The organism is Syntrophorhabdales bacterium (assembly GCA_035541455.1).
Lineage (GTDB): Bacteria > Desulfobacterota > Syntrophorhabdia > Syntrophorhabdales > WCHB1-27 > JADGQN01.
The window spans coordinates 1-57,671 of record DATKNH010000160.1 but is presented as its reverse complement, the minus strand read 5'-3'; the positions used below and the strand labels follow the sequence as shown (position 1 = coordinate 57,671).

The window sequence follows — 57,671 nt, the reverse complement described above, 5'->3', positions numbered from 1 at the left end:
ATAGCGGCTGAACTGGAAGCTATGATCTTGGGAAAACCGAAGGGGAGCTGTCTCATCACGCGGGAGAAGAACGTTGTGTTGCTGGCGCCCCCAAGGCCCGCAATGCAGTCGATAGAGCCTTCTTTGCGGAGCCTCTGAGCAATGCTCGTTGCGCCCCGGACCATATGATCCATCGGCTCTGACGTACCCTTGCTCGCTTGAATCACATCAAAGTCGATTCCGGCTTCCTTAGCCACGTCCACGCAACTGTAATCGGCCTCTCCTTCTCGATGTGTACCCATGGATACGTCCATCAGGATCACAACACAGCCGTGCTCTTCGATGAGGCTTTTTGCGTACAATGTTTCGTCATATCTTGTGTCAAGGCTGCTGAGGAGCAATACAGTTGACATGTGACCTCCAGAGAGACTGCCGGTAAGAACGAATAGCAGGTAGAGGTAAGAAGAGCGAAAGGCAGATAGAGACAGAGTCTGCGCATGCGGCGTTTCTCTTAACCTTTGCTTTAGTCTTTACCTCTACCTTCTTCATCTTTTTCCTGTTCTTACAGTCCTGCTGTGAGCCCTCTAATGAAGTACGGGAGTTCCACTCTTCTGGTCGGCGCAAGGATCCTGCTCTGGTAATCCATTACGTATCTTGACTTGAGAGTCCTCGTGAGCATGCGGTACTCATCCGAGTCGATCGCTTTCGCAATCTCCTCCAGTTTGCCGCTTGTACCTTCCACGAGAATGAATGGTCCGGACCCTATGACCGCTTTCCATATGTTCGTAATTCTCACACCAAGCTCTTCCATGCCGCTGATGAATTCCGTCTCCAGGAATTGCCTGTAAGCCTTTTCCATGCCGGGAAGAATGTTGAAATATTGGTTAAGTTTCCACACGCCTACCTGAATATCGTAGCGTTCAACTTTTATCGGACCGTAGGATACATAGAGCTTGCTCGAATAATTTCTGATAAGAGGGAACAATTCCTCGAGAAGTTGCGCGTATTCGTCAGACCCGAGGGCCTGCTGAAAGGCGAGGAGGTCGTCTGTCGTAGACACACCCACGATACGCGGGCCTGCGCCGACCACCACATAGTACGCTCCGGCGAGACGCAAGCCTGTCTTCTCGTAGGTAGGAATATACTTGCTCAGTATGAATTCCTGGTACTCTGCTTCCTTATTCTCAACCACATCCCAGTATTGCGCAAACAGTATAGCCATAGCCCCTCCTGAAGTGTCGGCAGAATCGACTCTTATTTCCTGAACAATTGCAGCATAAGATCGATGACGTACTCCTCGTCTTTATGCACCTCTTTCTTGGTGTATTTTGCACCTCTTGCCTGAACCCAGAAGATACTTTCCGGGAAGGAAAATCGCTTGTCGACCACCCACTCCATATCTTGCGGAGCGCCGAAGTGATCTTCCACGTCCTTGGCGATTTTCACAATTTCGAGGATTTCACATACCTCGAGACAGGGCTCATTCTTGAGATCGTCGGAGATATCGCAAAGACGCGTACCGCACTCGCCATAGACGACCATCTTTGTCTTTTCCGAAATTGTTTTGGATTCAATGTTCATTTCCCGCTTATGAACCACGAAGCTATCGGGTGTGATCTCGCCGCTGACGACACTCTCTCCAAGGCCGAAGTTGCCCTCGACAATTGCACGTTCCGTGTCGCCGATATTCGGGAGAACCGTCAGGATAACGCCCGCCGACTTCGCCTCGATCATCATGATGACAGCCACCCCGATAGGCGCCCACGAAACGGGCATATTCTGCTGTATCCGAAAAGCAATGGCCCTGGTGGTAAAGGCGCTGCCCCATACTTTCTTGATGTGCTCAATGATGGCTTCTTCTCCTGCAATATTCAGATATGTCTCCATCTGGCCGGGCATACTGACAGCCCCGCTGGAGCGCACCGCGCAAGCAACATTGTCGATCCCCACCTTCTTCTGGAGCCCGGAATAGTAACGCTTTATCTCCCCAGCAAGATCCAAAGGCATCGGGCTTGCCTCAATTGCCTCTCTTATGCGGGCGCTCGTCTCCATCATTTTCCCGACATCTTGTTCAACATCGAGACCAGAAACCATTGCCTCTTCAACAATCCTGCGCACCGTATCTTTGAGCCCGGTGCTTTCCATGAAGTGCTCGTAAGCCTTAACGGAGAGAGCGAAGCCATAAGGCACGCGCAGCCCCAGGCTTATGAGTTCTCCGAGATTGGCGCACTTCTTTCCAACGACATCGTTGTATTCCTTTGACAGCTCATCGAGCCAGTAGATTTCCTTATGTTCCATCGCACTCCCCCGAGCCTCACACCAGCCGGCATTTTGTCGTTGCGCCACTCTGCTCCCCTTTTCCCTCCACGCCCTATGCTGACCGGTGTGAGGCCTTTCAGCCCTCTATTTGTTGAGTATGAAGACCGTGCCCATGTTCGCATCAAGCCTGACGTTCATGCCGTCTTTCAGCACTTTCGTTCCTTCGAACACGTTCATCACGACCGGGATGCCAAACTCTCTGCCCACGATGGCAGCGTGTGACAAACTCGCACCTCTATCCACAATCACCCCTCCAAGAAGTGAGAAGACAGGTGTCCAGCTCGGCGACGTGGTGGGCGCTACGAGGATATCTCCCTTTTCAATCTTGGATAACTCGTTTTCCGTCCAAACCACCTTGACTTTACCCTCGATAACGCCGGGTGAACCGCAGACCCCGTACAGGTCTGCCTTCAACTCCGGTTTTGCGACAGGCATAGTACCCACGACCACCTTAAGCGCGATCGGATCGAGAGACTCAACCAGCGCTTTCATTGCTTCTTCAATGGCGAAGCCCTCCTTCATGATCATGGGGGGATTGCCTTTTTCGTTCCAGCTCTTCCAGTCAGCCTTTCTCCGTTCGACGATAGGCCTCATATCGAACATGCCGGGATTGATACCGGCTCTCCTGACTTCATCCGGAATAAGGAAGAATATGTCTTCGGCCTTATCTATCGTACCTGCCTGCGCCCAGCGTCTTCCCAGCCCGAGTGCGCTTCTTCTGATCATTGCGTGGGTGTAGAGATCAAGGTAATGATTGTGCTCTTCACTGAACCGTGAACTGCTCTGAGCAAGTTTCAAGATCATCTGGAACCAGCTCCTTTGTTCGGGCGCAATCTTTGCCAGCACTTCCTTCTCTGTTGCAATGCGCTCTGCCTCGCGTTTCTTGCGCTCATCATCGAGGCTGTAGCTCACACCTCGTTCCAGGCTCATCTTGATGACATTGAAAGCAGGAGTTGGATCTTCAAGCCAGGTTGGGACATTGATCTCTGCCATGCGTTCCATTCTCCAACCCGCTTCCTTTTCCATAAAGTCATCAAACTTCTTCACGAACTCCTGCCCCTTGGGCGCAGAGCTGAGAACACTTTTCAGCTTTTCACCCGGTGTTGAGAGAAAGGTCTCCTTGAGCCCCATGTCCTGCGCCATTCTCGCCAGCTCGAAGAGCCCTTTATCAACCTGGAAACTCTTGTTATCGAAACCGCTCGTCAGTCTGTGGAATTCAGGGCTGGTATCATCAATATTGAGGAGTTGCTTGGTCAACTGCTCGAACAGCACAAATGCCGTGTAGACGCCGTACATCATGTACATGTGTATTTCCCACATGCGGCGGCAGGTGTCGATTGTCTCCTCAAAGTTGGCAAGGAGCTGTATGTTTGATGCGGTGTCGAGATTGAGTGATTTCAGTTTGTCGTAACGACCCACGATCTCGTCCACAAAGCCCTGCCAGATGCCATCGAAATTTTCAATTAGCGGCCGTATGGCCGTCCTGAAGCGCTCTTCGCGTGCTTTTCTTTCATTGGGGTCAGTGACGAGAAGAAGCGCCAGATATCCCGCTCCGTCCTTGAACCTCCAGTCCCATCCCTTTACTGTGGGCAGGGACAGAGACTCTGCTCCATACTGCATACCGTGACGGCAGAAGTTGATCCAGAACCAGCCGAACATCGGCGTCCAGGGCGGCACTGAGTGTGTTGCGTCCTGGAACCAGCACGGAGATATTGCAAAATCTGTTTTCTCATCGAACTCCAGACCCGGTACACAATCGTACATTTTCATAATTACTCCCCCTTTTTTGTTTGGCAGTGCCTGGTCGCGGAAATCTGAAACTTTTTATTCCCCCTCCTTCATGGTTTCTTCGCTTCATCGCTTTCACGTTGGGACTAGTGCATGACCCTTCCGCCATCAACGAGTACCGTCTGGCCGGTGATGAAGTCCGCCTCGTCTGATGCGAAGAGCAATGCGGCACCCAGGATATCTTCAGCCATGCCGAGCCTTCTCAGAGGGGTTTTTGAGGTGTCGTATTTAGTCACATCGGCGATAGTCCTGCTCCCCTCCGTATCGGTGAAGCCCGGTGCAATGGCATTGATGCATATGTTGTGAGGCCCGAGTTCTACAGCGAGTGCGCGAGTGAGACCGACAATGGCCCCCTTGCTGGCAACATAGTGGGCAAATCCGTGAGATCCGGTGAAGAAGACCTCTGACGCGACGTTCACGATCTTTCCTTTGCCCTGTTCTTTCATATAAGGAAAGACAGCTCTGACAGACAACCACGTACCCTTGACATTCACGGCCATCAGGGTGTCCCACTCCTTCTCGTCAATCTCGTAAAAATTCATTCTCTTGAGCCCGCCATAGAGCGCAGCATTGTTGATCAGAATATCTATCCTGCCGAATCTCTCCTTCGCGAACTTTGCCATTCTGTCTGACTGTTCCCGTGAGGTGACGTCCATCTGAAGGAGATCGCCGTCCGACCCGGCTTCCCTGATCTTGAGGACTGTCTCCCCGAGCCCCTCCATGTCCTTGTCTGCTGCGAGAACCCTGGCGCCCTCCCGGGCGAGCCCTACGGAAAAGATTCTGCCGAGACCCCTCGCAGCACCAGTCACGATGGCGACTTTCCCTTCTAATCTCATTCAATCATCCCCTTTCGCATGGTTCCTTCACCCGCCGTCTTCGAGCTTCACGACGGTTGTTCCCACTTCCAGTCCTGTCTCGCGGGCAATGGCCGGACACTTTACTTTCAGCATGAATACTGCAGACGTATGTCCGAGCTCATCTTTCATGGCCTCGTAGCTTCCTGTCCCCTTAGCCATCACGAGGTCGCTCTTGCTAAAGGCCTCTTTTGCCGCGGGTTCCAAAACTCCGGGCACCAAAAAGCCCGGCGTGGTGACTATCTCATCGGTCAGATCCTGGAGCGCAAAAAAACGGGCGTCGCTTGTTGTGGCATCCTCGAAAAAGGTCTTTTCCTTGACTACGAGAGTGACATGTTTACCCATTGATTTGAGCTGCGTGATGACGAGTGCATCAAAGCCAATTTCGCCGGCGTTGTCTGTTACGTAAAGCACGCGGCGGCAGGACCTAACCGCCTCGTACACGTGGCCCACGATGACCGGAGTCCCTTCTTCAGTCATGAAGGGTCGCATTTCCGAAAACGTGTAGGCGCCTGAAGGTGCGCTGAGAGGCGAAACGTTTGCGGCTGCCGCAAGGAAACAGGCCCGCTCAAGACTCGAGCGCGCGGTGTCTGCGTTCAGTATGTAGGTTGCTGCCTTCCCGAGGACCTGTTCTGCGTTCCTGTTCGACGTGGCTTTCAGATGTTCGTAATGCTTAGCCAGTGCAGGTGTCATCTCGAGAGCTCCATGTACCGTGCTGTTACAGAGAGACCCTAAGTTGACCGTAGGCGAGGTTTCTTCGAGGAGTATTCCCACGATCCGTCTGATCAGCGCTGAGGTGTCCTCAGAAGGTGTATGGGCTGCGGCTCGCTCGTACACCCAGTGGACCAGACAGGCACCACATTCCGGATGAGGCTTCACAACTCCCCCTTTATATAAAGGGTTCAAGCCAGGAACCGAGGACGCGAACATGCATGACGGAACGAGAAAAAAGATGTTATAGCCGCTTCAGACTTATTCGCGTGATCGCTTCCTCGCTGTATTTACGTCAGAACGCTCTTCCCTCCCAGGGTTTGTAAGTTAACCTGTGATCCTCAGCTATCACTTTGTAGCAGTTATAGCCGCTGCCACGCCCGATGCCGTGCGCAGAGTGGGCTGCGGATGAACACAGGTAATAATTTTTGACCGGCATGCGATAATTGGAGATTTCAGCAAAAGGGCGCATCCTGCCGAGGTGGCTCAGGTCAGAGTCGAGTCCTCCCCAACCACCTTGTGGCATGCAGGGGTTTCGGTTGACCACGTCATCGGGTGTCGTAATAAAGGCCTCAATAAAGTTTTCCTCGGTGACGTTGGGTGCGTACTTTTGCCATTCCTTCAGCATTCTTTTGACTATTTCCCGCTTCATCCTCAGCCACTCTCTTTCTGAGAAATTTCGCCACGGGCAGGTGAACTCCTCCAGAAGCGCAGTGAATCTCCCGGCAGGAGCGCGTGTCCTGTCCCACTGCGAATCGGGTGCAACGAGAAGATAAAGCTTGTTGGCTATGCCCAGTTGCCAGCGCTCCTCCTGGTACTTGCCGCTCAAGAGGTAGTCAGGATCGGCCTCGCCAAAATACAATCGCGGTACCATACCAAGTTCGTTATTCATAGGGTACTTGGGCGCTTCCATGAGAGCGATGTTGCCCCAGAAGAGCTGCGTGCGCTCATATCCCGTATCTTCCATTCTTGGCGGCTTCTCTTTGAGCTTCTGGGCTTTTGCCCAGACTTCCGGAGGCACAAACTCTCTGCCCAAAGCCTCCAATGTCAATTCAACGCTGAGGTCGCTGATCACGAGATCGGCAGCGATCTCAGTTCCATTCTTGAGTCGTATGCCTTTGGCAGCGCCGTTCTCGACCAGCACTTTCTCGACTTCACTCAGCACATAAAACTCGCCACCATGCGCTTCAAACGCGCGAAGCAGGGCGTGCGTTATGGAGTGGGTTCCGCCTATAACGATTGCAGCCGCATCCATCGAGAAGACCAGGCCCAGGGCGTGAATGTGATAGTAGAGACCCGGCTGATCGCATGGCATGAGCCCGTTTGATGTTTGCATTGCTCTCATGTAGAACGTCTGAACCTCGGGACTCTCGAAAAGGTCTGTGGCGATCTCTCCTACTGTCATGGTTGCATACTTCGGATCGATGCCGTTCTTCGGGTCGTCGAAGAGCTGCTCCAGCGGGTCTTTCTCGCCCCATTGGCCAGGCGCTGTGTAGCGATACTCGCCGAATGCTGCTCTCCACCTGTTCTTGTACTTGTAAATAAGATCTTCAACGACACCCGCATCGTGCTTGCTGAATTTTCCAACCTCGTCCACCATGAATTGGGCGTTGGCATCAGAAAATTCGGCCCTTCCGGTCATCGGGTCCACCACGTGAAAGATGGTTTTGCCCAGGATGTACTTCCCGTTGGGATAGATCCATGCTTCGTTGTACTCCGGAAAAGTGTAGACAAGACCATATTCTCTGAGGTCGAAATCTGCATAGGCGGGATGCGCATAGAAGCGCGTGAAATGCGCACACGGATTCTGGATAAAGCCTGGAAGCGGTAATTCTTCGCCACAGGCGCCGCCCCCCATTTCGTGCCATCTCTCGAACATGGCAGTTTTGAGACCAGCCTTCGCCAAATAACAGGCTATGATTGTGGCGTGATGACCGCCTCCAACTATTACCGCGTCATATTTCTTGTCCGGCATGCTGACCTCCTTGATATTTGTGCTTCATCGCCGCGGTGGAATGGGTCCCGGCCCATGCCTGGGAGGGGCTGGTGGAATTGGTCCCGGGCCGGCTTTGGGCGGTGATGCCTGAGGCACTGGACCAGGTCCGGCCAACGATGCCTGTGCGGGTGTTGATCCGGCCTGGGCCATGGCGGGTGCTCCTATTGGTATCTCTGCTTTTCCAGGTTCTTCGTACACCGGACTCTTGGAGAAGAAAAATTTTATTCCCCGCAGGATCAGCGCCGGATTTGTCAGCACCAGCTTAGCCATCCTGCGCAAATCTGCGGGATCGACGAACGCGCGGACTGTCCAGTGTACAGGGTGAACCACTTCCATGACCATGAGCATGCGCATGGGTTCTGTGGCCCCCGTCTTCGATGGTTCCAGTGTCGCAGGAACCATATCAGTCGTCTGAATGTTGGCTACCCGTGCTGTGAGCAACGTTCTGCCAAGGCCTGTTGATCGTATAAACATCGGTTCCTCCTCTTTAGAACAATCCTATTTCTCTGGCTTCTTTGACGCCCCTGGGTTCAGGCCACCACTTCTTGATCCCTAGATCCTCCACTATCTTTTCCGCCGCGCAGAAGCCGGGACCGTACGTGATCATCCCGCCGGAATGCGTGCAGGCCCCGGCGAGGTACAGCTTCTTGATGGGTGCGTCGTGCTGACTGCAATATTCATTCGGCCTGAAATAGCCCATCTGCAAAGGAAGGTACGCCCCCTGTTTAAAGCAGCCCTGCTTCATATCAGGGAATTTGTTTTCTGTGTCGAGAGGAGTACCGATGTAGTCCCACGCTATAGTATCCGCATTCATGTTTGGAGCGTATTTGCCCAACGTAGCCTTGCATTGCTCAGCATACTGCCTTCTTACACGCATCCAGCCTTGCGGACCGCCATTCTTCAGGTTGTACGGAGCACATTCCATCGAGATGAGACCGATGTGCTTCACGGCACTGTCGGGGCGGCGATGGACCCTGATGGGATCGTGAACCGAGGGGAAGCAGCAGTTGAAACCGCCGCCATTCAGCTCCCCCCTTTTTGAATGTTCGAAGTGGGTGACGAGATCTTCTTCACTCTCATACCCGACGACATAGATGAGCGATTTGGAGAGTTCCGGGTCACCTTTGAGAGCTGTGAATTGGGGAAGTTCAGTGAGAGCCAGGTGCACGGTGAAGAAGCTCATATCTGAGTAATGCCATTGATCGAGGCGTGTGACCAGCTCAGATTCCAGGTGTTCTTTTCCTACGTAATCGTAGAAGGTCTGGTGAGGATTGATGGTACTGCACACAAACCTGTTTGCCTTGATGATGGTGCCATCCTCGAGCTCCACACCCTTTGCTTCGCCCTTTTCAATTACTATGCGCTTGATCATGCAGCCGCTGATTACCCTGCTGCCGTGCTCTGAAATGTACTTTCCCATCAGGTGGGCAACGTGGTGGGATCCTCCGCGGGAGAGGCGGAAATGCCATCCTCTGTTGATCATAAGCGGTACGAGGTAGCCCAGACCCTCGAGGTCGTAGTCCATCCCCCACATGGTGGCAAGGTAGAGGAAGAGCGCCCGGACTTTGTCGTTTTCAAACCATGAGTCCACAATTTGCCGGGGCGTGTATCCTGTGAGTTCGTCGTCCCACTTGGTTGCAGGATGCAAGTCCAGCTTCGCAGCCTGCTCGAGACTAGGTAGCGGATTTACGTAGCTTGCTGGCGCGAGAAAGATATCCATTGCCTCTTCCGACCATCCAACGAAGTTCCGGAAAGATTCAGCGTCCTTTTCCGAAAATTTGGCTATGGACCGGGCAGACTTTTCCGTATCTTTGTAAAGGGCAAGATACGAGCCGTCTTGAAAAGGCATTACGACCTGGACATCGGGATAAATCCAGCCGAGATCATAGCGTGTCTCGAGTTCCAGGTCTCGCATGGGCGGAGCATAATCGACCATCATGTGGTAAATGGCATGACTGTCGACGAGCATGCCCGGAAGCAGGAGATTCTCTGTGGCCAGACCGCCGCCGATTTCATAGCGTCTCTCCAAAACGGCTACTTTCAGACCGGCTTTCGCCAGGTAACACGCAGTCGTCAGCCCATTGGGGCCACCGCCGATGATGATTCCATCGAATTCAAGCATGTTCCCTCCTTTAAAAGACTTTCCCTTCATCTATCTTGTAGCATGTTCTTTTTTACGAGCAAGGCAAATTAATTTATGGCCGCATAAAAAAAAGTAATAAGCCCGGAAGGGGTACAGGTTAAGTCGTGCTCATTCCTGTTTGACAATCGCTATCGATGCTGTTAAATAGAGGCTAAAGGAGGACAATTCGTCAAACACTTGCACACGAGGACAACAAAGTGAAAAGAGAAGCGTATTTTGATCTTGCGGTATTTGTCTACGCGTTCTTCATCTGTCTTGCAGGATTATCGGGGACGGTCTATGCGGCCGATTGGCGCACTGTTACGCCTTTACCCGATGAAATAAAGATCGAACCGCCTGGACCGGGTATCTCCCCAGCAGTAGCCAAATTGTCGGGTGCATGGCAAGGCGCGCTCGCATGCTGAGGGGCGGGGCAGACAACTACGGTCGTAGTTGAGAAGCTGACTGCCGAAGGCGTCACTGCGATATATTCCTGGGGCAAATACATGCGCGCCGAACCCGGCTGGCAGAGAGTCACCGGCGTGATTGAGAAAGACAGGATTGTCATCAAGATAGGGATGCCGCCCCATGATGCGACGGTCTACCTCAGTTCACGCGACGGAAAAACAGCGATGGTTGAATCTGCGGAAGAGGGTACACACCGACGCGGTTGGTTCGATAAAATGCAGTAAACCCGCTGCATCCACGTCATCAGCCGAAGCGGTATTCGGGATTAACGGCGGATGCGCTGACCCAAAGGTGTGTTGTTTTGCTCGCCCTTGATTTCAAACCAGTGGAGCCTTCGGTCCTTCCTGAAACCTACCTTATGTGCCAACTCGAGTGATGTCAGGTTTGTTTCTTCTACATGCACATAAGGAATCTTCCCGAGTGCGCGTACCTGCTCAATGAGATAGACAGTCAGGTCGAAGGCGTACCTTTTTCTCCTGTACGGCTCAAGCACATTCATGACGCCGATGGATAAGTCGTCATGGGTCATTGCCCATGCCACCAATTCTCCCGATTCGTAAACGCCCGCGCTGGGACCCCTAGTAATGCGTTCCCTGATATATTCGGGCGAAGTGAGCGCCTTGTAAAAAGAGCTCGCATAAATATGCGGGACATCTTTGAGTGACAGGGGGGTGATCCAGGTAAGAGGCGCTGATGAAAAAGTTGTCTCTTCCGGTAGAATTAATTTGACGGCTGATAATCGCCAGGCAAGCTCCCTGCCGCGAACGATTGCTGAAAACATCCAGTCCTCTATAGCGGCAAAACATCTGTCTTCTTCGGAGAGCGCGTCAATGACACGGGCAAGACCGCTGTCTTGCGAGCCGCTTATATAGACCCAGTTGCGATCGCTTTCTCCCCTCAAGAGAACGTGGCTGTTGATTTGCTGAAGAGTGCAAATAGGATACCCCTCCATGAAGTAGACCATATTCATGTTCTTGAGGATGTCTTTTTTGAGAAATGAAACGATGTGCTCTTTATCCCCGATATGCACAGGCTTCCTCTTCTTCTCCTAGGGTATCCCTCTTATGTGCGTCTTGTCAATCGAACGTACAAATCGAGATCAAAAAAGCTCCGTTTGGAAAAGCAAAACAAAAAAAAGCTTGACATGCGCAGGCAAGTGCGCTGAAGTAGAATCAAAGCGATTCAGAAAGGCTTTCAGGTGCGGAGAAAAGAATCCGGGGGTCCGAGGGAAATGATCCTACGGCTCCCGAGTCGGTGAAGAGAGGAGGTGAGCAGGAAATTGTGTCAAGGAAACAACAGCATTGAAATCCATTGGATGCAGCTTAAAGGGGGGAACGAACATGAAAAACAGATTCATTTCGATCGCTGCAGTGGTTTTATGCTCTTGCCTTGGCTTAATCGGTTTTACAGCCTCTCAGGTTTGCGCTTTTGAAAAGGGATTGGACCACTATCCCGGCGGCAACGAGGATTTCATGGCAGGAGCGTTGCCTCCACCCGGCACCTACTTACTCAATTATATGGATTTTGTCAACTCCAGCTCGCTCAGGAACAACCACGGCGATAGCCAGAGGCTCTTGTTTCCAGGTGGTCCCCGAGTCGGGTTCGACCTGGCGATTATCGCTGAGGTACCCCGGTTTGTGCACGTGTCAAACATCACACTGCTCGGCGGCAACCTCATCGGCCATGTGATCATCCCGTTCGCCAACGCCCACGCGAGTCTCGCTGGCCAGAGCCAGACGAAGAACGGACTGGGCGACATCGAGGCCGGGTTGGGCATTGCATGGCATCCGAGCAAGAATTTTCACCACTTTGTTGCGCTTGACGTTGTTGCACCCACGGGCCAGTACAACAGAAACGACGTTCTGAATATCGGGCTCAACTTCTGGAGCATCAATCCGATCTGGGGATTCACCTACAGGGCCGACAACGGTTTCGAGGCCTCTGCCAAACTGATGTACTGGATCAATACCGTGAATTCCGAGACGTCGTATGTGTCGGGCCAGCAATTCTCCATGGATTACCTGATAGGGTGGCATTACAAGAATTGGGGGTTTGGCGCGAACGGTTACTACCGCGTTCAGACGACGGACGACTACTCACACGGTCATACTGCCCGAGACCCGTTCACCGGCGCTGAGACTGGCAATAAGGCCTACTACCTCTCAACCGGGCCTGCAGTCACCTACGACCTGCCGAAAGGTTGTCTTACCTTTAAGGCTCAGTTTGGAGTCGAGGCGAAGAACCAACCCATGACAAATTCCATCTGGCTCAGGTTCATCTATCCTATTTCGTGGTAGCATCTTGGCGCTGTTCCCCTCCCCCGCGCGAGACCGGGGGAGGGGTTTTATCGACCCACACATGCACGGGTCACGCATTCATTTCACGTCCGCACTGTGCAGAGACATTTTCGTGAGCGCGCTGCAGTTCCGGGATCGTTTGTCTGAGCAGTTCTTCGCCAAACGAATAGGGCGAGTGTTCAAAAGTCGACGTGCTACCTCACACTGGCGCCTTTTTCGATGAGCAGAGCCTTTAATATTGACCGATGGCAGTGCGACTCATCTGCGCAGTAGCAGCCAACCGAGAAGTCTGTTTGGTGAGAGAGCGCGGCAAGCAACTCGAGCGCGTGAGTGCTCTCCGGCGTTGCCATCTCAGCGCGGTATTTCCTGGTGAAGACAGCCCAGAGACCCGGAGTTGTCGCCGCTTGCCCCAGCTTCATTGTCTCAACGCTTGGCGCCAGGTTAGGGAACCAGACATCGTACCAATTTAGTGAAGCAAATTTTTCCTTAGGCACACCCCGCGGCGGACGGCGTACGGTCCCGATACGGATGCCTTCATTTTCGCTTCTCTCACTCCCCAACCTCACCACACGTATGGCCATGGATTCCTCCTTTATCATATAAACCATTCATCGGAATTGAAGCTCGGCAAAACCTCAATCTCCTTCACGCATAACGGTACCAGTTGCAAGAAAATCATTCAGTAGATTTACACGAGAATGTCTTCTTTGTAAACAATCACAATGCTGCCCTGCTTGCTTGCCCTTCTATTTGCCTTTGTAGTAGTCTTTTGGCCTGCGTATAGTGATTTGTGAGAGGAGCCATGCAGCACAACGCAATTGTCAGAGTTGTCTACACGTTGGTTGTCTTTTGCTTGCTGGCATTCTTTTTCTTTTTAAATCCTACGTATGCTGCGGAGAAAGAGGCAATGGGCGCAGAACTTGTTCTCCCAATTGAAATTCAGGGCTGGAAATGGGATGGGAAAGAGGAGCGATACGATAACAAGACAATCTACAAGTATATCGACGGTGCCGGTGAACTTTATCTGGCGTACGGCTTTCGCGGACTGCTGACACGACGATATGAGAAAGCAGGTATGCCCCTTCTCACCGCAGACGTGTACGAGATGGGTTCTTCCGCAGACGCTTACGGCGTATTCGCATTCGAGCGGCAGGACGAAGAGGTTGGCATAGGCCAGGGGTCGGAATTCGGGGGCGGACTGCTCAGGTTCTGGAAAGGCAATTTCTTTGTGAGTGTAAATGCAGAAGGGGAGGGCGAGAATGTTGATAAAGCGATCCTGGGCCTCGGCCGGGCTATCGCTCAATCAATCTCAAGAGAGGGCGCAAAACCGCTGCTCATCAGCTACCTGCCCGATAAGGATTTCGGGTTAAGTAAGAACAACGTCTATTTCTTTCGAAGCCATGTGCTTCTCAATCAGCGCTACTTCATAGCGCATCAGAATATTCTTCAGTTGAGCCCGGATGTTGAGGCAGCCCTTGCTGAGTACCGGAAGGGTAAGGGCCTTATGCATCTGCTGCTTATCCGTTATCCGTCGGAGAAGAACGCGGCTGATGGCCTTTCAAGTTTTAAGAAAGCGTATCTCCCCGAGGCGCATGACAAGAGCATAGTCAGGACTGAAGATGGAAAATGGACAGGTGCCGTGCAGGACAAGATGTTTGTCGCAATCGTGTTTGGCGCGGTTTCCGAGGCAGAGGCAGGCCGCTTGCTGAAGGCTATAAGCATAGAAGGGAGAGGAAAAGCCCAATGAAGGAAAAAAGAGTGATTACCCGAAGGGATTTTCTAAGAGGAACGGCAGGGATTATTGCCGGCGTCGCCCTTGGCGCGGGAAGTCTCAGGGAGGCAAGCGCACAACAGCAACAGCGCCCTAAAGTGGTTCTCATCCGCCACGCCGACGCGGTAGCGTCAGACAGTTCTTTTAATGGCGAGGTTGTGCAGTCAATGCTTGACCAGGCAGTGAAGGCGCTGCTCGGGGAAAGCGAGCCGACGCAAGCCTGGCAGAAGCTCTTCAAAAAATCAGATGTAGTGGGTATCAAGAGTAACTCGTGGAACAGACTGCCTACGCCGAAAGAACTTGAGAAGGCCATTCATAGAAGTCTCGTGAGTATCGGCATACCCCAGGAGAAAATCGCCATCGATGATCGAGGTGTCCTCAACAACCCGATATTCCAGAACGCGACAGCGCTGGTGAACGCCAGGCCCGTGAGGACGCACCACTGGTCTGGTGTCGGGACCTGCCTCAAGAACTACATCCAGTTCGTTCCGGAACCCTCGGCATATCATCCCGAAGCTTGCTCAGACCTGGGCAGGATCTGGACATTGCCGATAGTAAAAGGCAAGACCCGTTTGAATGTGCTTTGTGCGTTGACTCCTCAATTCTACGGGAGAGGTGCAAGCTTCTTCGACAGGAGATATGTCTGGCCCTACAAGGGGCTGCTTGTTGGTACCGATCCCGTGGCTGTGGATGCGCTCGGCGCAGAACTGCTCAAGAGGAAGCGCATTGCGTTTTTTGGCGAGGATAAAGCTCTCGACGTGCCGCCCATTCATATTACCATTGCAGACACAAAGTATCACCTGGGCGTGAGTGATCTGTCACGTATTGAATTGGTGAAACTGGGCTGGCAGGACGACGCTCTGTTATAAATGCAGGCTAAAGGATCAAGGCACAAGGCTAAAGGCACAAGGCTAAAGGCACAAGGCTAAAGGCAACCTTATCCCTGCTCCCTTTTCCTTTAGCCCTTGGCCGGGCTGTTCCTGAGCAGGTCAAATGCAGCGTTTATGACCGCGGCTGAGAATGCAGGATCTTCCATGTTGGCATCGACCTCGATCACTTTGATTTCTTTGTTCAGCATCTTTTTCAGACCTTGAGTAAAGAGCGCATCCTCTTCAGGATCGTAGGTCGGGCTGCCCGGTGATTCAATCGAGGACCATCCGCGCAGGGGAATGAGGAACCTCACTGGTGCCGACGAACGATTCAGCTTATCGGCAAACACGTGGGACACTTCCTGCAACTCCCCTGGCGTCATTCGAAACCACGTCCGGAACCTGTCAAGCTGGTATGTTCGGCGCTCGCTGTATTTTGGCCCCGTCATCGATCTTGATGGTGTGATATGGTTGATGCCACACGTGGATACAATCTGCGGGATGCCGGCCTTTCCCGCGGCTTCCAATCGATGGGGTCCGGCGTCGCGCATGAAGCCGTACAGATGTTCGCCCACGCCACCCGGTGCAAGATCAATGACCATTCGAAACAGCCCTTCTAAAATCATCTCCTCCATGGCCCTGTCGCTGATCCCCGCAGCGTGGAACCCGATGACCTGGTAGCCTTCTTTCTCCATTGCAAGCCGGACTGACCTGGCGCAGTTCTCGCATATGTTGAGCATGGTCATGGCGATTGCTTTATTCTTGTCGAAAAGCGGAGCGCCGATGTGGCCGCCCAGCATGCCTCGCATTGCATGGACAGCCCTCTCAAGAATATTCCGTACCGGATTTGTGAGACCTGAGATTTCAATCACAGAGTGAAACAGCATGATGTCACTCGTTTTAAGGAACTGGTTGGAGAGGCCGGGCAGCGCGGCCGCGGACGAAACCATGATCTTAGGCAATCCGAAGGGGAGGGTCTGCATCACCGCAGTGATCATAAACGTCCCGGTGTAGCCCCCTATGCCTATAACACCACCGATTTTGCCATTCTGTACGAGCGTGCGCGCCAGGTTGGTAGCCCCGCTGGTCATAACGTCCATACTGTTGCTCATATCCCTTGACGCGCTCACGAATTCCAGGCTGCTTCCGCCAGCCAGGGCGACTTGATCAGCTGAAACGGTTGCTCCGAGTTGGTCCCCGTGCTTCATTGAAAGATCCATAAGAAAAGGCTCTACACCGAGGCCTCTCAACATCTCGCACAGGTAAAGGGCCTCAGCGCCTTTCGTATTAAGTGTGGCAAGGATCAAAATCACATTCTTGTCAGACAAGATGCAGTTTCCTCAGGAAGATTGAAATGCGGGTCTCAGGCTATCTGCAAAAAACGGCCGAAAGTTCAAAGCAACCCCTAGGTTTTTATGTATTTCCACGAGACAGAGTGCTTTCGTATTTCGTCCAGAGGGAGGTCTTCGAAAAACCCCCGGTCTTTGATATAGTCGACATTCAGCCTTCCGTCGACAGCACGAAGCGGAAGCAGCGCGTCGTTTGTTCCATCGAACTCAATAGGCTCGACGCCCGCTTTCTTGCAGTACTGGCTGTCATAGGTGGGCGTTGCCTTTATCCAGCGTCCATGAATATTGAGATCGGCGAGCCCATGGTAGGGGAAGATATTGCTTCCTCTCTTTTCAAGCAGCGATGGAGAAATAAGGTGTTGGCGAATTTCTGCAAACCTGAGGCGGGCAGGAATACGCGATGCACGCGCGAGAGCAACAAGCAGCACTGCCTTCTGGACGCAGTAGCCCTCTCCTCGTGCGAGGACATGGCTTGCCTTGAAATCTTCAGCCTCAGGCCGTGGTGTGTAGACGTTATACCTGATCTGATCCCGCACGAACATGAAGAGATGAATTGCTTTATCGTGCTCATCAACTGTGTCCGCAGTGAGTTCCATAGATTTCTTCGCGACATTTGGTGCATCGCAGTCGATGAAGAAGGTCGGCTTCAAATACTGTTGCATTTTTCTACGTATCTTCGACGAGTGTCAAGGCATTCGGGGCGCACCACTGAACGCATTGGGGGTTCGGAGGTTCGCCACAAAAATCGCACTTCAGGGGAATGCCGGTATCAGGCTCCTTGTAGACCGATTTCACTGGGCATGATGCCCTGCAGACGACACACGCGTCTACCTCCACGCCATCCACCATAGTGATGCCTTTCGAGTTGCAGGCAGCCTCGGTGTAGGGACCAGCAATGACCGGCAGACAGAATTCTTCTCCGACGTACACGCGTATCCTGGAGCGCCAAGGGTTGATCGTATTCGTGTGTGCCAGGGAGCAGATTATCTCGCACTGCTTACAGCCGGTACATGCTTTGTAATCTATCTTTATCCTCATAGCACGTAAGCCCCTTCCTCTTCCAGCCCCAGCTCCTGCAATTTTTCTCTGGTAGGCACACCTGATGAGTCCCAGCCCCTTGATGCGTAGTACTCGTCCAATAACCTGTCCAGTTGAACCACACGATTCTTAACGCGGGGTTCTCTCGTTATCCTTGGCGGCAGACAGTCGTCCTTACCTGTCAAGCCTGCCCTGAGGTTGAATAACCGTTCGAGATTCCAGATTCTTTCCCCCACGATATCCATTCCCTGCACCGTATGCTCCACGCCTGTCACGTACGTCAACCACTCCGCGAGTTTTTCTCCCCACAACGGTCCGTGGTAGATGATCCAGCACAGGACTCCTGAATCAGCAGCGGAAATGTAATCCTGGTCTTTTTTTGTGAACTCCACAAAACGCGCCGGATCCTTACGACCTTCATAAAATGGCATGGTCGATTTTGTGTGGCTCCCGCCGGTGTTGCTGGTGGCATACTGAAGCCCGAGCGCATCGAAGGCCTGAGGATGCCAGGCAGGGATTCCCATGCCCTTGACGCCCATGAAGAGCTCAGGATGTCCATACCGCGACGCAAACGCCACACCACCTTCAGCCATAAGGTCACCGATTCCCTGCCGCAGAGCGATCTCGTTCAGCAGGCGGAGCATATTTGTGCTCCCGAAGGGAAGCGGGTAGCCGATCTCTCTCTCCGGAAGATGTCCCTCTTCAAAGAGTTCCATTGCGAGGGAGATCATGGCGCCTGCGGTGATCGTATCCATGCCCAGTTCGTTGCAGATATAATTGGCCCTGCAGATGTCCTCCATGTACTCAAGGCCGCAATTTGATCCCAGAAGAGCCATGGTTTCGTGTTCGGGACCTTTAGCGGTCAGAGGGTAGTCTGTATCCTTGATGCGGCTTCGCTTGCCGCAGGAGAAGGGGCAGGCAAAGCAAGCCTCATCCCGCACGCGAATGAGGTCGCGGATAACTTCCGGATCTTCATATTTTGCAAACGCTTCAGAGTATCCTTCCTTGAAATTGTAGGTTGCCTGGCTCTTGCTGGCGTTGGCACGGCCGGGCAGCGACCACGTGCCGTACCTTCTCCGTTTCCGCAATTCTCCGTTATCGCGCCCCTCCTGGTAAAAAGCCATCACTGCTTTTCGGAAACCCTCTACGTCTGCTATATTAACGTGACCCTTGCCCAGCGAAACAATAGCTTTGAGATTCTTTGAGCCCATGACAGCACCAAGGCCCGATCTCCCTGCAGCGCGTCCGCCGTCAGCCATGATGCTCGCGAACCGAACCAGGTTTTCTCCGGCAGGGCCGATATTGGCAATGCCCATAGCATTGAGGGCCCAGTTGTCCAGGCCGTCGCCGGACTTCATTTCAGCGCGAATCGCCTCTTCGGTATCGTGGCTTGTCTTTCCCCAGAGGTGGCGTGCAGGCCTCAACTCAACACGATCGTCACAGATACTTGCGTAGACAGGTTCCGGCGATCTGCCTTCGAAGATAACGAGGTCATACCCGGAGTATTTCAGGTTCGCAGCCAGGTAGCCTCCGCAACACGGACTGGACACGCAGTTGCTCAGGGGTGATTTAGCCGAGACGATATAGCGGCTCGCAGCAGGGGCACCGGTGCCGGTTAAAGGGCCAGGCGCGAAGATGAGTTTGTTGTCGGGGCTGAGAGCGTCAATGCGGGGATCTATTTCATCAAACAGGATCCGCGCGCACATGCCGCGGCCACCGATGTACTCCTTCATCAAGCGAGGCGGCAGCGCCTCTGTCCTGATCAGGTGTGTGGAAAGATCGATTCTCAGGAGTTTTCCTTTCCAGCCAAACATGCGCGCTCCTTATCTAAAAATGGGCCTCTCCTGTCAAACCGGCAAGCTGCAACTGGGAAAAAACCGGTCCATCGCCGCAGACGTACTTGCTGCCCACATTACAGCGGCCACACTTTCCTATGCCGCACTTCATCTGCATCTCCAGGGAAAAAAGAATATTCTCATCCCTGAAGTTCAGGTCCTTCACCACCGGCAAGGTGAACTTCATCATGATCGGGGGTCCGCAGACGATGGCGACTGTGTCATTGGCGCTCGGCGCCGTTGAACGCACTACGTCAGGTACCAGGCCGACATGACCCTGCCAGCCGTCAGCCTCCACATCCACTGTGAGATGCACCTTCAGATCGGTTCTCTTCTTCCAGAGTTCCAGGTCCTCCTTGTAGAGAAGAAGACCAGGTTTTCTCGCACCGTACACCACCGTCAGAGTTCCATACTCTTGCCTGTTTCTTTCGTCAAGAATGTAGTTCGTCAGGGAACGGAGTGTCGAAAAACCGAAACCGCCGCCGATGAGGAGGAGGTTTTTCCCTTTGAGGCTCTCAAGAGGGTACCCGTTGCCCAGCGGCCCGCGCACGCCAACTATCTCTCCCTTGTGCATGCTGTGGAGGGCCCCTGTCACTGCGCCAATCGCACTTACGCTAAATTCAAGGTGCTTCGGCTGTGTCGGTGTGGAAGCCATGCCAAAGGGCGCCTCTCCCGTGCCGAATACAGAAAGCTCTGCGAACTGGCCTGGTACGTAAGCAAACTGCTTTCTATCTTCTTCCCGCATGAATGAGAGAACGAACGTCTTTATTTTGCGATCTTCTGTCTCGAGGATGATATCATCGATTTTCATCGGAAATGGCACATAGGGATTTTGCATTATGTTGCCTCTTTCCTGGACAAGGTGAGCAAGACTTCTCTAAAATCCAGGTTGACCGGACATTGGGTCACACACCGGCCGCAGCCGACACATCCCGCCATGCCAACGTTCTTTGGGAGATGACTGAACTTGTGCATCATTCGTTGCCTGAATCGTTCTCTCGCGGATGGCCGTGGATTGAAACCGGATGCCTGGCGTGTGAACAATGCGAACTGACAGGAGTCCCATGTCCTGATCCTCTCCCCCGTCACGGACCCGGCTTCATCTGAAATGTCGAAGCAATGGCACGTGGGGCAAAGGTACGTACAGATCCCGCAGCTCAGGCACGACTCAGTGAGTTCATTCCACAGGGGATCATCAAAGAATGCGTCCAGGCGCTTCCCCAGGTCTTCATCCGCAGTACGCTGCAGTGAGCCCACGGGCTGCATCGACGACTCAGCCGATTGTTCTATTTTCTTCGCTGTATCGAGAGATTCCTCGTCAGCATCTTCGAAGATCGTGTATGTGAGGAGGAGCTTCCCTTTCTCGCCTGATGCTCTGACAAGATAGCGATCCCCGATGTCAAAGAGAAGGAGATCGGATCCCTCTTGAGAGCAGGGGCCTCCGCCGAGCGCAAGGCAGAAACAGGCGGCATCGGGATGCGTGCACGCCATGCTGACCACGATGGTCCTGCGTCGTTTTTCCGCGTAGTATGGATCTTCGATGCGGCCTCCGAAGACCCGCTCAAGGAGAAGCATCGCCCTCGCGTCACAGGGGTGGATACCAAAGAGGACTCGTTCTTTATCCGATGTGGCGGCTGCTTCTATGTCAATGCCTTCCTTTGTACGTCGGTACGCAAAGAGTCGTTCCGTCTGAGGGAACAGGGCACCCTTTGGGGAGTTCTTCGTAGTGCCTTCACCCAGCGCCGCATCCCGGGCAGACTCGATTTCTTCAAAGAGAAGCATGTCTCCTTTCTTCACGGGCGCGAAGACAATGCGATTGTCGAGAAGGGTTTGGAGAAACAACTCCAGCCGCTCCTTTCTCAAGAGCCGCATGTTCTCAGGCATCATGGATCCACCATGGGTGGTTCAGGGTCGTCAATACGGAAACTTGCCAGAGGTGAGACTTCGTCGAGGCTCAGGCCCGCTTCGAACTTGAAGAGGTCCTTCACATCCTTCTGCAACTTTCTATTCAGTTTCCGGAGATCCACCCCCATTGGACAAGCGCGCTCGCAGGCGCCGCAGGCTACGCAGCGTCCCGCCAGGTGGAAGGCGCGGATCAGGTGAAAGATCATGGTGTCTGACAGGTCGTTGGATTTACCGAGCCACCGGGGCTGCGATGTATCCACGAAGCACTCGGGGCAGTAGCACAAAGAACAGGCGTTGCGGCATGCGTAGCACCGGATGCACTTGCGCATTTCTTCAGAATAGTAGGCCCACCGTGATTCTTCATTGAGCGAACCAAATGCCTCCACATCGGAAAACGTACCCTTCGGCTCCTCCGGACTGGCATGCCCAACAAGAAGATCGTAGAGGACAGGATCAGGATGGGTGCACTCTTTGCAATGCTCGAGGAAGAACTCACTGCGGCTGAGGATTACCTCTGTCACGGCTCCTCTCACAATCAGGTGTTCCCCGTCCTGATGATCATCAACAGCGTTGACGGAACCCATAGCTGTCTTGATGAGAGACCCGTTGATCATCCTATTACACGGTACGCCGATGATGACCAGCCGATCCCTCGCGACCTGGTTCTCCTTGATCAGCTCGACAATGGCGCGGCTGTCACACCCCTTTGCCACAACAGCCGCTTTCTCTTTCCGCTTGGGCAGATAGCGTGCAAGGCTTGCCTCGCAGAATCCGTTCCATACGAGCCTGTCTGTATCTTCCGCTCTTCTGACGAAGCAGGGGCGGCTCCGCAGCGGCAGGCTTCCCCGCTCAAATCCTATGACGACCTGGACCTGGCCGTCCTTAAGGAGTCTGCGGGCAGCTTCCCTGATCTCACTGGTGAGCTGCGACATTGAGCGGACCTCCGGGTACTTCTTTCACGAGGCGTGTTGACTTGCCCAATGCTTTTATGCGGGCTGTCACCTGTTCCACTACTTTTGCAAAACGGATCCCTTCCGATGCGGAGACCCAGCTGAATTGTACGCGTTCTTCTTCAAGGCCAATGTAGGCAAGGAAGCTTTTGAGGAGTGCAAATTTTCTTCTCGCGCTGTAGTTGCCCGTCAGGTAATGGCAATCTCCCGGATGGCACCCGCTCACCAGCACGCCATCGGCGCCTTTTTGGAGACTGGCGAGGATAAAAAGCGGATCGATCCTCCCGGAGCAGGGCACCCGCACCACCCGTATGTTGGAGGGATACTGGATGCGGCTCGTGCCTGCCAGGTCTGCCCCTGCGTAGCTGCACCAGTTACACAGGAATGCGACGATCTTTGGTTCCCAGGTATCCGTTTCTATCTTCATTCACACCTCGACGTGCATCCCTACAAGGCCTGAATCACAGACCACGTCTGCCTGTTAGTTACGCCGCCCAGATCGAGAGCGCCGCTTCTGCAGGAGGAGACGCAAACACCACAGCCCTTGCAGATAGCCTCGTTCACGACTGCGACGCCATCCTCGCCGGCGGCAATGGCCTGGTAGGGGCAGACACTACGACAGAGACCACACCCGCTGCACCTTGCGCGGGTCACTCGGCTGACTGCTCCTCCTGCTTCAAGCTCTTCTTTGGCTAGCACGGTCATTGCACGAGCGGCTGCTGCCTGTGCCTGGGCAATGCTCTCCTCGATAGACTTGGGGCTGTGTGCTGTGCCGCACATGAATATGCCGTCCGTAGCGAAGTCGACGGGGCGAAGCTTCATATGGGCTTCCATGAAGAAACCGTCTTCATTGAGAGGCACCTTGAGAAGCTGCGACAGCAGTCGATTGCCTTCGGGCGGGATCGACGCGCTGGCTACGCAGACCATATCAGCATCTATCTCGAGCCGTTGACCGAGAACAGGCTCTGTCACCACAAGCCTCAGGAAATCCCTTCCGTCTTCGTGCACAGGCTCTATTTCCGGTCTGTCATCCGTCTCATACCGGATGAAGATGACTCCCTGGTCGGACGCCTTCTTGTAGTAGTCCTCCTTCAACCCGTACGTTCTCATGTCCCGGTAGATAATATAGACGTCCATGTGCGGGTTCATCTCTTTCAATTTCAGCGCACTTTTCACCGAGTGAGAGCAGCATACACGGCTGCAATAGGGTCGCTGTTCGTCTCTCGATCCGACGCACTGGATGAAGACCACACTGGTACAGCTCTTACATCGTTGGCTGTCCTTCTCCATTGCTTCATCAAGTTCCAGCAGGGTCACCACTCTGTCATCAACGCCGTAGAGGTATGACTCGTGCGGCTTCAGTTCCTCCGCACCGGTTGCCACTATGGTCACACCGTGGCTGATCGCATTCAAGCTTGCTGCTGTCGCCACTCTGACCAATGAAGTGAAATTACCCACGTAGCCGGAAAATTCTACAAGTTCAGCGTTGGTCAGTACCTCGATGAATTCATTGTTGTTCACTTCGGTGATGAGGCCGTCTACGAAGCTTTTCACATCTGCCCCTTCAAGCGTCTCAGGGATTCTGGCGGCGAGCCCTCCCAGGCTGTTGCTTTTCTCAATGAGATACACGTTGATACCCTGTTCCGCCAGCCCGAGGGCTGCTTTCATACCGGCGACACCTCCTCCAATGACGAGTGCGGAACGGGTGACCCCGTAAGAGACCCGGTAGAGCGGCTCCAAAAGCGTCGCGCGCGTGGCTGCCATCCGGAGAAGGTCTTTTGCCTTGTCCGTTGCTCGTTCTTTGTCCGCCATGTGGACGAGCGAACAGTGCTCGCGGATATTCGCGAACTCGAAGAGATAAGGATTGAGACCCGCTTCGCGCAGCGCGTTCTGGAATACGGGCTCGTGGGTTCTCGGGGTGCAGGCAGCCACTACCACACGATTGAGGCTTTCTCTCTTGATTGTCTCTATGATGTGATTCACTGAATCAACGGAGCAGGCGAAGGTTTCTTCGACCGCATGAGCCACGCAGGGAAGCTCTTTTGCATATTCGACAGTTTGCGGCACGTCGACGACTCTTGCGATGTTGGTGCCGCAATCGCACACAAAGATACCGACGCGGGGCGGCTCACCTGTGACATCGCGCTCCTCGGGAAAGATCTTTCTTTCTACCATGGTCCCACGCGCCTTCGTCAGAAGCTGTGAGGCGAGGGATGCGGCACCCGATGCCTGTGTCACCGCGTCGGGAATATCCATAGGGGCATGAAAGACACCACAGTTGAAGACCCCCGGCCGGGATGTCTCCATGGGTGCAAAGGAGGGGCTTTCGCAGAAGCCATGTTGGTTGACTTCGATACCAAGCTTTCCGGCCAATTCCCGGTTGCCCATCGGCGCGTGAAGCCCGACTGAAAGTACCACAAGATCAAACTCTTCGTCCTTCACCTCGCCGCTGTTCGTGCGGTATCTGAGGATAACGTTCTTCGTCTCGGCGCATTCACCGACTACCGCGGGCTTGGCCCAAACGTAGCGAACGCCCGACATACTCTTCGCCCGTTCGTAGAACCGCTCGAATCCCTTACCATAGGCGCGAATATCGTTGTGCAGGACGACCGCTTCTATTTCCGGATGATGCTCTTTTGAAAGGATTACCTGCTTGGTAGCGTACATGCAGCACACCGCAGAGCAATAGGTACATCCTGACGACTCGTCCCGTGACCCTACGCACTGGACCCATGCTATCTTGTGGGGTGTCTTCCCGTTGGACGGACGGAGAAGTTCACCGTTGTTTGGCCCCGACGCGCTCAGCAATCGTTCGAATTCAAGGCTGGTGACCACATTGGTAAATCTGTCGTAAGCATACTGGCTTTGCATGAGCGGATCGAAAGGCTCATATCCGGGGGCGAGGATGAGACTCCCGGCTTTCAGTGTCGTCTTAGCCGCCTGCTGGTGAAAATCGATTGCCTTGTTCTTGCACGTTGGTACGCAGATCTGACACTCCTTCCTGGTCAGAAAAAGGCATCGGGTGGCATCAACAATTGATTTCGCCGGCACTGCCTGCGGAAAATGAACATGAATGCACTTCGTTGTTGAGAGTTCCTCGTTATATATGTCGGGCACGAATATGGGGCAGTATTCGGAGCACGTACCGCATCCCGTGCATTTTTCCTCGATGACATAGCGGGGCTCTTGGAGAAGGTGGACGTCGAAATCGCCCGCCACGCCCTCAACAGCCTCGATCCTTGTGTTCATGAGCATGGTGATGTTTGGATTCGTGGCGCATTCGATGAATTTTGGAGAGAGAATGCACATGGAACAATCATTGGTGGGAAATGTCTTGTCCAGTTGTGACATCTTGCCGCCGATGGCGGGGCCTTTGTCGACGAGGTAGACTTTGAAACCTGATGCGGCGGCATCAAGCGCTGCCTGTATACCGGCCACACCTGCTCCCACTACCATGACCGCCCCGATACTCTTGCGGGCGGGTAACTGAATCAGTCTGGCGTCAGTGGAAATGCTTGTTCCTCCTTGCCTCAAATTACCTCATTGATGATTTCGCAAACATCGCGAACCTCGAGTACATTTTCTTTGCCCATCGTGAGTACGCTGTCCTTGAAGTTGAGGATACAATAGGGGCACGCCGTGGCGAGGACTTCGGCGCCCAGTTCAACCGCCTGTTCCACGAGTATATCGGAGAAACGCTGCCCTTTCTTGGTCTCCATCCAGATCCTTGCCCCGCCTCCACCGCAACAGAGGCTGCGCTCGCGGCTGTTCATCTCATCCAGGAGCGTCAAGCCGGGAATGCTCCGCAAGATCTGTCGGGGCTCATCGTAGATGCTCGAGTGGCGCCCAAGGTAGCAGGGATCGTGATAGACCACTTTTCTGGGAAAGGGTTTGTTGGGTGTGAGCCTTCCATCGTTCAGCGCGGCTGCCAGATATTGTGTAAAATGGATGGTTTCGAAATTTCCGTCCAGAGCGGGGTACTCATTCTTGAACGTTGCGTAGCAATGGGGCGAACTTGTGACGATCTGCTTCACTCCCGATTCTTTAAAAGCTTTGATATTACTGCGCGCGAGCTTATCGAAAAGTTCGTAGTTACCTGCCTTACGCACGCTTTCAGCGCAGCAGCTCTCATTCGTGCCGATGATCCCGAAATCCGCTCCGGTAAGCTTTAATAATCTTGCCGCAGCCCGCGCTACACTTCCCATCTTTGGATCGAATGCAGGAACACAGCAGGAGAAATAGAGCATTTCTTTTTCCTTGCTCATTGCCGGGATGGCGAGATCACGGGACCAGTTAGTTCTCTCATCCCGCAATCCGCCCCACGGGTTGCCTGCGCTTTTGAGACTCGCTACAGCGCTCCTCAGGCTTTCGGGTACCGCGCGAGGCAGACTATCCGTCGTGATATTCCGGACCGCACGGATCACGTCGGTGATGGAAACTCCCCTTGGGCAGCGGCTGACGCACATGTTGCACGTCGAACAAAGCCACCAGCACTCTTCGCCAAGTTCGACAAGGCCGAACTTCGATTCGGTAATCAGCCTGTGAGGAAGGAACGTTCGCACCTGATTCCAAGGACAGCTGGCCGTACACAGACCACATTGGAAACATTTTCGAAAGGCCTCTCCTCCGGCCTCTTTTATCATCTCAATCGCTTCTTTGAAAGGCGCTATAGTCGCTTTCATGAGAAGGAGTACCTGTCCCTACTTCTCCTTTTATCCTAGGGTATATAGAGTGGTCGACTTAAAAGCAACGCAAAATATTTTATTCCGTCATTAGATAATTTTATACGCGCGAAGAAATAGCTGAAGAGAGAGTGAAGCCTAGGGCCGGTACAGGAATTTAAATGGAGAGGAGAAGAAACTTTCCAGCGATTCCTTCGACATATCCGACATCGAGGAAAAGAGCCATTTTGAAAAAGAAAATGGTTTTTCTGTGTAGACCAGTTCAGGCTTGCCCTTGATCTTGAGGACCTTTTTGATATCATCCACAGTATCATAAAAATTGCCGATGTTGTCCACCAGCCCCAGCTCCTTGGCCTGGAGACCGGTATAAATCCGTCCGTCAGCCATACTCTTCACTTTTTCGAATTCCATTTTTCTGCCCGCCGCAACATCCTTTATAAACTGCTCATGAATATTCTTCACGATGCCGTCCAGGTAGGCTCTTTCTTCCGGAGTCATATCCCTGAAGGGTGTGCCCGCATCTTTCAGCTCGCCTGCTTTAATCGTATTGCTCTTCACTCCGATCTTTTTGAGCAGTTCCTCTAAGATCACAGACTGCATGATCACACCTATGCTGCCCGTGATCGTCGACGGGTTCGCGTAGACCTTATCTCCTGCCGCAGCGATATAGTAACCTCCCGAAGCGCAGACAGAGCCCATGGAAACGAACACCTTCTTGTCATTCTTGAGTTTGATTATTTCACGGTAGATCTCCTGCGTGGGTCCGACCGAGCCGCCCGGAGAATTGATTCGCAGGATCACACCTTTTATGCTCGGGTCTTCTTTGAAACGTATAACATCTTCCATGGCCTGCCGCGAATCGGAGATGATGCCCTCGATCTCAACGACTGCTATCCTCTCTCCTCCCTTGCTAAGGCAGGCTCTCACAATAGAGAGAAGGAATACCAGCAGTATAATCACGGCGATTACTATAAGTGTCTTCTTCAATCTTGATGTTGCCACGTTCTCACCTTCTCGTGAGGAGCACTGTCCCGAAAGGCCTTTTTTGTGCCAGGTTTGCCATTTTCAGCTTGACGATCTCCAGCATTGCGAGGACCGTGGCTACCTTTTCGGACAGGTCGAGATCAGCCTTGGGGTTCCAGGCGAAGTGTCCCTTCTCGAAAAGGGCAAGACGCAGAATCTCCAGCTTTTCCTCGAGCGTAGGTCTGATTTCCCGTATTACCAGGAACCGTTCCCGCCTATTCTTCATCAATTCAAAAAAGAGCATGCAGAGCGCCGTGAGGTCCTGATCTTCTTCCTCAACTTGAAGACCCGTCCTGCCGCGGGAAAAAGTATCCTCGCCCAGCACAGGCAATTCCTGGAACATATTCACCATGCCTTTAATCTTCTCATATTCAAGAATTTTTTCCACCAATTCCGTGCGCGGATCTTCCTCCTCTCTGGGGAGCAACATACGGGACTTGATGCAGAGAAGAAGCGAGGCCATCTCGATAAAATCTTCCGCGATCCTGAGGTTCATCTGTTTTACAAGCTCGACGTATTCCAAAAAGCGCTCCGTAATCATGCCTATGGGAATGTCGAAAATATCTACTTTGTTTTTCTTGATGAGGTTGATGAGCACGGAAAGCGGCCCTTCAAAACACTCCATTTGTACTTCCAGGGTAGACGCATTCAGGTTCACAGACGAACTCCTCTTTCTTTAATGTAATTATTAACAAATGCTATTTCCTGCTCCTTGGTGGTCAGACCCAGATCGATCTTTGCGTCTCTAAGCGCATCCAGTATATCGCCGAATGCCGGTCCTTCCTTGATGCCCAGCTGCTTGAGAGTCTTCCCCGTCAGAAGAGGTTTAAGTGAATCCGCGTACGTAATATAATTGGAGATCGTTCTTTTTATGTCGTCCGATTGGGCCTTCGCCATGGTGAAGAGACGTGCCTCGAGGCTCAAGATCTCCAGTTCCCGGTATATCTCGCTTTTTCGCATTGTCCGGATAGAACCTTCAAATTTTGCCATTATTTTCACTGTTTTGTCCATATCGTTGCTCAGCTTTTTTCTCATCGTTCCGGAAAGCTCCAGTTTAGCCGCGAAACCTGTTACGTCCTCCGTGCTCATATGGTCCAGGGCGCCGAGCAGATAATAGAATGTCTGGTTCAGCTTTCCCTTGTAGAGCAGCCGGTACCACTTCAGCACGGTGTCCATCTCCTGAAAGAGCTTTTCCCTCTCCCGGTCGAACAGAATGCGGGGATGGATAAACTTCAGGAGATCCAGTTCCTGCAGCCGCTTGAGGATGGCGCCAGGATTTTCTTCATTCAAAACGAGAGAAAGCTCTCTCCACATCCTTGATCCCCTTATCCTCGAGAGAAACCCCATCTTGATAGTATTCTTGATCAGGTTCATGGTGAACTTGCCGATCTGAAAACCGAAGCGTCGCTCGAAGCGCACGGCCCTGAATACCCTGGTGGGATCTTCTACGAAGCTGAGGCTGTGAAGAACTCTGATCGTCTTTTCTTTGATATCCCTCTGGGCACCGAAGAAGTCGATTAATTCGCCTTTGGTATTCTTGTTCAGGGATATGGCGAGCGTGTTGATGGTGAAGTCCCGCCTGTACAGGTCAAGCTTTAGAGAGCTGTGCTCCACGATGGGAAGCGCGGCTGGTGCCTTGTAGTATTCCAGGCGTGCTGTGGCTATGTCGACGCTGAAACCACCAGCGTACATCACCTTCGCAGTGCCAAACTCCCTATGCGTGCGGATCTTGGCCTGAACCTGTTTGGCGAGTGCGTCGGCAAACCTGATACCGTCGCCTTCCACCACAATGTCGATGTCGTAGGTCACTGATCCAGGACTTGCTATGACCCGTTTCGAAGCAGATCCCTGTCCGGGCGCTCCATCCTGCAACGTACTGGCATCCGGCCTGGCCCGCGTAAGCTTCTCGTCCTGCCCGGCCGGGACCCTGAGGCGCCCAGGATAAGCGGTCCTTAACAGAAGATCTCTTACAAAGCCTCCGACAAGATAGGCGTGATAGCCCATCTCGTCTGCCAGGCTGCCGATGACCGCGAGCTTGTCGAGCATCTGCCGGGAAAGTCGCTCTTCCATCAATTTCTTTACGTTCCTTCTTTTCTCGTAGGTGTCGTGGTAATCCATCTTGCCGAGAATCGTTTTTCTGATCTCGTCTTCGAGTATTCTGAGGAGGTCTGTTCTTGTGATGGCCCCTTCCAATCTCTCTTCCTTTATCACCGGGACAAACCTCTGGTTACCGCCTATGATGATCTCCTTTACCCGCTCGATGGAATCTTCGGGAGCCACAACAGAAAATTCCGTGACCATATATTCCTTTACCGGCAGGTGCTCAAGCTTGTGAAACGCTGCTTTCTCAGCTATCTGGCGCGAGATAATGCCAACAATCGTGTTATCCGACGTGACCGGCATTGCGTTGATGTTGTATTTCGTCAGGATGTTTTTTGCCTCGCTGATGGGTGCATCCTGATCGACCGTCTTAACCGGGAAGAACATGATGTCGCGTGCCTCCCATAACGGCTTCACATACTGGTTGAGATACCGGAGCACCCTGGTCTTCGTCTCCTCCATGGTGGCTTCTCTTACCGTAGCAGAAGCCGCCTCTTTGTGACCTCCTCCGCCCAGCAGTGTCAGGATGTGACCGACATCGACCTCAGGGATGCGACTTCTGCCGATTACGTAGATCCTGTCATCCATGCGAAACAGCCCGATAACCGCATTGACATTTTCCATGTCTCTGAATTTCTGGACGAGCACGGCGAGATCTCCAACGTACTCTTCGCTGGAACTCTCTGTTATGACCACATCAATCCCGTTCACATTGTAGACCTGGGCTGCTTCAATGAGGTCATGCAGCAGATGGACTTGCTCGGGGGAAAGCTCCTTTACGAGTATCTCGGAGACAACATTCACGTTAGCGCCCTTCGAGAGTAGGAATGAAGCGGCGTCGAAATCCTCCTTGGTGGTTGAAGGATACTGGAAGCTGCCCGTTTCCTCGTAGATGCCGAGCATCATGATCGTCGCTTCCTCAGGCAAAAGGTCTATATCGCGCTCTTTGAGCAGACCGATCAACATGCTCACACAGGCCCCGGTCGAGCCGGTCATGTACACCTCTCCTTTGATGTCGTCGTCGGTAGGGGGATGGTGGTCGTACACGTGAATCGTTAGATTCTTGTTGTCGAGAAGCCTTGCAAGTTCTCCGATCCTCTTGCGTTGTTTTGTGTCCACAAGAATCAGCGTATCAACCGCATTGTAGTCCAGGTCTTTTTGTTTCAGAATGTCCAGGAAATAGGCGGTGGAATGCACGAGAAAATCACGCACGCTCTTCTCCTGGGAACCTGGAAAAACGAGAGTCGCATCCGGGTAAAGTTTTTTTGCAGCGATCATCGAGGAAAGAGCGTCAAAATCAGCATTGTAGTGGGTGGTGATGATCTTCATCTTACACCAAATTAGAAATTCTAATTCCTAATCTCTAAACAAATCCAAATTCCGAATGCTCGAAAGGAAGACCCCGAAAAATTGAATTTGGGACATTTGCACATTTGACATTGTTTCGAATTTAGATATTCGGATTTCTGATTTGTAGTTCATTCATCCTCTCGGATGATATTTTTTGTGAATCTCTTTCAACCTTTTCCGGTCTACATGCGTATAGATCTGGGTTGTCGAAATATCTTCATGACCGAGCAAGATCTGGACAGATCGCAGGTCTGCTCCGCCCTCGAGCAGGTGCGTCGCAAAGGTGTGTCTCAATGTATGAGGAGAGATATGTGTACCGTGCTCAAGCCGCAGTCCATACTTTCGTACGATTTTCCAGATGGCCTGCCTGCTTAAGGGAGAGCCGTTCCTGTTTGAAAAGAAATAGATACCTCCCCGCTTCGCTTCCTGAAGATAGAGCTTTACAATATCCCGGGCATACGTGCCGAGCGGCACCATGCGTTCCTTGGACCGTTTCCCCGAGGCGACAACAAAGCCCGCTTCCAGATTGATATCCCGTTTCTTAAGCCCGATCAATTCCGAAACACGAAGACCTGTTGCATACAGAAGTTCGAGGATTGTCCTGTCGCGCAGCGTCATGTGCTGGGCGGCATCAGGCGTGAGCAGAGCAGCCATTTCGTCCTGGCTCAGGACGCTCGGTATAGGAGCTTTGAATTTGGGCATCTCCACTTCGGCCACTGGGTTCACCGCTATTTTGCCGTCGAGCAGGAGGAATTTATAGAAACTCCTTAGCGCGGACAGCGCCCGGACGATGCTTCTCGTCTTTTTTCCCTGGCGCCGTAAAAAGCCCACGTACTCTTCAAAATCTCTTGGCTCCGGAGAGGCGTCCGATCTGCCTTCCATGAACGTGATGAAATCGATGATGTCTCTAGTGTAGGCTTCGACTGTATGGGGAGATGCTCCCCGCTCGGTGGTGAGGTGGGTGGTGAAAGCATCAAGGTCAGCGTAGGGGTCCATGCTTTTGCCTACGGCAAAATGTTTACAGTGGACAGTTTACGGTTACCGGTACAACACGTAACAAAAAACGATAAACTGGAAGCTGCCAAACGTCAACTGCCAACTGTCATATTCCTGTCGATCCGAATCCTCCGCTGCCGCGGTCGGTCTGCGGCAGTTCTTTAACCTCGCGCCACGAGATGTGGGCTGTCTTGTGAAAAACCATCTGGGCAATTCTGTCACCCGAGCTAACAGTAAAAGGCTCGGATCCGAGGTTGATGAGGATTACTTTTACCTCTCCCCTGTAGTCGGCATCGATCGTGCCCGGGGTGTTGAGGACCGTCACGCCCGCATTAATTGCCAGGCCGCTCCTTGGTCTTACCTCAGCCTCAAAGCCTTTTGGTATACAGATACGGATGCCGGTTGAGATAAGGGCCCGTTCGAATGGATGTAAGGTGACTGGTTCGGCAAGACAGGCGCGAAGATCCATTCCTGAGGAGAAGGTGGTTTCGTAAGAGGGCAGGGATGCGCCTTCATCCCTTACGATGAGCACCTCTAGTTCTTCCATAGCCTCTCGACGACATCCTTCTCAACGCGACCAAGAATCGCGAGGGAAATCCGTGACGGATCCCCGAACACAGACTGGCTCATTTCATCCAGGTGAGATTTCTGAATGCCGTCTATCGATTTCAATGTCTCCCTGAGGGGGACATACCCGTCAAAATAGATCTCATTTTTTGCCAGTCTCCCCATGCGTGCCTCGGAGCTTTCCAGAGAAATGAAGAAGTTCCCCTTAATGTGCTCCTTGGAGAAGCGGATCTCGCCCGCAGCGACTCCCTGGTCGCGCAACTGGGCCATCTCTTTCTTGATGAGGCCGATGACTTCTTCCAGGTATTCGAGTGAGGTAGATGTGGTTATGCCAAAGGTGCCGGCATCATGAAAGCAGTTGACGTAGGAAAATATATTGTAGACGAGACCCCTCTTTTCTCTGATTTCCTGAAAGAGATGCGAGCTCATGCTCCCGCCCACCACAGCATTAAGAGCGTAGAGGGGATAACGCCTTTCGTCTGTTTGACCCACGCCGTCCGTCCCGATACAGAGATAGATGTGTTCGAGATCTTTTTCGTACACATCGATCCCTGTGCAGGACGACGGCTTTTCGACTGACGTCGGAGTTTCTCCTTTGTTCACGCACTCTGCGAAGAGATTCTCCACCTTTTTTACGAATGCGTCGTGATCCAGGCGACCTGATGCGGTGATGATCATGTTGGAAGGCGCATGGTACCTGGCGAAGTGGGAAAGAAGTTTCTCTCGTGACATCCCCTGTATGTTCTCTTCCTTGCCCAGGATCGACATGCCGAGAGGGTGCCCCTTGTAGTAAGCAGAGCTGAACATGTCGAAGAGATACTCTTCCGGGTTGTCATCAATCATCTTTATCTCCTGAATGATGACCTGCTTCTCCTTCTCAATGTCCTCCCCGTTGAAGAGGGAGGTCTTGTACATGTCAGCGAGGATGTCGAGGGCTATATCCATGTCGCGCTTGAGAACCCTCGCGTAGATGCACGTATACTCTTTGCCGGTGAAAGCATTCAGAGTACCGCCCACCGCATCGATCTCCCTGGCTATATCGTAGGCGGTTCGGTTGGCAGTTCCCTTGAAGAGCATGTGCTCGATAAAGTGGGAAATGCCGTTGTTGCCGGGATTTTCGTACCGGCTTCCCGTCTTCCACCAGATGCCTATCGAGATCGTAGGGAAGTAGGGAAGGGTCTCGGTCGCGATGCGAATACCGTTGTCGAGGACGGTTTTCCTATACATCCTCTTCTTTTCCCTTGGTTTCCTTGACAGCTGCCTTTCTCGAGAGCCTTATCCGCCCGTTCGGTTCGACGTCGAGCACTTTAACAAGGATATCATCTCCTTCCTTGACGACGTCGCTGACCTTCTTTATGTACGTGTCGGAAAGCTGGCTTACGTGTACAAGGCCATCGACTCCGGGAAGAATCTCAACTATCGCACCAAAGTCGACAACTTTCTTGACCTTGCCCATGTAAAGGGTCCCTATCTCTACTTCTTTGGTGATCTTCTTGACCATCTCGATCGCATCGTTGGCTGCCTGGGCGTCTTGAGAGACAATCCTTACGAGACCCGAATCTTCAATGTCTATCTTCACACCGGTTTGTTCTACAATACCCTTTATGATCTTTCCGCCCGGGCCGATGACTTCACGTATCTTTTCCGGTTTGATCGTTATGGTGTATATGCGTGGTGCGTAGGGCGAAAGCACGTCCCGCGGACCGGGGAGAGCCTGAGCCATGATGTCAAGGATTCTGCCGATACCTGTTTGAGCCTGGTGAACGGCCTTGCGCATAATCTCCTTCGTGATGCCCTTCGTCTTGATATCCATCTGCACGGCTGTCACGCCTTCCCGCGTGCCTGCTATTTTGAAATCCATATCACCCATGGCATCCTCGTCTCCGAGAATGTCCGTAAGCACGACGTCTTTTCCGTCCTGGATCAGAAGACCCATGGCAATACCCGCAACGGGTTCCTTTATCGGCACTCCCGCGTCCATAAGAGAGAGACAGCCGCTGCAGACCGACGCCATCGATGAGGAACCATTCGATTCGAGGATCTCCGAGACTATACGTATCGTGTAGGGGAACTCCTCTTTGGAGGGAAGAATCGGGGCCAGGGCGCGCTCGGCGAGGTTGCCGTGGCCTATTTCTCTTCGCGATTTCGCCCTCAGGAAACTTACCTCTCCTACACTAAATGGCGGAAAATTATAATGGAGCATAAAAGACTTATAACTTACTCCCTCGAGCAATGATTCTACCTTCTGCTCATCCTCTGCGGTCCCGAAGGTGGTCACGGCCAGGGCCTGCGTCTCTCCTCGTGTAAAAAGGCTTGATCCATGGGTTCTCGGAAGAATGCCTACCCGGCAATTGATATTCCTGATATCATCAGCGCCTCTGCCGTCAATCCTTTTACCCGTTGTAAAGAGTGATTCGCGCATCATCTCTTTCTTTATCTCTTCAAAGGATTTCAGGGCTGCAAGTGGTTCCGCGTCTGCATACTTGGTGCTTACTTCGTCCTGGATCGCCTGGATCCTGTCTCCCCGTTGTCGTTTATCCGGTATTGCAAATGCGAGAGTGAGATCCTTCTCCACAGCACTCCGTATCTCTGTCTTCAACTCCGGAGGGGCACCGGCGGGTTTCACCGGCCATTTTTCTTTGCCCGCTTTTGCCTGTAGCTGTTCCTGCATCTCTATCAGCGGAAGAAGACTTTGATGGGCCAGGTCGATCGCATCGATTAACTCTTCACCTTTAATGAATCCTGCCTCGCCTTCTACCATGAGGATTGCTTCCCTCGTACCTGCGAGTATAATGTCGACGTCGCTTTCGTTCATCTGCTGGGCCGTTGGATTGATAACGAACTTTCCGTCAATTCTTCCGATCTTGACTCCTGCCATAGGTCCGGAAAAGGGGATGGGGGAAATGACCATGGCAGCCGAAGCGCCGATCATGCCGAGCAACGCCGGATCATTCTCCTGGTCCACCGAAAGCACTGTTGCTATGACCTGCGTCTCATTTCTCCAGCCTTTCGGAAAAAGCGGCCGCAGCGGCCTGTCTATTAGACGGGACGTCAGTGTCTCCTTATCGGACGGTCTTGCTTCTCTCTTAAAGAATCCGCCGGGAAACTTTCCCGCAGCGTACGTCATTTCCTGGTAGTTCACTGTCAGCGGCAGAAAGTCCTTTTCCGTCTGTCTCCTGTCTCCTACCGCAGTGACAAGCACTACTGTGTCGCCGTACGTCACGAGAACGCTCCCGTCTGCCTGCTTGGCGACGAGGCCAGTCGAGATCGTCAGCGGTCTGCCGGCATATTCAATTGTGAGTGATTCTTCCATAGTAATCCTTCCTGTAACCTTTTATTTTATTTTCTCAGACCGAGTCTTTCGATAAGCTTGCGGTACCTGTCTGCATTTTTTTCTTTCAGATAGGTGAGGAGTCTTCTTCTGGCGCCCACCAGCATGAGCAAACCGCGCCTGGAGTTATGGTCCTTATCAAATTTCTTGAAATGCTCGGTGAGGAGCTTAATCCTCTCGGTAAGCAGGGCAATCTGCACTTCCGGCGAGCCGGTGTCCTTCTCATGCAGTTTGTAGCCTTCTATTATTGTTTTCTTCTGACCTGGGTCCAGTGACATGCTCATCGCCTCCTTAGCTGTTAATTAGCCTCTTTATCCGGATCGTTCTCGTCGGCCCATCGATTTTTCCTATGCCGATTACGCTTCCGGTTCCGGACATCAGCTTAGCAAATTCACCATTTTTTAAATCCCTGGAGCCTTCCAACAAGGGCACGGGCATGCCGTTCCGCAAGAATCTTTCCAGGTTGGAATCAACCGTCACCTCGCGCAGATTTTTCAAAACATCTCGCAAGGATAGGGTGTATTTTACTATATCCTGCTCCGTTTTTAAAGCCTCAAGAGGGGTGCTCATATCCAGGGTGAATTCACCGTGACGCGACCGCTTCAACGAGTGGAGCGAAGCGCCGCAACCCAGGACCGCCCCAAAATCGTGCGCAATCACACGAATGTAGGTCCCTTTACTGCACCTTACTTCAGCGTCCACGTATGGATGAGCATACGCAAGGAATGTAATGTCATGCACTTCGACGTCCTTGTAGGGCGTCTCCATCACGACGCCTTTCCTCACCCATTTGTAGAGAGGCTTACCGTCTATCTTCTTGGATGAGTACACTGGCACCTTCTGATGTATCTTCCCCTTGAACGCAAGCAGGGTCTCCTCTATGGTCTTGAGGTCATACTCGGGTGGATTAACCTCGGTGATGCGCGTACCCTCAAGATCGAACGTGTCTGTGGTAACTCCCAGCACAAAACGAGCTATATAGGTCTTTTCTCCGTTTTCGAGGAAGGGGATGAGCTTGACTCCCTCATTGAGGGCCACGGGTAAAATTCCGGTAGCGTTACGGTCAAGAGTGCCTATGTAGCCAATCTTCCTGAAGGGACAGATGGCTTTAAGCCTTTTTATGACATGGTAGGAGGTTATTCCCGCATTCTTATTGATAACAAGAAAGCCGTCCATCATAGCCGGAAAGCCTCGACAAGAAGTTTTTTTACCTGGTCGATGCTACCCTCAAGGACGCACCCTGCGGCATTCTTGTGGCCCCCGCCGCCAAAATGTCTTGCAGCCGACGCCACATCTATCTTCCCTTTGGATCTCATTGATATCTTGTAGCGGTCAGTACCGATCTGTCGTGCGACCAGTGCCACCTCTACACCCCTCATTTCTTTAAGAAACTCCACAAAGCCTTCGGTATGTTCTCTTGAACCACCCGTTTTACGGAACATATCGTCTGTGATTTGCACAAACGCGATCCTGTTATCGCGGTACGTCTCAAGGGTTGTGAGCGCTGCGCAGAGAAGCAGGAACCGTTCCTTGGGATGGCTCTCATATACCTTCTCGGCAACGTAGGAAGGGAGTACCCCGAGATGGGTCATCTCTTCGCAGATGAGGAATGCCTTCGAGTTCGTGCTGTTGTACCGGAACGAGCCTGTGTCGGTAAGTATGGCAGTGTAAATATTCATCGCTATATCGTGATCTATCTTGACATCCAGCGCCTTGATGATCGCGTAGATGATTTCCGCGGTGGAGGAAGCCCGTTCGTCGATGATGTTCAGGTAGCCGAATGCCTCGTTGGTGTCGTGATGGTCGATATTGATTATCGGGCCTTGTTCTTTCAGTTTTTCGTGGTCATTCCCCACACGGAAAAAATCGCCGCAGTCCACTACAAAAACAGCGTCGAACTTGTTTGCCGAGATCGCGCGCACAAAATTTGGCGGCTGAGGGAGAAACTCGTACTTGTAGGGCACCTTGTCTTTCAGGTAGACCACCGCCTCTTTCCCCAGCTTTCCAAGAGCAAAAGCAAGGGCAAAGGCCGAGCCTAAAGCATCGCCATCGGGATCTATGTGAGAGGTGACCACAAACTCTTTCCCGTTTGCCAGTATCTCCTTAATCCTCTGAAACATTACTCACCTTTTTCAGGATGGCGTCAATTCTGGCAGCCCTTTCCTGGTCTGTGTCGTACACGAAGGTAATCTCCGGCATGTATTTCATTCGCACCTTGCCGCCCAGAAGGTGCTTGATGTAATTGGTTGCACGTTTGAGCGCCTCGGCAGTATGCTCCTTTTCCTCATCCGATCCGTACACCGAGTAGTAGACCTTGGCATACTTTAAATCATCGCTCATCCTTACGTCGATGATTGTAATGAAACCGAGACCGGGATCCTTTATTTCCTGCTGCAGGATCATCGATATTTCTTCCCGGACGAAGTCCTGCATGCGCTCTTTTCTATATTTCATCGCCGACCATCATTATTTCAGTTCTGGTGTCAATCACTTTGCCTATGTATAGCTCTTCGATGAAAAGGTGAATGTTTTCGACCATGCGCTCCACCACATCCCTTCCATTACCCACCACAGAGAAGCCTACGGTTACACGCTGCCAAAGGTTTGTACGATCGACCTCCATGACTGACACATTAAACTTCTGCCTTGTTCTTTCCACTATCCGTTTTGTGGCCTGTCTCTTTTCTTTCAGAGAATGGTTGTCAGGTAAGAAGATTTCGACGCGAGAAATGCCGACGACCATGGAAACAAATTAGCCATCGAGAGTCTGTTTTTCTTGTTCTTCAACAAAGAATTCGATGACATCCCCTTCACGTATATCGTTAAATCCCTCCAAGGCAAGGCCGCACTCATATCCGGCCTGAACCTCCTTGACATCATCTTTGAAGCGCTTCAAAGAGGCAAGCTTGCCTGCATAGAGTTCCGTTCCATTCCGTCTCACTTTAGCCAGGGCGCTCCTCGTCACTTTGCCCTCTGTGACGTATGATCCAGCAATGCTACCCAGCTTGGAGACCGTGAATATCTTTCTGACTTCTGCCTTCCCGATACTCACTTCCACGATCTTCGGCGCAAGCATGCCTTCCATAGCTTTTCGCACTTCGTCGATCATCTCGTAAATGATCGAATAGGTGCGGATCTGCACGTGCTCCTGGTCTGCGAGAGCTTGCGTTTTTGGTATCGGTTTGACGTTAAAGCCGATGATGATGGCACCGGATGCCATTGCAAGGTTAACGTCGGTTTCAGTAATGGCGCCGACGCCGCTGTGGATGATCTGAATCTGAATGTTCTGCGTGGAGAGTCTCGTCAGTGCGTCCTGGATGGCATCGAGTGTACCCCTCGCATCACCCTTCAACACCACATTCAACGTCAGTCTCTCTATCTCTTCCATCTTGGCATACAGGTCTTCAAGGGTAACCCTGGGGCCCGCCATGGCCTCTTTCTCTCGCGCCTTCTCCTGTCTGAATCTGGAGAGTTCCCGTGCGTAGCTCTCTTCCGTCGTTGCCACAAAGGAATCACCTGCTTGGGGCACGTCCGAGAAACCAACGACCAGCACCGGGGTGGCCGGAGGCGCTTTCTGTATCCTCTTTCCCTTATCGTCGATCAGGGCGCGCACGCGACCGAAGATAGTCCCTGCCACAAATGGATCGTGGACGCTGAGCGTGCCTTCCCTGACTATGACGGTACCGATGGGCCCGTGTCCCTTATCGAGACCCGACTCAATAATAATGCCTTTGGCAAGCTTATCAGGATTTGCCTTGAGCTCGAGCATCTCGGCCTGAAGCAGGATCAGTTCCAGAAGCTCGTTGATTCCTGTCTTTTTCTTCGCAGAGATTTTTGCCATAAGGGTGGTCCCGCCCCATTCTTCCGGAACCAGACCATGTTCGGCAAGTTCTTTTATAACCCTCTCCGGGTTTGCATTCGGTTTGTCGATCTTGTTTATCGCCACGATAATGGGAACGTTGGCGGCTTTCGCATGGTTGATGGCTTCCACAGTCTGGGGCATCACCCCGTCATCCGCCGCCACCACCAGGACCACTATGTCAGTTACCTGTGCGCCGCGTGCCCGCATTGCAGTGAACGCTTCATGACCTGGAGTGTCGAGGAAAGCGATCTGCTTACCATTGACCTGCGCGAGGTAGGCGCCTATATGCTGCGTTATGCCCCCTGCTTCCCGTTCTGCAACATTGGTATTCCTGATGGTATCCAGGAGAAGTGTTTTTCCATGGTCGACGTGACCCATGATGGTAACAACCGGAGAGCGCGCCTTGAGGTTCTCCTTCTCCTCAGATTCCCTGGCCTCTGTTTCTCTCGCCTGGAATTCCTCCTCCATCGAGAGCACGCGTTCTACCTCAAAACCGAGTTCTGTCGCTACAAGAGATGCAGTTTCATGATCGATCGATTGGTTGATGCTGGACATCACGCCGAGAGAAAACAGTTTGCTCATGACGTCCTGGGCCTTGACGCTCAACCGTTTTGCCAGTTCTCCAACCTGGATCTGGTCAGCAATCCGCACTGCCTTTTTAACAATTCTCAGCTCGGGTCTCGCCTCTTCTTCAGCCCTCGCCTCCGCTCTTCCCCGCCTGTCCTTTCTGAAGGGGAGCGCCTTGCCACCGCGGCGCCTGAAGGCATACAGGTCCTCTTCGCGTATTACTACTTTGCGCTTGAGAAGCCCTTTCTTCTTAGTCGTGGTAGATTCCAGTTCCTCTTCTTCGATTTTCTTGAGGAGCCGTTCAGCTTTCTTGCGCTTCTTCTCTTCTTCCGGTTCTTCCTCAACCAGCTTGAATTCTTTTTCCAGATCCTGTTTGTATACCTCTTCCAGTGCCCTGGTAATCTCCTGCTTTTTTTCCTCGCCGATGGTTTCGATCTCTGGCTTGGCCGGTTCTTCCTTGGCGGCCTCTCCTGCAAGCCTTACGGGCTCCTCGACTTGGGCTTCAGCCTGGGCGGCTTGCGCCTGCACTTCTTGAGCGGCGGGAGCCTGCGCCGCAGTTGCAGGGGGAGGCGCTGTCTCTACTTCGACATTTGACGGCTCAGCCGTGCGTGCTTCCGCTGCTTCCTTCCTGATAGCGACCCTTCTCTTTGGTAGAGGCCTCGTGGCTGCGGCTTCTTCCAGCGGAGCCTTTGTTTCTTCTGCTGTTTCTACAGCAGCTTCTGGAGGCGGGGTCTGGACACGTCTTCTGATGACGGTCGATGCCACCCGCTTTTCTATGATCTTCTCGCCGCTTGCGCTTACCTTTTCCTTTGTGTCCTCGTGGATCTCTGCCGTACCGGCTTTTTCTTTCTCCTTGCCCTTGGCGCCGATATTCTTGAGCTTCGATAAGACCTGCTCGTCTTTCATCTTATCGGTGAGGGTAGTAATTCTTATCCTTGGCATGCTGCTAGACCTCCCTGTACTCCCTTGCTAACCCTCTGTCGGCGTCTGCGCGACTGTATCGGCAGTTCCTTTTACGTGGCCCTCCGCATGGCCTTCGGCATGCTCTGCAGCCTGCCCATCAGCCTGCTCTGCTTCTGCGGCCTCTTGAGGCTGAGCTTCCAGCGCTGCCTGCTCTGCCGCCTCTTTTTCCGATACTTCCGCCCACACTTTAGCGTTATCTATTATTGCTCTGCAGTCTTCGACCGATATGCTGGTAACTTTTGTGAGCTCTTCCGGTGCAAGACGGGCTATGTCTCGGCCATCTCTCAGGTATTCGTCGAAGAGCACCCGCGCCAGTATCTCATTGATTTTCAGGTTCTCCATCAGATCGTCTATAACCTTGCGAGAGGTTTTCTCCACCTCCGACTCGCTCTTTATGTCTATCTTCCAACCTGTCAAACGTGAAGCCAGTCTGACGTTCTGCCCCTTCTTTCCGATGGCGAGTGATAGCTGGTCATCGTTGACCACAATCTCCATCGAGGTATCTTCTTCGTTGATGTAAACTTTAGAGACACGGGCCGGTGCAAGTGCGTTGCAGGCGAACTTGGCGGCGTCTTTGCTCCACGGTATGATGTCTATCTTCTCCCCTCGCAATTCCTGAACTACTGCCTGCACGCGAGATCCCTTTACGCCGACGCAGGCTCCGATCGGATCGATGCTGGCATCTCCGCTGTTCACGGATATCTTGGCTCTCTCGCCCGGTTCTCTTGCAGCGCCTATCACCTTGATGATACCTTCCTGGATTTCGGGGACCTCGACCTCGAAGAGTCGTATCAGGAAATTAGGATGCGTCCTCGACAGGAGGATGGTGCAACCCTTCTGGTCTTTTTCCACCTCAAGCACGTACGCCTTGACCCTGTCCCGCCGTTTAAAATTCTCATTGGGTATTGTTTCCTTGAAGGGCAAGACTGCTTCAGTCTTGCCGAGGTTAACGACGTAGTGGTTTTTCTCCACTCGTTGTATCATGCCTGTCACGATCGTGCCTTTGCGATCCTTATACTCATTATAGATGACGTCGCTTTCCGCGTTTCTCACTTTCTGCATGATGACTTGCTTCGCGGTCTGCGCGGCTATTCGGCCGAGCTGTGAGGTGTCCATCTTGATGCCTATTGAATCGCCTATCATGCATTCGGGATCGACCTGCTTTGCATCTTCCAGGAGAATCTCCAAATCCGGATCTTCCACCTTCTCGGCAACAGTCTTGAATCGGAAAATCTCTATCTCGCCCATTTCTTCGTTATAGCGCGCTTCAAGCTCAAGATGATTGCCGAATTTTTTCTTGGAGGCTGAAAGCACTGCCTCTTCCAGCGTTTCTACGATAATCTCCTTGGGGATGCCCTTCTCTTTGCCCACCTGTTCGATCACGTAATTTAGGTCGAAATACATACTTTTGTACCTCTCACAGCTCGAATTCTAAATGTGCCTTCTTTATAGCACAGAAAGGAATATCATAGATATCCGCTCTTGTTTCGTTTTTTGCCCGGCTCGCAGTCATAATCTTCACACTTTCTTCACTCACCTCGCGTATCTCTCCCTCAAACTCGCTTCTCGAATCAATGAGTGACGAGGTGACTATTTTGCAGCGTTTGCCCTTGTAGCGTTCAAAATCACCTTTATTCTTCAGGGTACGAGTAAGCCCGGGCGACGATACTTCAAGCGTGTAGGGATGATCGATAATATCATCCACATCAAGAATTCGCTCCAGCTCCCTGCTCACCCGCTCGCAATCGCCTATTGTGACCCCGCCTTCTTTGTCTATATAAACGCGAAGCAACCATCGGCCGCCCGCCGGATGAAACTCAACTTCCACGAGTTCCAGAAGTTCGTCCCGCACTATAGGTTCCACAAGGTGCGTGACAGTCTCGATTATCTGCTGAATCTCAGCCATACCGCTATAGGGGCTCACGTCGCCCTCTCCATCAGCAGAGCTGCTGGAGCCTCCCCTTCTCGCTCGCTAAATAGATTTCTTACCGAAATCTATAACGGGGCTCACGTCACCGCCACCCACTTCGTGGGCACCCAGCCCGCAGAACTGCTGGAGCCTCCCCTTCTCGCGAGCTCTCGCTCGCTAAATAGATTTCTCATGGAAATCTACTGCCCTAAAACTAAAAAAAGCGGGTCGAGCCCACTTCCAGTGCTGTTACTATAGCATATAATCTGATGTATTTCAACAATTTTTCAGCTTAAATATCGTCCAGAACCTAGGTCCAGGGTCCAGAGGCCCTGTAGAGGAGAAAAGAAACGACAACCACCAGAGGAGGTGTTTCCTCGCGTAGAAGCCGGGGCTTTCACTGGCCAGTATCGGATCCCGTTAACTGGTCTCCAGGACCCGGGTTTTTCATGGCGTGGTATTGACTTTGCAAGCGGCAGACGGTAAATAAGAAATAAGGAAACGCCAGGGAGGGTGTATGCGTATTTCTGTTATTGGTGTTGGTTACGTTGGGCTCGTATCGGGTGTCTGCTTCGCAGAGGTCGGAAATAATGTCCTTTGCATGGACGTGGATCGGGAGAAAATAGAGCGCCTCAAGCGCGGTGAGATACCTATCTATGAACCCCATCTTGAGGAATTGGTCAAGAATAACATCAGGGAGGGGCGCCTTGAGTTTACGGACAGCATTGAGGAAGCCGTGCAGCACGGGCTCATCATCTTTGTCTGTGTTAATACCCCTCAGGATCATGACGGGTCAGCCGATCTGCAATACGTGTTGAAGGTTGCTTCCGGTATAGGGCAGTCTCTTGAGAAGTATCGCATTATAATTGTGAAGTCGACTGTGCCTGTTGGTACGTGCGAAAAGGTGAGAGACACAATCCGGCACGAACTGGAAAAGAGGGGCACGGAAGTTCCCTTCGATATCGCTTCAAATCCCGAGTTCTTGAAAGAAGGCGTTGCCGTGGATGACTGCATGAAGCCAGAAAGGGTAATCGTCGGTGTTGAAAACAGCAGAGTCGAAGAAATTCTGAGCGAGCTGTACGCGCCGTTTGTAAGAACAGGCGCACCTTTTCTTGTCATGGATCTCAGGTCAAGCGAGATGACGAAGTACGCGGCGAATGCAATGCTTGCAACTCGCATCTCCTTCATGAATCAGATGGCGAGTGTCTGTGAGAGGGTCGGTGCGGATGTCATGAAAATAATGCGAGGTATGGGCTCGGATTCAAGAATAGGACCGAAGTTCCTCTTTCCGGGCGTAGGCTTCGGCGGCTCCTGTTTTCCGAAAGACGTACGGGCGTTGATCAAGACATCCGAAGATGCCGGTTTTCATTTTTCAATCCTTTCAGAGGTCATGGAGGCGAATAACGCGCAGCGATTCAACTTCTTAAAAAGGATCCGCGCCTTCTACAATGAAAACGTCGCCGGAAAGAAACTGGCGGTTTGGGGCCTTGCTTTTAAACCTAACACGGATGATATGCGAGAAGCGCCGGCCATAGATGTGATAAAAGGGCTCACGAGCGGTGGGGCCGCGTGTCATGTGTACGATCCGAAGGCTTCAGAAAATGCGGCTAAGATTTTTGACGGTGACACATCAGTGGTCTTTGGTAGGAATCAGTATGAGGTGCTTGAAGGCGCGGAAGGTTTGATTCTGCTGACCGAGTGGCTCTCCTTCAGGGAGCCCGATTTTGACCGAATGAAGAATCTCATGAAAAGGCATGTCATCTTCGACGGACGGAACCAGTACAATCCCAAACTGGTCGCCGAGCGCGGCTTTAGCTACCTTTGCATAGGGCGACCCAATGTATAAGTACGGTCCCTACAAAGATTCTAAAAGGATTCTCGTAACCGGAGGGGCGGGTTTTATCGGTTCTCATCTCTGCGAGAGGCTTGTTAGCGACGGGCATGATGTAGTCTGCCTGGACAATTTTTTTACCGGCACCAAAAAGAATATCGCTCATCTTTTCAATCGCCCCAACTTTGAACTGATGACCCATGACATCACCGAGCCTGTCATGCTTGAGGTCGACTGGATATTCAACCTGGCATGTCCGGCAAGCCCTATCCACTACCAGTACAACCCCGTTAAAACGACGAAAGTGAACGTACTAGGGGCTCTCCACGTGCTTGGCCTTGCAAAGAGAGTCAGGGCACGAGTACTGCAGGCATCCACGAGCGAGGTGTATGGCGATCCCGATGTGCACCCTCAGCAGGAGGAGTACTGGGGGAACGTGAACCCCATTGGTAAACGAAGTTGCTACGATGAGGGAAAACGGCTGGCTGAGACGCTCTTCTTTGATTACCTGCGCCAGAACAAGGTGGATATCAAGGTCATTCGTATCTTTAATACCTACGGACCAAGAATGAGACCCGATGACGGCCGGGTGGTGAGTAATTTCATCATGCAGGCTTTGCGAGGCAAAGACATCACCGTCTATGGTCAGGGGTCACAGACCAGGTCCTTCTGTTACATAGATGACCTTATCGAAGGCATGATCCGCATGATGGATTACGAAACGGGCGAGCACGAAAGGGAAAGAGATTATACCAGGCCTTATCTCTCCGGTTTCCCCGGCCCCGTCAACCTTGGTAATCCTCACGAAGTGCAGGTGGTCGAATTAGCCGAGCGCATCGTCGACATGGTCGGCTCAGGCTCCAGGGTCGTTTTCGAGCAACTCCCCGAAGATGATCCCAGGAGAAGGTGCCCTGACATTTCAAAAGCCCGTCAGCACCTCGACTGGCAGCCCAAAGTTCCTCTGGAAGAGGGATTGCGGAAGACGATAGATTATTTCATATCAGCCGGTAAGTAGATTCCCGGTGCCGCCACTCCGCTTTTTTGTTGCCGGATGATCAGCGTGTTCCTAAAGCGGCCTTCGGGCCGCACTCCTCTGTTGGGGGCTCCATCTCCCCGCTTATTGTGGCTCCTGTTCTTACTGCCTCGTGGTCCCGTACCTGTATTTGTGGCTGAGTTCTTGACGCGGTTTCATGCGTTCTTCTTCCAAGCGCGTCCGCAAAGATGCTCAGAAAGATTGAGCCGGTGAGCACGGCGATCAGATAGGGGGTCGACGTTCCCCTGGAATGGATCAGCATTGCAGCGAGTCCGAAGAGTGCGGTGATCGACCAGAGCAGCAGCACACTTTTCCTGTGAGAGCACCCGGCCTTGAGGAGAAGGTGATGAAGGTGGTTGGTATCAGCCTTGAAAGGATTTTTTCCCGTAAAGAGCCGTAGCGCCATGACCCTTAGCGTGTCGAAGATTGGCACAAGGAGAAGGAGCACGGGTAACATTGGTTCAACGCGACAGCGCGCATCCTGTGTAAGCGTCACCGAGAAAAAAGCGAGGGAGAAACCGAGAAAGAGACTACCCGAGTCGCCCATGAACACATGGGCCTTGGCAAGCATGTTGTAACGCAGAAAGGCGCCTATTGCTCCGGCAAAGGCGACGCAGAGCCCCGCCAGTACCTGATTGCCTGATACGTAAGCGACGATGGCAATGAAAAGAGAGGCGATGAAGGAAATGCCCCCGGCAAGTCCATTCAGGCCGTCTATAAGGTTCATTGCGTTGGTGACGCCCACGATGCAAAGATACGTGAAAGGAATGGCGGCGGGGCCGAGACTGATCTGGCCGAAAGAGCCGTAAGTGCCGATGCTCCGCAAAACAACATCGCCGCCAAAAACAACGACCGACGTGGCTGCAAGGGTCGCAAACAGCTTTGCAGCGTAACCAAGCTGCTTCCAGTCGTCAATCGCGCCGACCAGTACAAGCAGGGAGGAGGCCGCCAGATACGAGATCAGGCGATTATCAAGGTTCATGAAAAAGAAGATGGGAAGTATGCCGATGAAAAATGCCAGACCGCCCCATCGAGGCGTCGGGTTGGTATGTACTCTCCTCTCGCCCGGGTGATCGATACAACCATATTTTCCCGCAAGCCGTATAATTGAAGGCATCATCAAAAGCGTGATCACCAGAGGAAATCCGAAGAATAATACCATGCGCCTCCCAACCGAAAAGACGTGTTCTGACATTCCAACGGCGGCCACTTCTTGCCCCTCATCGAGTGAATGGGGCATATGTCCGAAGGCCGCACCATACGGTTGAGCAAGAAGAATGCCGATCGCTATATGTATAAGTAATTGATAACACTAGTTAATTTTACCAATGGGTCTTTTGAAAGTGGTGAAAAAATTCAGCCCCGGCCGTTTTGTTCCTACGCCTTTCAATTGAATTGAAACTGGTACGCATATTGCACTGATTTGTTCAATGTTTTCCAGACTGATCATTGAATCTGCGGCATCTCGCAGCGTCTGTCGGGCCGCAGGAGGTGAACCGTGCCTTGCAGTCCCGGCATTCATTCAACTTATGCGGATAACGCTGGCCGAAGGGATACCATTTCAGTTCCGGGCCAGAGGTTCCAGCATGCACCCTTTCATTAAGGACGGGGATGAGATCACAGTCTCTCCAGTAAGAAATGGTTTGCCGGGCGTTGGTGATGTAGTGGCGTTTATTGGAAAGGGATCGGAAAGATTGCTGGTACACAGGATCATACACATCGATGGAGATTCTTACGGCATGAAGGGAGACGGCACAATAGGCGGCGGGGATAACCCGGTGACAGCAGCCGACATCCTAGGCATTGTCTCAAAAGTGCGACGAGACGGTAAGAAAATTCGTGGTGGCATAGGTACGGAGAAGTGGCTTATTGCCTGGTGTTCTCGAAGGGCGCTGTTAACCCCTGCAGTTCATGTTGCATCTCGGATCCTTCACGTAGTGCGCAGTGTGGCGCCGGTGGCGCATCAAAAAAGAGCGACTCTCAACAAACGATGTCCACGTGGTACAGGGAGGGAATAGGGTTGCACGTCTCTTTGATGAACATACAGAAAAGAGATGCTTACGCGGACCGGCTGCAGCGAAAGATGCTTCTTGAACGACGGCCTGTCAGCGGACAGATAGACCTGACCTATCGCTGCAACCTCAGGTGCGTGCACTGCTTCATCCCGAAAGAAAGAGATAAAGAGGAGCTAACCTTCGACGATGTAATCTCCATTATAAACAAGATCCACAAAGCAGGTTGTCTCTGGCTTTCTTTAAGCGGAGGCGAAGTGTTCCTGAGGGAAGATTCCCTGGATATCTACACCTATGCCCGCAAGAAAGGCTTCCTGATTACGATTCTGACGAACGGCACGCTGATCAACGAAAAAATAGCCGAGTATCTTGCGAATCTTCCGCCTCACTGCATTGACATCACACTCAACGGGATCACAGAAAGAGTCTATGAGGACGTGACGCAGGTAGAAGGAAGCTTTGCGAAGGTGATGAAAGCAATAAAGTTGCTCGCGGAGAGAAACATACCTCTAACACTCAAAGCTAACGGCATGAAGAGCAATGGCCATGAGATAGTGATGATAAAGCAATTTGCCGAGAGGGTGCTGGGGAAGAAGCGCTTCCGCTGCGATCTGGCGCTCTGCGCAGGTATTGACGGATCCAAAGAGCCCTGCAAACAAAGGCTTACTCCCGATGAGATAGTGTATATCCAGAATTCCGATGAGGATATGCTTGCTTGCTGCCGCGAGCAGTTTTCACGCCATAATGTCGATGCACCCTTAAGAGAAGGCTATCTCTTTCCGTGCGGCCTTTCCTCTTTTCACGTTGATCCTTATGGGAAGATGCGCCTGTGTCTCTTTGTGAAGGAGCCATGTGCTGATGTGGAAAGCGATGATTTTCTGCAAAGCTTCGCACGGCTCCAGGGCTATTTTCTGGGCCTGACGACAAAGGCTGCTACCAGGTGCCGGCACTGTGATATCCAGTACCTCTGCCGGCAATGTCCCGGAAGGGCACTCGCCGAAAACGGCGATATGGAACAGCCGATAGAATTCTTCTGCGAATTAGCACATCGGCAGGAAGAAACTAAAGGAGAACTCTTTAGCTCGCATGATTCAAACGCTCGACTATCATAATCTGCAATCGCGGTTATTTAAAAAAGCGGGGCGGAAGTTCTTCCCGATCAAGGCGATGGTTGAGCTTACGTATAGGTGCAATCTCAAGTGCCGCCACTGCTATGTGGCGCCCCAGACCTGTTACAGGGGACGCAAAGAACTGGATACCGGGCAGGTCTTCAATATCCTGGACCAGTTGACGCAAGCGGGATGCTTGAACATGGGTTTCACAGGGGGCGAGCCGTTCTTGCGTGAGGACATTTTTGAAATATTGGCACACGCAAAGAAGAAGGGGTTGAACATTGTAATTCTCACCAACGGGACGTTGATAACGCCTGACAAAGCCGATAGGCTGGAAAGACTCGGCCTAAATAAAATAGACATCTCCTTTCATACGGTGAATCGAGATACGTTCGATTGGTTTACTCAAAAAGCGGGGACATACAAGAAGGTTATGAATGCCATAGAGCTTCTGCGGGGAAGAGGGATTGACGTATATTTGAAAACCACCGCAATGACCATAAACAAGAGCGAGCTGGTAAAGATGAGGCACTTCGCGGTAGAGAAATTCGGAGCGCATTTCCGCCTGGGTTATGAAGTAAGCCCTGACTGGGATGGCCGAAAAGACGCTCTAGAATTTGCCCTCACTCCCGAAGAGATTCGCCATACAATTGAGGCTACGCAAGAAGATACGGAGCGGCAGGTCGAGACATCGGATGACTCAAAGAAGAAAAACCGAAAATCGGGAACAGCAATACAAAGAGTCTATCAGATACCGCACCATCGATTGTTTCGCTGCGGCGCAGGCAGAACAGAGGCAGTGATCGGCCCCTACGGAGACATTAGGCTCTGTCTGGATATACACGATCCCAAGTACAACATGTTGGAGATTGGCTTTTTTGCAATAATGAAAGGCTTTATCGCCACTCCGCCTCCACCTCCCATGTCTGCCTCTCCTGAAGACAAGATCGATGGCATCATCGACACCATCGATGAAGCTCTCGCGGGAGGAGACTGCGGCAAGGTTCACATGAAAGGGCTGGAACAGCTGCTCACCATGGCAGCTCATGCGGTAGAGAAGGGGAAGATCAAAAAGGCCTGTAACAAGCTTGACAATGCCTACGACCGTGTCAGCAAACGCCTGAAGTCCAAGAAAGCCTGTGTTGCGCAACTTGCCGCTGAGATACAAGATCAGATTCAGGATGTGATGGAAGACCTGGAGTGCAACCCACAAAGCTGCCGTCATTGACGGTAATAGAATAAATTCAGCAGGACGGATGCCCGCGTGTGCCGGCATCCGTCCTGCCATTACCGCAACCTGCCCATCGTCTCCTGCTTGTTTACTTTACCTGGAATATCCTCAGTGCCGATGCTTTATCGTCGGCAACGACCTGCTGGCATGCGACCAGAGAACGATAATACTCGTTGTTCTGGAACAGCTCCTGATGAGTACCTACGGCTGCTAAACGGCATCCGTTCAAGAGAAGAATCCGGTCTGAGTCCTGGATGGTGGAGAGCCGGTGTGCCACAACGAAGAGCGTCTTGTTGCGCACGAGCAAAGGGAGCGAGTGGAATATCGATTTCTCCGTGAGATTGTCGAGCGCGGAACTGGGCTCATCGAGAACCAGCAAGTCCGGACGCTTGACTAGCGCTCTCGCGATGGAGAGTCGCTGGCGCTGCCCTTCTGAAAGGCTGACGCCGTTCTGACCGATCTCCGTCTCGTAACCGGAGGAGAGACCAAGGATGAACTCGTGAATGTTGGCGGCTTCGGCAGCCTGGAATACTTCCTCGTCCTTCGCTTCAGGATTACCGTACTTCAGGTTATCAATGACAGTTCCCGTCAGAAGCAGCGTGCTCTGTGAAACGTAGCCAATACGGCGACGCAGCGCACTAACTTCAATATTATCTGCGGGAATCCCATCAAAATAGACTTCTCCTGAGGTCGGACGGTAAAAGCGGAGAAGCAGGCTGATAAGCGTTGTCTTGCCTACACCGCTGGGACCAACAACGGCGATGCGTTCCCCTGGTGCGACGCTAAACGAGATGTTTTGAAGAACGGGATTCTGCTCATCGTACGAGAAGGAGACATCTCTGAATTCGACATTGCCTTGCAGCTGATCTATGTATCGACCCGTGCCGGCGTTCTCCTCCGGGACCAGCTCAAAGAGCGCGGAGACACGTTCCAGAGAGGCTCTGGCGCCCTGGAGCCCCATGTTGGCTGACGCCAGGAACTGCGCCGGTCCAAACACGTATCCGAGATAGCTTTGAAAGGCGAAGAGGGAACCGAGCGTCCAGTGGCCCGTTATGACCCAATAAGCTCCGATCGCGAGCACCGAGAGGTTCACTACACTCGGCATGGAACCTATAGCAAGCCCGCCGATCGAGTTCACCGTAGACTGTTCGAGCGAAAGGTTGAAGATCCTGCGCACGCCTGAAATCACCGTCGAAACTGCCCGCTCCTCTGTCGAGAAAGCCTTGATGAGCGACGCCGACGACAGGCACTCCTGAAACCGGCTGTACACATTGGCCTGCTGTTCCATCATCCAATGGCTCATGACCCGCAGTCTGCCCGAGAAATAACGGATCATGAGAACGAGACCCGGAAGGACGAGTATGGCTGCGAGGGCGAGCCTCCATTCAAGCCAGACGAGGAAGCAGAGACCGCCGATAAATCTCAGAATATTTGTGATGATGTAGACAATGGTGCTCGAGAAGAACCACTGCAGGCCTCCCACGTCAGACGACAACCTGGACATGAGATACCCCGTTTCTTTGGTATCGAAGAACGCTTTCGGGAGACGCAACACGTGACCGAGTAAGCTCTCCTGAATGTCCATGGTCACGCTCTGCTCGAAACGAGCAACGTAGAATTGCTGCAACAGACCGCAGAGTTTTGAGCATCCGGAAATCGTAATCATCAGCAGAATTACGCCGGGCAGGAGCTTCAGTTGCCGCCCCGTCAGGACAGTATCCACGAAGTATCGTGAGATGAGAGGCTGCGGGAAGCTCAGGAGCGTACCGATAAGGATCAGCGCCGCACCGATGATGCCTTTGCGCCAGTGTTGAAGGACAAAAGGATAGATGTGCTTGAGATTCTTCCGGAGGTCGGTAGGTAGTTCCCCTTGGGCGGATATCTGGTCAACAGGTATCTTCCTTGAGAATCCCTGTTTAACGTACGAGAGCCATGTCTTCATGTGTCCCTATCTCTCAAAGAGGATGTGTATCGTGCGACATGGACGGGCCCATCGCTTGCAATGGTATTCCGGCCGGCAAATGTCCGTCACAGGTCCTGCACATGGCGTGCCACGTCTGAGGTGCTTCCGGTTCCTGGTACATAGATTGCAGCATACCGTTCGAAAGCGGGGCACACGTTCGAAACAGGGTGGTGCCTTGATGAGGGAGAACAGTCGCACTCCGGAGGTAACCTATGAATGTCATGCGAACGCCGAAATCGATGGACATTGACATAACGGACCGGTGCAACCTTCGCTGCAAATACTGCAGCCATTTCTCGAGCGCCGGGGATGTGGGCAGGGACATCCCCACAGAAGAGTGGCTCTCGTTCTTTGAGGAGTTGGGCCGGTGCGCTGTCATGGATGTGACGCTCTGCGGCGGTGAGCCTTTCATCAGAGAAGACCTGAGAGAGCTTATCCAGGGCATTGTCCGCAACCGAATGCGTTTCAAGATTCTGAGCAACGGCACATTGATCACCGACGAGATGGCTGCCTTTATCGCCTCAACGAGGCGCTGCGACAGCGTGCAAGTTTCCATCGACGGTTCAGTACCGATCACGCATGATGCCTGCCGGGGCAGGGGAAGTTTCCGGAAAGCAATGAACGGAATAAAACATCTTCAGCGTCATAATCTGCCCGTCACAGTGCGGGTGACGATCCATCGCAGGAACGTGCGGGACCTTGAAAATGTTGCGCGACTCCTGCTGGAAGAGGTAGGTCTTTCGGGGTTTTCTACCAACTCTGCTTCTCACCTCGGCCTGTGCCGGAAGAACGCCGGGATTGTTCAGCTCACAGCCGAGGAGCGTTGCCTTGCCATGGAAACGCTGCTGAGGCTGAACGCGAAGTATAACGGTCGTATCAGTGCTGCTGCCGGCCCGCTCGCGGAGGGGAGGGGTTGGCTGGAAATGGAGCAGGCCCGCAAGCAAGGGAGAGAGATGCCCGGCCGAGGCTTCCTCACCGGCTGCGGAGGACCGATGAACCAGATAGCAGTGCGAGCCGATGGAGCTATTACACCCTGTGCACAGATGCCTCATCTGGTGCTGGGCCGCATAAACCATGACGATCTTCGGGAGATATGGCAACACCATCCAGAACTGAAGCGGCTGAGAGAGCGACGATCCATCGCGCTCTCGAGCTTTGAATTTTGCCGGGGCTGCGAGTACATGAGCTACTGTACGGGGAGCTGCCCCGCTCTGGCCTACACGATGACGGGCAGCGCTTACCATCCTGCACCGGACGCCTGCCTCAGGAAATTCCTGGAAGAAGGTGGACGCCTGCCTGAAGACGCAGGCTGTGCGTGCTGCGCTTAAAGAATGTGAACACATCGTTCTGCCGTCCCGTGTAGTATGGTACAGGCAGAAGAAAAATTACGGGGGACTTCATGGAGCTAATAAAATCGATCACGCCGATTCCAGAACGGGAACCAGAAAAGGTAGAACAGACAAACCCCTCCCCGTCCTGCAGTTGTCAGCCGCGTTATGGTCTCAACTGCATCTACTTCTACCTCACCGAGGGTTGTAACCTCGCCTGCCGTCACTGCTGGATTGCTCCCAAGTTCCAGGGTGGAGGGAAAAGCTATCCGGCACTCCCTGTGGAACTTTTTGAATCGATACTTCAGCAGGCAAAACCTCTCGGCCTGACCAGCGTGAAATTAACGGGTGGTGAGCCGCTTATGCACCCGCAGATCATGGAACTGCTCGGGATCGTGCGCAGGGAGGATCTGGGTCTGACGGTCGAAACGAACGGTGTTCTGTGTACCCCCGAACTGGCTCAGGAGCTCAAATCGTGCAAGAACACGTTTGTATCGGTCAGTCTTGACGGAGCCGATGCCGAGACCCATGAGTGGATGCGCGGCGTTAACGGTTCGTTTGAAGCGGCGCTCTCGGGCATCCGCAACCTTGTCTCCGTGGGTTTCAGGCCACAGGTGATCATGAGTATTGTGCGCCGAAACAAAGACCAGATGGACGCAGTGGTGAGGCTTGCCGAGTCACTGGGTGCGGGCTCTGTCAAATTCAACCTTGTGCAGCCGACTGCTAGGGGTGAGAAGATGCATGAACAGGGAGAGGCACTGACAATTGACGAACTTGTAGAGCTGGGCGCGTGGACCGAAAAGAAGCTTTCTTTCTCAACCGGCCTCCGTCTGTTTTACAGCCATCCGGCTGCTTTCAAGCCGATGAGCAAGATGTTTGGTGATCAACAGGGCTGCGGCGTCTGCGGAATCCTGGGAATCCTCGGTGTACTTGCTAATGGTTCGTATGCGCTTTGCGGTATCGGCGAGACCGTCCCTGAGCTTGTCTTTGGTCACGCTTCTACCGACAGGCTGGAAGATGTCTGGCGCGACTCCTCCGTGCTCAATGAACTGCGCGACGGCTTGCCCCACGAGTTCGAGGGCATCTGCAAAGACTGTTTGATGAAGAGTATGTGTCTCGGGAGCTGTGTTGCCCAAAACTACTATCGGAGCAAGAATTTATGGGCAGCTTTCTGGTATTGTGAAGAGGCACAGAAAAGAGGGCTTTTCCCGCGAAGCCGCGCAGTCCTCGCCGACCGGGATTCAGGCAACGGTATCTGCCCTCCACCGCAAGGTTTTCAGGAGACGGCGCTTCGTGCGTGAAGGGCGGAACGAGTGAGACGGGCCCACGCGCTGATACGCTCAAGGGCTCGCGCTCCTTTTACCGCATATGAACCGATATAGCCTCCCCGGATGCGCCGCCAACGCTGTCCGCTCAACGCGTACGCGACATAACCCACGACCTGGTGTGGCTGCACAATCCGCGGATCAGCCCGTCTATTGTTATCCCCCTTTGTTCTGATGCCGCGTGCTTCGCAGGCTTTCACGCGGTGCACGACGCTGCAATTCTGCGAAAGACATGAGTAGAAAATCACGTCACCGCATCTGATCTTATTGCCGGCATATGGGATAACCTGAAGGATATCCCCGGGGTTAAAGAGAGGCTCCATGCTCGAGCCTTTGTAGGCGACGTAGGTGTGAGAGGATGCAGCCATCAGGCAATGAATGGACGCACGTAGCACCAGAGGCGAAACGCGAGAGGCGAGAGAAGACCCATCTTGGCCAGCATTCCCATCAACGAAAGGTCGGCGCTTCCGCCCTGAGAAGATGTTTTCCCGGAGCTTTTCACGCGAGGTGCACCTCCGGGCAGATTGACCATCATGCCGCTATTATTATTCGAATACGCGCAGTCATCGGTTGCCACAGTGGCTCTCCCTTTTTGTCGGACGCGAGATCAGCGGCCCGGGGTCTGCATCTCCACTATAAAAGGATCTAGATGAATCGTATCCATACTTGCTACGAAGCTTTGCTTTAGGGCTCTGTTAGTTTTCGGAGAAATTCGCCGGAAACTTTAGAGGTACTCAGTACTGAATAGGGATAGGTGTGCAGTAGGGAGGAGAGCTGCTGCGCGCTCTTCTAAAGATATAGCCGATTGTGTATAATCTGGGGCTATGACGGAGAGAGAAGAAAAATTAGCTCGGGAAGGATGGGAGCGAAGGTTTGTTGCGGCCGGGCCGAGACTCCAGGAGGCAGTCGATCTTTACCGGGAGATAGGCTTTGAGGTGCTTCTTGAACCGATGCCGGCCCAAGAAGAGCTGAAGGTTGGGGATTGCGAGGAGAGCGGCTGCACCGCGTGTTTTGACGTTGACAGGGATCGCTACAGGATCATCTATACCAGGGCTGAGCGGGACGCAGTCGGCTAAGGTTTTTTGAAAAGCTCATTCCAGAGCTTTTCGGCCTCCGCTTTGGCCGAGTTCTTCTGCGCCGGTTTTATGCCATTGACCGCGTATCGCCCGGCTTTCTCGCTGAAACGGAAGAAATCGCAATAGGTAGCTCTATCCTTTTCTTTGACCGGTTCAGCCTGGGACTCTTCGCACGAATTGGCTTTTGATTCGGAGAAAAAAGCGCAGTTCAGACAGACTCGAACATCGGAGCCGCAGTTCGGACACTCATCACGTCGCGAGACTTTCTCTATCTCAATCGTAGTGCCGCACTTGTAGCACCTCTTCATGCTTCCTCCGTCACCAGTTAGTCTGTAACCCGTAACTCGCAACACGTAACTCGTAACCCGTAACGTAAGCTGTCACAGTCTTCTCAGGAGTTCCCTCAGGTCAGTAATGACGTTTCCATTGCTCTCGCCGGAGGGGTTGTAATGGTAGCATTCAATCCCAAGGGAACCCGGCACCTGATAGTCGAAAATCTCATGGTCACCCACGTGCACAAGATCCTCTGGTGTAATACCGAGAGTGGCTGCAAGCCTGTGATAAAATCTCTTTTCTTTCTTTACCATGCCGAGGTCTGAGGTCGCTGATACCACATACTCGAAATGATCTGCAATGCCTGCCTGGGCGAGCTCCTTGTCCACAAATATGCGGGCAGCATTTGAAGCTATCACGAGCCTGTAGCGCTCTCTAAGCCTGCGGATCACCTCAAGGGCATGGGGCACCACCTCTATGTGCGCAGCGTACGCGTCCAGTAAGTCATGTGCTGATACCTGCAAACCGAATTTGGCGAGCCAGTAATCCACGTCATACCAGAGCAGGTTCGAGTCACCAATCTCTTCATACTCCCTGAGGATGATTCTCTGTGCTTCCTCGAATTGCACGCCATATTTTTCGGCGTATTTGCCCGGGATGCCGCGGTGCCATACCATATCGCCGAATTTCCCCTGAACGAGCGTCCCGTCAAGGTCGAAAGAGATCACCTTTTTCATGACTGCGTTACCATCTTGGCTTGTCGCGCCTCTCGGTACCGAAGGTCTCGATAAGGCCTACTTTCCAAAGATTCTGCTCCTTGAGCATCTTTAGCCGGGCGGGTTGATCTGCCTTCTTGAACTGCAGCACGATTTCTGCCTGGTGTTTG

The 57,671-nt window shown here is 52.7% G+C and carries 54 protein-coding genes and 1 pseudogene (1 of these 55 running past the window's edge); 13 read left to right on the top strand and 42 right to left on the bottom strand.

Translation table 11 applies throughout. The features are described 5' to 3' along the window. The 9 genes from VMT71_17440 to VMT71_17400 all read right to left on the bottom strand — a co-directional run. Positions 1 to 392, bottom strand: partial view of a Tm-1-like ATP-binding domain-containing protein gene (locus VMT71_17440; protein ID HVN25754.1) — the 5' portion only. Its footprint begins 853 nt before the window's first position; 392 of the gene's 1,245 nt are visible here — the first part of the coding sequence; its start codon is at positions 390 to 392; its stop codon lies beyond the left edge, outside the window. Between the two features lie 149 nt (positions 393 to 541). Then, positions 542 to 1,201: a hypothetical protein gene (locus VMT71_17435; GenBank protein ID HVN25753.1), complete on the bottom strand. Its 660-nt coding sequence runs from the start codon at positions 1,199 to 1,201 to the stop codon at positions 542 to 544. Positions 1,202 to 1,233: 32 nt separating this feature from the next. Further along, on the bottom strand, positions 1,234 to 2,277 hold the full coding sequence (locus VMT71_17430; GenBank protein ID HVN25752.1) for a PEP/pyruvate-binding domain-containing protein: 1,044 nt from the start codon (positions 2,275 to 2,277) through the stop codon (positions 1,234 to 1,236). Positions 2,278 to 2,382: 105 nt separating this feature from the next. Then, positions 2,383 to 4,068 (bottom strand): PEP-utilizing enzyme, encoded by a 1,686-nt coding sequence (locus VMT71_17425; GenBank protein HVN25751.1) that lies wholly within the window; start codon positions 4,066 to 4,068, stop codon positions 2,383 to 2,385. A gap of 104 nt (positions 4,069 to 4,172) precedes the next feature. After that, on the bottom strand, positions 4,173 to 4,922 hold the full coding sequence (locus tag VMT71_17420; GenBank protein HVN25750.1) for a 3-oxoacyl-ACP reductase family protein: 750 nt from the start codon (positions 4,920 to 4,922) through the stop codon (positions 4,173 to 4,175). 27 nt (positions 4,923 to 4,949) lie between these two features. After that, on the bottom strand, positions 4,950 to 5,819 hold the full coding sequence (locus tag VMT71_17415) for an ARMT1-like domain-containing protein (protein HVN25749.1): 870 nt from the start codon (positions 5,817 to 5,819) through the stop codon (positions 4,950 to 4,952). A 127-nt stretch (positions 5,820 to 5,946) separates the two neighbouring features. Further along, entirely contained in the window at positions 5,947 to 7,626 is a 1,680-nt protein-coding gene (locus VMT71_17410; protein ID HVN25748.1) for an NAD(P)/FAD-dependent oxidoreductase, read from the bottom strand. Positions 7,627 to 7,650: 24 nt separating this feature from the next. After that, positions 7,651 to 8,121: a hypothetical protein gene (locus tag VMT71_17405; GenBank protein HVN25747.1), complete on the bottom strand. Its 471-nt coding sequence runs from the start codon at positions 8,119 to 8,121 to the stop codon at positions 7,651 to 7,653. A 13-nt stretch (positions 8,122 to 8,134) separates the two neighbouring features. Next, on the bottom strand, positions 8,135 to 9,769 hold the full coding sequence (locus VMT71_17400; GenBank protein HVN25746.1) for an NAD(P)/FAD-dependent oxidoreductase: 1,635 nt from the start codon (positions 9,767 to 9,769) through the stop codon (positions 8,135 to 8,137). Between the two features lie 218 nt (positions 9,770 to 9,987). On the opposite strand from VMT71_17400, the gene VMT71_17395 reads away from it, so the two are divergent. Together VMT71_17395 and VMT71_17390 are read left to right on the top strand one after the other, a co-directional pair. Then, a complete protein-coding gene (locus VMT71_17395; protein ID HVN25745.1) occupies positions 9,988 to 10,194 on the top strand; it encodes a hypothetical protein in 207 nt (68 codons plus the stop codon). Between the two features lie 81 nt (positions 10,195 to 10,275). Further along, positions 10,276 to 10,461: a hypothetical protein gene (locus VMT71_17390; protein HVN25744.1), complete on the top strand. Its 186-nt coding sequence runs from the start codon at positions 10,276 to 10,278 to the stop codon at positions 10,459 to 10,461. Positions 10,462 to 10,502: 41 nt separating this feature from the next. Here VMT71_17390 and VMT71_17385 read toward each other — a convergent pair whose 3' ends face one another. Then, entirely contained in the window at positions 10,503 to 11,267 is a 765-nt protein-coding gene (locus tag VMT71_17385; GenBank protein ID HVN25743.1) for a GNAT family N-acetyltransferase, read from the bottom strand. Between the two features lie 310 nt (positions 11,268 to 11,577). Here VMT71_17385 and VMT71_17380 point away from each other — a divergent pair, with 310 nt between their 5' ends. Then, positions 11,578 to 12,534: a transporter gene (locus tag VMT71_17380; GenBank protein HVN25742.1), complete on the top strand. Its 957-nt coding sequence runs from the start codon at positions 11,578 to 11,580 to the stop codon at positions 12,532 to 12,534. A gap of 194 nt (positions 12,535 to 12,728) precedes the next feature. Here the strand turns inward: VMT71_17380 and VMT71_17375 are convergent, their stop codons facing one another. Beyond that, the gene (locus tag VMT71_17375; protein ID HVN25741.1) at positions 12,729 to 13,115 is read right to left on the bottom strand and encodes a DUF488 family protein; all 387 of its coding nucleotides are present in this window, start codon (positions 13,113 to 13,115) and stop codon (positions 12,729 to 12,731) included. A gap of 221 nt (positions 13,116 to 13,336) precedes the next feature. On the opposite strand from VMT71_17375, the gene VMT71_17370 reads away from it, so the two are divergent. Together VMT71_17370 and VMT71_17365 are read left to right on the top strand one after the other, a co-directional pair. Next, entirely contained in the window at positions 13,337 to 14,281 is a 945-nt protein-coding gene (locus VMT71_17370; protein HVN25740.1) for a DUF6599 family protein, read from the top strand. Next, positions 14,278 to 15,174, top strand: a complete 897-nt coding sequence (locus tag VMT71_17365) for a DUF362 domain-containing protein (GenBank protein ID HVN25739.1) — start codon at positions 14,278 to 14,280, stop codon at positions 15,172 to 15,174. Before VMT71_17370 ends, VMT71_17365 begins: the two co-directional genes overlap by 4 nt. Positions 15,175 to 15,263: 89 nt before the next feature. On the opposite strand, the gene VMT71_17360 is transcribed toward VMT71_17365, so the two are convergent. The 25 genes and pseudogenes from VMT71_17360 to rimP form a co-directional block, all read right to left on the bottom strand. After that, the gene (locus VMT71_17360) at positions 15,264 to 16,502 is read right to left on the bottom strand and encodes a Tm-1-like ATP-binding domain-containing protein (protein HVN25738.1); all 1,239 of its coding nucleotides are present in this window, start codon (positions 16,500 to 16,502) and stop codon (positions 15,264 to 15,266) included. A 77-nt stretch (positions 16,503 to 16,579) separates the two neighbouring features. After that, a complete protein-coding gene (locus VMT71_17355; protein ID HVN25737.1) occupies positions 16,580 to 17,185 on the bottom strand; it encodes a transglutaminase family protein in 606 nt (201 codons plus the stop codon). A 4-nt stretch (positions 17,186 to 17,189) separates the two neighbouring features. Continuing rightward, positions 17,190 to 17,561 carry a hypothetical protein gene (locus tag VMT71_17350; GenBank protein ID HVN25736.1) on the bottom strand — a complete coding sequence of 124 codons (372 nt, stop codon included), beginning with the start codon at positions 17,559 to 17,561 and terminating at the stop codon, positions 17,190 to 17,192. Beyond that, entirely contained in the window at positions 17,558 to 19,375 is a 1,818-nt protein-coding gene (locus tag VMT71_17345; protein ID HVN25735.1) for an aldehyde ferredoxin oxidoreductase family protein, read from the bottom strand. The genes VMT71_17350 and VMT71_17345 overlap by 4 nt, the downstream gene beginning before the upstream one ends. A 13-nt stretch (positions 19,376 to 19,388) precedes the next feature. After that, the gene (locus tag VMT71_17340; protein HVN25734.1) at positions 19,389 to 20,234 is read right to left on the bottom strand and encodes an FAD/NAD(P)-binding protein; all 846 of its coding nucleotides are present in this window, start codon (positions 20,232 to 20,234) and stop codon (positions 19,389 to 19,391) included. Then, positions 20,234 to 21,283, bottom strand: a complete 1,050-nt coding sequence (locus tag VMT71_17335; protein HVN25733.1) for a 4Fe-4S dicluster domain-containing protein — start codon at positions 21,281 to 21,283, stop codon at positions 20,234 to 20,236. The genes VMT71_17340 and VMT71_17335 overlap by 1 nt, the downstream gene beginning before the upstream one ends. Beyond that, the gene (locus VMT71_17330) at positions 21,280 to 22,233 is read right to left on the bottom strand and encodes a hypothetical protein (GenBank protein ID HVN25732.1); all 954 of its coding nucleotides are present in this window, start codon (positions 22,231 to 22,233) and stop codon (positions 21,280 to 21,282) included. Before VMT71_17330 ends, VMT71_17335 begins: the two co-directional genes overlap by 4 nt. Continuing rightward, positions 22,214 to 22,678 carry a hydrogenase iron-sulfur subunit gene (locus tag VMT71_17325; GenBank protein HVN25731.1) on the bottom strand — a complete coding sequence of 155 codons (465 nt, stop codon included), beginning with the start codon at positions 22,676 to 22,678 and terminating at the stop codon, positions 22,214 to 22,216. Before VMT71_17325 ends, VMT71_17330 begins: the two co-directional genes overlap by 20 nt. A gap of 20 nt (positions 22,679 to 22,698) precedes the next feature. Beyond that, positions 22,699 to 25,785 (bottom strand): FAD-dependent oxidoreductase, encoded by a 3,087-nt coding sequence (locus tag VMT71_17320; protein HVN25730.1) that lies wholly within the window; start codon positions 25,783 to 25,785, stop codon positions 22,699 to 22,701. Further along, positions 25,782 to 26,933: a (Fe-S)-binding protein gene (locus VMT71_17315; protein ID HVN25729.1), complete on the bottom strand. Its 1,152-nt coding sequence runs from the start codon at positions 26,931 to 26,933 to the stop codon at positions 25,782 to 25,784. The genes VMT71_17320 and VMT71_17315 overlap by 4 nt, the downstream gene beginning before the upstream one ends. 138 nt (positions 26,934 to 27,071) lie before the next feature. Then, a complete protein-coding gene (gene sppA, locus VMT71_17310) occupies positions 27,072 to 27,935 on the bottom strand; it encodes a signal peptide peptidase SppA (protein ID HVN25728.1) in 864 nt (287 codons plus the stop codon). A 4-nt stretch (positions 27,936 to 27,939) separates the two neighbouring features. Further along, a complete protein-coding gene (locus VMT71_17305; protein HVN25727.1) occupies positions 27,940 to 28,614 on the bottom strand; it encodes a segregation/condensation protein A in 675 nt (224 codons plus the stop codon). Next, complete coding sequence (locus VMT71_17300; protein ID HVN25726.1) at positions 28,611 to 31,385, bottom strand: CBS domain-containing protein; 2,775 nt, start codon at positions 31,383 to 31,385, stop codon at positions 28,611 to 28,613. Before VMT71_17300 ends, VMT71_17305 begins: the two co-directional genes overlap by 4 nt. 153 nt (positions 31,386 to 31,538) lie before the next feature. Further along, positions 31,539 to 32,378: pseudogene (gene xerD / locus VMT71_17295) on the bottom strand (site-specific tyrosine recombinase XerD). A gap of 130 nt (positions 32,379 to 32,508) precedes the next feature. After that, complete coding sequence (gene dut / locus VMT71_17290) at positions 32,509 to 32,949, bottom strand: dUTP diphosphatase (protein HVN25725.1); 441 nt, start codon at positions 32,947 to 32,949, stop codon at positions 32,509 to 32,511. Next, positions 32,937 to 34,196, bottom strand: a complete 1,260-nt coding sequence (locus tag VMT71_17285; GenBank protein ID HVN25724.1) for a pitrilysin family protein — start codon at positions 34,194 to 34,196, stop codon at positions 32,937 to 32,939. Before VMT71_17285 ends, dut begins: the two co-directional genes overlap by 13 nt. Beyond that, positions 34,189 to 36,282: a polyribonucleotide nucleotidyltransferase gene (gene pnp, locus VMT71_17280; GenBank protein ID HVN25723.1), complete on the bottom strand. Its 2,094-nt coding sequence runs from the start codon at positions 36,280 to 36,282 to the stop codon at positions 34,189 to 34,191. The genes VMT71_17285 and pnp overlap by 8 nt, the downstream gene beginning before the upstream one ends. 26 nt (positions 36,283 to 36,308) lie before the next feature. Next, positions 36,309 to 36,578, bottom strand: coding sequence for a 30S ribosomal protein S15 (gene rpsO / locus VMT71_17275; protein HVN25722.1), 270 nt, complete (start codon positions 36,576 to 36,578; stop codon positions 36,309 to 36,311). 13 nt (positions 36,579 to 36,591) lie between these two features. After that, positions 36,592 to 37,479: a tRNA pseudouridine(55) synthase TruB gene (gene truB / locus VMT71_17270; protein HVN25721.1), complete on the bottom strand. Its 888-nt coding sequence runs from the start codon at positions 37,477 to 37,479 to the stop codon at positions 36,592 to 36,594. Next, the gene (locus VMT71_17265) at positions 37,476 to 38,420 is read right to left on the bottom strand and encodes a bifunctional oligoribonuclease/PAP phosphatase NrnA (GenBank protein HVN25720.1); all 945 of its coding nucleotides are present in this window, start codon (positions 38,418 to 38,420) and stop codon (positions 37,476 to 37,478) included. Before VMT71_17265 ends, truB begins: the two co-directional genes overlap by 4 nt. Next, positions 38,404 to 38,754, bottom strand: a complete 351-nt coding sequence (rbfA, locus tag VMT71_17260; GenBank protein ID HVN25719.1) for a 30S ribosome-binding factor RbfA — start codon at positions 38,752 to 38,754, stop codon at positions 38,404 to 38,406. The genes VMT71_17265 and rbfA overlap by 17 nt, the downstream gene beginning before the upstream one ends. Beyond that, positions 38,744 to 39,043 carry a DUF503 domain-containing protein gene (locus VMT71_17255; protein HVN25718.1) on the bottom strand — a complete coding sequence of 100 codons (300 nt, stop codon included), beginning with the start codon at positions 39,041 to 39,043 and terminating at the stop codon, positions 38,744 to 38,746. Before VMT71_17255 ends, rbfA begins: the two co-directional genes overlap by 11 nt. Before the next feature lie 9 nt (positions 39,044 to 39,052). Next, on the bottom strand, positions 39,053 to 41,671 hold the full coding sequence (gene infB / locus VMT71_17250; GenBank protein ID HVN25717.1) for a translation initiation factor IF-2: 2,619 nt from the start codon (positions 41,669 to 41,671) through the stop codon (positions 39,053 to 39,055). 27 nt (positions 41,672 to 41,698) lie between these two features. Beyond that, positions 41,699 to 43,096 carry a transcription termination factor NusA gene (gene nusA, locus VMT71_17245; protein ID HVN25716.1) on the bottom strand — a complete coding sequence of 466 codons (1,398 nt, stop codon included), beginning with the start codon at positions 43,094 to 43,096 and terminating at the stop codon, positions 41,699 to 41,701. 13 nt (positions 43,097 to 43,109) lie between these two features. After that, positions 43,110 to 43,616, bottom strand: a complete 507-nt coding sequence (gene rimP, locus VMT71_17240) for a ribosome maturation factor RimP (protein HVN25715.1) — start codon at positions 43,614 to 43,616, stop codon at positions 43,110 to 43,112. 502 nt (positions 43,617 to 44,118) lie between these two features. Here rimP and VMT71_17235 point away from each other — a divergent pair. Beyond that, complete coding sequence (locus VMT71_17235; GenBank protein ID HVN25714.1) at positions 44,119 to 45,447, top strand: UDP-glucose/GDP-mannose dehydrogenase family protein; 1,329 nt, start codon at positions 44,119 to 44,121, stop codon at positions 45,445 to 45,447. Beyond that, a complete protein-coding gene (locus VMT71_17230) occupies positions 45,440 to 46,447 on the top strand; it encodes a UDP-glucuronic acid decarboxylase family protein (GenBank protein HVN25713.1) in 1,008 nt (335 codons plus the stop codon). Before VMT71_17235 ends, VMT71_17230 begins: the two co-directional genes overlap by 8 nt. Before the next feature lie 40 nt (positions 46,448 to 46,487). On the opposite strand, the gene VMT71_17225 is transcribed toward VMT71_17230, so the two are convergent. Further along, positions 46,488 to 47,627: an MraY family glycosyltransferase gene (locus VMT71_17225; GenBank protein ID HVN25712.1), complete on the bottom strand. Its 1,140-nt coding sequence runs from the start codon at positions 47,625 to 47,627 to the stop codon at positions 46,488 to 46,490. A gap of 424 nt (positions 47,628 to 48,051) precedes the next feature. Here VMT71_17225 and VMT71_17220 point away from each other — a divergent pair, with 424 nt between their 5' ends. From VMT71_17220 to VMT71_17210, 3 genes are read left to right on the top strand one after another with little or no spacing between them, the layout of a single operon-like run. Beyond that, positions 48,052 to 48,483: a S26 family signal peptidase gene (locus VMT71_17220; GenBank protein ID HVN25711.1), complete on the top strand. Its 432-nt coding sequence runs from the start codon at positions 48,052 to 48,054 to the stop codon at positions 48,481 to 48,483. Between the two features lie 17 nt (positions 48,484 to 48,500). Further along, a complete protein-coding gene (locus VMT71_17215; GenBank protein ID HVN25710.1) occupies positions 48,501 to 49,589 on the top strand; it encodes a radical SAM protein in 1,089 nt (362 codons plus the stop codon). Further along, a complete protein-coding gene (locus tag VMT71_17210) occupies positions 49,564 to 50,817 on the top strand; it encodes a radical SAM protein (GenBank protein HVN25709.1) in 1,254 nt (417 codons plus the stop codon). The genes VMT71_17215 and VMT71_17210 overlap by 26 nt, the downstream gene beginning before the upstream one ends. Positions 50,818 to 50,908: 91 nt before the next feature. On the opposite strand, the gene VMT71_17205 is transcribed toward VMT71_17210, so the two are convergent. Continuing rightward, complete coding sequence (locus VMT71_17205) at positions 50,909 to 52,762, bottom strand: ABC transporter ATP-binding protein (GenBank protein ID HVN25708.1); 1,854 nt, start codon at positions 52,760 to 52,762, stop codon at positions 50,909 to 50,911. A 233-nt stretch (positions 52,763 to 52,995) separates the two neighbouring features. Between VMT71_17205 and scmE the strand changes: the two genes are divergently transcribed. Then, a complete protein-coding gene (scmE, locus tag VMT71_17200; protein HVN25707.1) occupies positions 52,996 to 54,111 on the top strand; it encodes a SynChlorMet cassette radical SAM/SPASM protein ScmE in 1,116 nt (371 codons plus the stop codon). A 71-nt stretch (positions 54,112 to 54,182) separates the two neighbouring features. After that, positions 54,183 to 55,412 (top strand): SynChlorMet cassette radical SAM/SPASM protein ScmF, encoded by a 1,230-nt coding sequence (scmF, locus tag VMT71_17195; protein ID HVN25706.1) that lies wholly within the window; start codon positions 54,183 to 54,185, stop codon positions 55,410 to 55,412. Here scmF and VMT71_17190 read toward each other — a convergent pair. Beyond that, positions 55,388 to 55,804: a signal peptidase I gene (locus VMT71_17190; protein ID HVN25705.1), complete on the bottom strand. Its 417-nt coding sequence runs from the start codon at positions 55,802 to 55,804 to the stop codon at positions 55,388 to 55,390. The genes scmF and VMT71_17190 overlap by 25 nt on opposite strands. Further along, positions 55,804 to 56,013, bottom strand: coding sequence for a hypothetical protein (locus tag VMT71_17185; protein HVN25704.1), 210 nt, complete (start codon positions 56,011 to 56,013; stop codon positions 55,804 to 55,806). The genes VMT71_17190 and VMT71_17185 overlap by 1 nt, the downstream gene beginning before the upstream one ends. Before the next feature lie 247 nt (positions 56,014 to 56,260). On the opposite strand from VMT71_17185, the gene VMT71_17180 reads away from it, so the two are divergent. Beyond that, complete coding sequence (locus VMT71_17180; GenBank protein HVN25703.1) at positions 56,261 to 56,512, top strand: hypothetical protein; 252 nt, start codon at positions 56,261 to 56,263, stop codon at positions 56,510 to 56,512. Here the strand turns inward: VMT71_17180 and VMT71_17175 are convergent. Beyond that, on the bottom strand, positions 56,509 to 56,820 hold the full coding sequence (locus VMT71_17175) for a hypothetical protein (GenBank protein ID HVN25702.1): 312 nt from the start codon (positions 56,818 to 56,820) through the stop codon (positions 56,509 to 56,511). The two genes, VMT71_17180 and VMT71_17175, sit on opposite strands and share 4 nt — an antisense overlap. A gap of 72 nt (positions 56,821 to 56,892) precedes the next feature. Beyond that, the gene (locus VMT71_17170; protein HVN25701.1) at positions 56,893 to 57,522 is read right to left on the bottom strand and encodes an HAD family hydrolase; all 630 of its coding nucleotides are present in this window, start codon (positions 57,520 to 57,522) and stop codon (positions 56,893 to 56,895) included. Between the last annotated feature and the right edge of the window lie 149 nt (positions 57,523 to 57,671).

Bases quoted from the DNA above. Each gene is read 5' to 3' on its own strand.
- VMT71_17435 (HVN25753.1), bottom strand. From the start codon at position 1,201: ATGGCTATACTGTTTGCGCAATACTGGGATGTGGTTGAGAATAAGGAA.
- VMT71_17430 (HVN25752.1), bottom strand. From the start codon at position 2,277: ATGGAACATAAGGAAATCTACTGGCTCGATGAGCTGTCAAAGGAATAC.
- VMT71_17425 (HVN25751.1), bottom strand. From the start codon at position 4,068: ATGAAAATGTACGATTGTGTACCGGGTCTGGAGTTCGATGAGAAAACA.
- VMT71_17420 (HVN25750.1), bottom strand. From the start codon at position 4,922: ATGAGATTAGAAGGGAAAGTCGCCATCGTGACTGGTGCTGCGAGGGGT.
- VMT71_17410 (HVN25748.1), bottom strand. From the start codon at position 7,626: ATGCCGGACAAGAAATATGACGCGGTAATAGTTGGAGGCGGTCATCAC.
- VMT71_17405 (HVN25747.1), bottom strand. From the start codon at position 8,121: ATGTTTATACGATCAACAGGCCTTGGCAGAACGTTGCTCACAGCACGG.
- VMT71_17400 (HVN25746.1), bottom strand. From the start codon at position 9,769: ATGCTTGAATTCGATGGAATCATCATCGGCGGTGGCCCCAATGGGCTG.
- VMT71_17390 (HVN25744.1), top strand. From the start codon at position 10,276: ATGCGCGCCGAACCCGGCTGGCAGAGAGTCACCGGCGTGATTGAGAAA.
- VMT71_17380 (HVN25742.1), top strand. From the start codon at position 11,578: ATGAAAAACAGATTCATTTCGATCGCTGCAGTGGTTTTATGCTCTTGC.
- VMT71_17375 (HVN25741.1), bottom strand. From the start codon at position 13,115: ATGGCCATACGTGTGGTGAGGTTGGGGAGTGAGAGAAGCGAAAATGAA.
- VMT71_17370 (HVN25740.1), top strand. From the start codon at position 13,337: ATGCAGCACAACGCAATTGTCAGAGTTGTCTACACGTTGGTTGTCTTT.
- VMT71_17365 (HVN25739.1), top strand. From the start codon at position 14,278: ATGAAGGAAAAAAGAGTGATTACCCGAAGGGATTTTCTAAGAGGAACG.
- VMT71_17355 (HVN25737.1), bottom strand. From the start codon at position 17,185: ATGCAACAGTATTTGAAGCCGACCTTCTTCATCGACTGCGATGCACCA.
- VMT71_17350 (HVN25736.1), bottom strand. From the start codon at position 17,561: ATGAGGATAAAGATAGATTACAAAGCATGTACCGGCTGTAAGCAGTGC.
- VMT71_17345 (HVN25735.1), bottom strand. From the start codon at position 19,375: ATGTTTGGCTGGAAAGGAAAACTCCTGAGAATCGATCTTTCCACACAC.
- VMT71_17340 (HVN25734.1), bottom strand. From the start codon at position 20,234: ATGCAAAATCCCTATGTGCCATTTCCGATGAAAATCGATGATATCATC.
- VMT71_17335 (HVN25733.1), bottom strand. From the start codon at position 21,283: ATGATGCCTGAGAACATGCGGCTCTTGAGAAAGGAGCGGCTGGAGTTG.
- VMT71_17330 (HVN25732.1), bottom strand. From the start codon at position 22,233: ATGTCGCAGCTCACCAGTGAGATCAGGGAAGCTGCCCGCAGACTCCTT.
- VMT71_17325 (HVN25731.1), bottom strand. From the start codon at position 22,678: ATGAAGATAGAAACGGATACCTGGGAACCAAAGATCGTCGCATTCCTG.
- VMT71_17315 (HVN25729.1), bottom strand. From the start codon at position 26,933: ATGAAAGCGACTATAGCGCCTTTCAAAGAAGCGATTGAGATGATAAAA.
- VMT71_17300 (HVN25726.1), bottom strand. From the start codon at position 31,385: ATGAAGATCATCACCACCCACTACAATGCTGATTTTGACGCTCTTTCC.
- dut (HVN25725.1), bottom strand. From the start codon at position 32,949: ATGGAAGAACTAGAGGTGCTCATCGTAAGGGATGAAGGCGCATCCCTG.
- VMT71_17285 (HVN25724.1), bottom strand. From the start codon at position 34,196: ATGTATAGGAAAACCGTCCTCGACAACGGTATTCGCATCGCGACCGAG.
- pnp (HVN25723.1), bottom strand. From the start codon at position 36,282: ATGGAAGAATCACTCACAATTGAATATGCCGGCAGACCGCTGACGATC.
- rpsO (HVN25722.1), bottom strand. From the start codon at position 36,578: ATGTCACTGGACCCAGGTCAGAAGAAAACAATAATAGAAGGCTACAAA.
- truB (HVN25721.1), bottom strand. From the start codon at position 37,479: ATGATGGACGGCTTTCTTGTTATCAATAAGAATGCGGGAATAACCTCC.
- VMT71_17265 (HVN25720.1), bottom strand. From the start codon at position 38,420: ATGTTTCAGAGGATTAAGGAGATACTGGCAAACGGGAAAGAGTTTGTG.
- rbfA (HVN25719.1), bottom strand. From the start codon at position 38,754: ATGAAATATAGAAAAGAGCGCATGCAGGACTTCGTCCGGGAAGAAATA.
- VMT71_17255 (HVN25718.1), bottom strand. From the start codon at position 39,043: ATGGTCGTCGGCATTTCTCGCGTCGAAATCTTCTTACCTGACAACCAT.
- infB (HVN25717.1), bottom strand. From the start codon at position 41,671: ATGCCAAGGATAAGAATTACTACCCTCACCGATAAGATGAAAGACGAG.
- nusA (HVN25716.1), bottom strand. From the start codon at position 43,096: ATGTATTTCGACCTAAATTACGTGATCGAACAGGTGGGCAAAGAGAAG.
- VMT71_17235 (HVN25714.1), top strand. From the start codon at position 44,119: ATGCGTATTTCTGTTATTGGTGTTGGTTACGTTGGGCTCGTATCGGGT.
- VMT71_17230 (HVN25713.1), top strand. From the start codon at position 45,440: ATGTATAAGTACGGTCCCTACAAAGATTCTAAAAGGATTCTCGTAACC.
- VMT71_17225 (HVN25712.1), bottom strand. From the start codon at position 47,627: ATGGTATTATTCTTCGGATTTCCTCTGGTGATCACGCTTTTGATGATG.
- VMT71_17220 (HVN25711.1), top strand. From the start codon at position 48,052: ATGCACCCTTTCATTAAGGACGGGGATGAGATCACAGTCTCTCCAGTA.
- VMT71_17215 (HVN25710.1), top strand. From the start codon at position 48,501: ATGAACATACAGAAAAGAGATGCTTACGCGGACCGGCTGCAGCGAAAG.
- VMT71_17210 (HVN25709.1), top strand. From the start codon at position 49,564: ATGATTCAAACGCTCGACTATCATAATCTGCAATCGCGGTTATTTAAA.
- VMT71_17205 (HVN25708.1), bottom strand. From the start codon at position 52,762: ATGAAGACATGGCTCTCGTACGTTAAACAGGGATTCTCAAGGAAGATA.
- scmE (HVN25707.1), top strand. From the start codon at position 52,996: ATGAATGTCATGCGAACGCCGAAATCGATGGACATTGACATAACGGAC.
- scmF (HVN25706.1), top strand. From the start codon at position 54,183: ATGGAGCTAATAAAATCGATCACGCCGATTCCAGAACGGGAACCAGAA.
- VMT71_17190 (HVN25705.1), bottom strand. From the start codon at position 55,804: ATGGCTGCATCCTCTCACACCTACGTCGCCTACAAAGGCTCGAGCATG.
- VMT71_17180 (HVN25703.1), top strand. From the start codon at position 56,261: ATGACGGAGAGAGAAGAAAAATTAGCTCGGGAAGGATGGGAGCGAAGG.
- VMT71_17175 (HVN25702.1), bottom strand. From the start codon at position 56,820: ATGAAGAGGTGCTACAAGTGCGGCACTACGATTGAGATAGAGAAAGTC.
- VMT71_17170 (HVN25701.1), bottom strand. From the start codon at position 57,522: ATGAAAAAGGTGATCTCTTTCGACCTTGACGGGACGCTCGTTCAGGGG.